This is a genomic window from Natronoarchaeum philippinense, from assembly GCF_900215575.1.
Taxonomy (GTDB): domain Archaea; phylum Halobacteriota; class Halobacteria; order Halobacteriales; family Natronoarchaeaceae; genus Natronoarchaeum; species Natronoarchaeum philippinense.
This window is the reverse complement of sequence record NZ_OBEJ01000003.1, coordinates 168,419-226,089: the sequence shown is the minus strand read 5'-3', so window position 1 is coordinate 226,089 and position 57,671 is coordinate 168,419. Positions and strand designations below refer to the sequence as shown.

The following is a 57,671-nucleotide window of genomic DNA, read 5'->3' as shown; positions in this document are numbered from 1 at the left end:
GCAAGTGTTCCAACATCCTTTTCTTGGACACAACAACACAGATCACTAATGCAAATTCTCGTCACGGGCGGCGCGGGCTTCATCGGCGGCCATCTCGCCGAGTCCTTCGCCGGCGCGGGCCACGATGTCACCGTTCTCGACAACCTCGATCCCTACTACGATACGGGCATCAAGCAACACAATATCGACGCCTCACAACAGGCAGCGAACAACTCAGGGGGCAGTTACGAGTTCGTAGAGGGCAGCGTCACCGACCAAGACACCGTCACTGACCTCGTCGACGATACCGACGCGATCTACCACCAGGCCGCACAGGCCGGCGTCCGGACGAGCGTCGACAACCCCCGCAAACCGCACGATATCAACGTCGACGGGACGCTCAACGTCCTCGACGCCGCACGCGACAGCGACATCGAACGTGTCGTACTCGCCAGTTCCTCTTCTGTGTACGGCAAACCCGAATACCTCCCCTACGACGAGGACCACCCGACGAATCCGGTCAGTCCCTACGGCGTCTCGAAGCTCGCGGCCGAGCAGTACGCGCGCGTCTACGCCGAACTGTACGACCTCCCGACCGTCTCGCTGCGCTACTTCACCGTCTATGGCCCACGAATGCGCCCGAATATGGCGATGACGAACTTCGTCTCGCGCTGCCTGAACGGGAAACCGCCCGTGATCTACGGCGATGGCGAGCAGACGCGCGATTTCACGTACATCGACGATATCGTCCGGGTCAATCAGCAACTCCTGACCGACGACAGCGCCGACGGCGAGATCATAAACGTCGGCAGCACGGACAACATCGACATCGAGACGCTCGCGGAAGTGGTTCAGGACGAGCTCGCACCCGAACTCGAACTGGAGTACGACGAAGCCCGAACGGGCGACGCCGAGCACACCCACGCCAACGTCTCGAAGGCTAACGCCCTGCTTGGCTACGAGCCGACCGTCGACATCCGCGAGGGGGTCGCGCAGTTCATCGAGTGGTATCAGGACAACCGCGAGTGGTACGAGCCGCTCGTGCTGAACTCATAAACACGAAAGCGCCTACCGAGTGGTCTTTTCTCCGCCGTCACTGCGAGAGAGACGGAGAACCTGTCACTACTTTCGAGAGGAAGCGCCGCCGTCAGTATCGAATCGTCGCATCCAGAATACCTGCAGTCTGTCCGATCCCGACGAGTACGAGGCCTGCGAGCAGCGCCCACTCCGTCGACGCGACGAGCCCGCCAAGGTACAGTACAGTACCGAGCATGCTCCCGATCGCGCCGCCCGTGTAGACCCACGTCCCCTCAGTAACGCGCCGACCGGTGTCGACGAACCCGATCGCAGGGAGCACCATCCAGCCGACCAGCGCGACGGTCAGGAGGACCCCGCTATCCGGGTCGAGCAAGAATCCGACGACGCCCGAGAGCGTGACGACCGTCCCGAGGGCGATGACACGCCACCAGACGAGGAGCGTTCCCGATCGCATGTCAGGACGCCCAGTCACCGCGAAGCCAGCGAGCAGGACGCTCATCACGACCAGCGCGATGAAGATCGTGCGGTCTGCGACGACGCCGACCTGCGCAGCGGCGACGAACATCCACGCGAGCGGTACCAACAGTGACGGTCCGAATTCGCGGGCGCGGCGGAACATGCCCGGTCGTTCGGTCGCCAGACCAAATGTAATGGTGGTTCAGGAGTAGACGAGTTTACTCTCGAATACTCACCTACTGATCACGTTCGCCTCGTACTCACTGGCACGAACCCGTAGCGGAAACCACCCCTCCTCGTCGATCCCCAGCAACGCCTCCGAATATCCGTCTTCATCATTCCCTGCCTTGGCAGTCCGAATCCAGTTCACCTCGCGCTCACTCAACCCGAACCACTCAGCCAACTTCCCGGCTTCCTCGTCGACGCGATGCAACAGCGTCATCGAACAGAGACTGGCAATCGTGCGCGCCTCCGGCGTCAAGGAGAACTCGCCGCCAGTCTGCGTAATGAAGTGCAAGGAGAGGTCGTAGTGGCGAGAGTGTCGAACTGCGGTCTCTAAGAACGACAACGATGTCGCATCGGCCATCAGATAGTGGGCCTCGTCGATGGCGAAGATGACGTTCTTCTCGGTGCCCTTCGCACGCTCGTAGACGGCGTTGAACAGCACCTGCATCATCAGACTCGTCTCAGAGCGCCCACGGGTTCCTTCGTCCTGGTGGAGGTCGAGGTAGATCACTGGCGAGTCGAGGTCGAACGATGTCGGTTGGGCGAGATTGGAGAGGTCGCCGTTCTCGGAAAAGGAGGGCCGGAGATCCTTCAACAGCGATTTGGCGTCGTCCTTGACGCTTTCTCGTTCGGCGTCAGTCGCATATCCGAACTCACTGGGGTTCTCGAGGAACGTTTCGAGGACGCCGATGACATCCCTGATCGTCGGTGAGTCGTTGCCGTGGGTCTCTGGATCGCGTGTGATCCCATACCGCTCGTAGGCGACTTGCACTGCCCGGCGCAGCGTCTGCTTTCGCTCGGCGAGTGGGTTCGTAGCGACGTGGGTGAAGAACGTCTCGAAGAACGTGAGTACCCACGAAATCTGTTCGGCCCACGGATCCAAGTCAGACACCGACTGCAGGACGTGCTCGGGCGTCGCCTGTATATCGAGCGGGTTGAATCCACGCGTCCCGCCGACGGTGATACGTTCGCCACCCAACGCATCGTTGACGCCGGCAAAGCCAGCAAGGGGATCGAGCATGACGATCACGGTGTCCGGATCGTACATCGCTCGACGGACGAGTTGAAGTTTCGTCGAGAACGATTTCCCGGCGCCGAGTTTCCCGATGACCATCGTACAGTAGCCGGTTTCGCGGTTGAACCGATCGAGAATCATCGGGCTCTCGTTGAGCGCATATGTCCCGTACTCGATGCCGGGTTCGGCGAACGTCCCCGCGACGAAGGGGAACATCGCGCCGACGGCGCCGCTGAGCATCGGCGTCTTCGCGTCGAGCGAGTGATTGAGTTGATCGACGCCGACGGGACTTGCCGACGTGAGCGTGTCGAGTTGGGACCACCGCGGCGTCACGGGCGTGAGATTCGCCGGCGAGCTTCGTGCGAGCTGTTCGACCGATCGCGTATCGACCTCCTCGGGGGCGTCCCCGCGAGCCGTGAGATACATCGAGGCGTCAAAGGCCCGCGTCGACGTATTCCGAAGCACGTCGTAGAGTTCGCGGTAGTCGTCGAGATCCTTCCTGACGCCACGGGCACCCGCCCTGCGCTTTTCGTTCAGATACTCATAATCCGCTTCGAGGTCCTCGATCTGGTTCTCCAGTGAGTCGAGCGTGGCGTGTGTCTCGCGCGGGTCGAGATGGATCGAGATGTCGGTCGTTCTCGTCTCGGGTGAGGAATAGAGCGTCTCGTAGAGGCCGTCGGTCGGGGCGTCCGGAAACTCGGTGATCCAGAGCGTCTTCGTCCAGTGGTCGCCCGTTCTGACGGCGTTTGCACGTTCCTCGATACTCGACGGTGCGACGACCGATTGATGCGTCGCGGACACGTCCGTGAGCGGGCGCTGGCTCGGGTCGTACTCGACCGTGGTGTCAGTGCGAGACGGAGAACGTTCGGTGGTCTCGCTCGTCTCCTCAGAGGCATCCTCGGTTGTCGCGGTGTCTTGGTCGGTAGTCTCGTCGGCATCGTCTGGATCGGCCGACACACCCGGCCGAATCGACGATAGCAGTGAGCGGATCATTCGGACTTCCCTCCAACGACTGGACGCGTCCGAAGCGCCGAACGCAGATTGCCGTACTCGATAGGTTCTCCGGACCAGAACTCGCCGAGGAGTTGCGTCGCATCGTCAGCGTCGATTTGGTGGGCACCACAGCCGTCCATCTCCCGAAGACCGGCTTCGACGCGCTGGAGCCGTCCGGACAGCGCGGTGAGCATCGCCTCGTGGCGTTCCGCAGAACGTGGGGCGAACCACGCTCTGAGTAGAAGCCCGATCACTGGAATACGTGCGACCTTCTGCGTGAGGCTTTCTCGCTCGAACTGGACTTCTTCGGGCGCGACAGAGACGATGACGTAGTGATCTCGGATCGTCATGCGACGCTCTTCGAGATCGGTCCGGTACCACTCGACGTACTCGTCGATCAGCGCCTCCAGTTGTGGATTCGCCTGTACGTCGGGATCCGTACGTCTGTCCTCGTAGTGAGCGAGGTACTCCTCGACCGGGAAGTCTCGTGTGGTCGAGTAGAGCTGGATGGGAAACTCGATGACGGTATCGAGAAAGTCCGCAAAGGCACGTGACTGTGTGCGCCACTGGTCGGTCGTCGCAAGCGCCATCGATGGGGGATCAACTTGCACGAGCCCGAACAGCGTTCCATCTGTTCGTTCGAGGACGCCGTCGTCGGGGTAGACGCGTTTGAGGTGCGTGTACTCCGTTGTCTCCACGTGGGCGTGTTGTGTCTCACGTCGCTGGAAGCCGAGGAACGTCCCGATCCAGTCCATGCTCGTCGTGTAGGTCGGCGTGAGGTAGACGAACAGCGCGCCGACGGCGATCCCGGCGCCTGCGAACGGGAGTGTCAGCGTCTGGACGGAGATGCCCGCGAGACTCGCCTCGGGTGGCACGACGACCTGTGCCAACAGGATCACCACGACGCCGGGGAAGAGCCCGACTGCGAGGTCGCTCAGCGTATATTTCCCGAATAGTTGTGTGTCTGTGCCGATCGAAGACGGAATTCGTTTGGTTGGATCGTTCGTACTCATCTCAGTTCTCTCTGCGCTCGCTCGCTCCGCGGTCGGTGTCGTCGCGGTGCGTGGACTGGTCGTCCGGGGACTGGTTCCTGTTCCGCAGGGTGTCGAATTGCTCCGAAGAGGGTTCGATGGTGATCGGGGACTGGCCATCGGTTCCAGTGGAAGCGGTGCCCGTCGATGGTGAACCAGAATGCTGCTGGCTGGCTCCCGACCCTCCCTGTTGAGTCGACGAACCAGCGACAGCCCCGCCACCACCGCGATTGCTGTACGCGTCGTGTAGTCGCGTTCCGGTGGCGTTCAATCGTGAGCCCGCAGCGTGGGCTCGTGATTGGCCAGAGCCAAGCGTGGTCTGACCGCCGTGCGTCTGTGCTGGCTCGCCACGGAGGCCTCGAGCGAAGTTCTGTCCGCCGTGGGCTGCCGTTTGGCCGTGGCCCTGTGCTGTCTGGACACGCGACGTTGCTCGCTGTCTCGACGTTCGATGGGCGATGCGATCGCCGACGAAAAACAGCGCACCTGCTTGCCAGAAGAGGATAATCGGCGAGACGAGCGCCGCGAAGGGGATCACGAGTGCGGTCAGCCACGCACCCAGCCCGCCCATCGAGAGGCCGAAGCTCTCCCCGAAGATCGCACCCAGTCGGAAGAGGAGTGCAACGGGGACGGTCATAAACAAGAACGGGACGTAAAACCCGGCGAGGCGCTTCATGAATCCCGACATGAGCGAGAACGGCCCGACGCCGGGAATCCAGAACACGATGAGCAGCGGCGTCAGCAGGACGAAGAGATACAACACGACGTGGCGCGTGAAGTAGATCAACGCCAGCAGGAGGAACAACACGAGATCGATCGTCAGCGTCAGCGAGAGGCCGAGGACGCCGAGCGCGCCAAAGGACAGCGTCTCGAAGAGCGAGATGGTGCTCAGGTCGGGCACCAGGAAGCCGGCGAGGCCGCTCATGAACTGCATCGAGAGCGCCGCGATCCACCACCACGAGAGGATACCCAGCAATCCGGTGACGGCCCGCTTTTTGAGTTTCGAGCGGTGGTAGTTGCTAAAGAGGTAGCTCATCGATTCGAGCAGGATGACGAGTCCGATCATCAGTCCCCACAGAAGTAAGGAGAGCGGGACGATCGCATCCCAGTAGTACGCGTAGAGATCCGGCCAGACGCCGTTTGTCGGTGCGCCGAACACGGCATTGGGGTGGGGCGTCTCGACGACGACGCGAACGAGGTCGTTCGCATAGCGTTCGATGAGACCAGTGATTGGGCCAAAGAGGACGCGAAGGAACTCTTCGAGAGCGTTGACGATCGCCTCCGAAAGGGCGCCCATCTGTCAGGGCCTCCGAGAGCGTAGGATTCGCCAGCCAGTCGTTCGTTCGAGCAGGTAGACCGCAAAGAGGATCGAGACGATCGGGATCGCCATCCGGTACAGCGTCTGGAGCAATGCGATCGCACCGCCGTCGACGTAGACGGTGTCCGTGTCGCCGACGTAGGCGTGGGACGTTCGCCACCACGGGCCCGGTTCGTAGCGAGCCGTGATTCCGCCCGCCGTTCGTGGCATGGTGAGCGTCGCGGTCCCCTCGTCGTCGGTGTTGACGGGCTGGCCGTTGATGACGACCGAATCGAGTTCGCCAGTCGTGTTGATCGGCACGCCTGTCTCGGCGTCTTCGAGGGTAACGGTGACTGTGACCTGTTCGTCGGTCGCGTTCTCGACGGCAAGCGAGAGCGTGCTTTCGTTGGTCGGGACTTCGTAGACCGAGTCGACTGGATTGTCGGTCTCGACGCCACTGACCAAGCCCGCACTCGTGAGCACGTCTGGCGTGCTATCGGAGGCGTCAATCCGCGTGACGATGCCGTAGCTCGCCGTATAGGGTCGTGCAACGACATCGAGCGCCACGTCAGGTGGAAGCTCGGGCGGGTTGCGCTCGATGCCGTAGGTATCCAGCAGCGTGCTCGTCGCCCGTGGTGTCGCGCTCGGGCCCGTTGCACTGGGGAACGCAGCGACGTGGAGTGGATGCACTGGCGAGTGCTGAATCTCGTCGCCATCGCCAGTGCTCCACACCAGCGACTCCCATGACTCGTCACGGGCCGAGTAGAACTGCCAGACGCCCGTAACGGTGCTCTCACCAATCGTGAACCCGCGCCACGGATCACTCGTAAACGTGGCGATGCCGAGGTCACCGTTCGGATAGCGCGTACGAACGCCCGAGATCGTGAGTTCTTGGACCGAGACATCGACGGTGTGACTGACCGTCAACTGTTCGACCGGAAACTCGACAGTGGACTGTTCGAGTTCACACGTGCTCGCAGTCTCGCCGTCAGTACACGTCTCGGTTTCGCGCCTGAGCGTCACGGAGATGTCCGCCTCGACGCGCAGCGTGTGGGTCGTCCCGTCGTACTCGTCGAGGGAATCGTAGCCGAGTGTCGGCGTGTGACTGCCTGCACGTGAGGTTTCGAGCGTGTCATCGACGAGCAAGCGCGTGTCGTCGATATGGTGATCGCTCACCGTCCACGTCGTTCTCGTCTCGTTATCGAGACGCGTCGACGGCGTCGCCACGCGGTAGTCGATCGTGGCGAGCACGCGCCCGTCAGGAGCGACGTACAGCGGCCGCTCGTCGGGAGCGAGTCTCGCACGAGTCGACGGAGAGATGGCGAAGACATCGACGTAGGCGTCTTTCAGGAATGCGCCGTGTGCCAACTCCGCTGTCGGGGGATGAATCGACGTATTGTGGGAGGTCTCCGGGAACGCAGCATGCTCGCCGCGATTCCATCGTGTGACGTCATCGGGAGGCTCGGCAAATGGCACGTCCGTGTACGCCGCCAGTTCCTCATACGCACTCGTCGCGTTCTCACCGGTCGTCACGGCAGCCTCACCATCGGCGTCACCCGACCAGAGCAACGGGAAGGTTGTCTCGTTGACGCCGTGGGCGGGATCCGATGGAGGATCGCCGCTGACGAGCGGCACGCTACCGACAGCCGCGAGAAGTCCAAGGGCGACACAGACTCGAACGGCGCGGGCCATCCGCTCAGAACCCACAGCTCGTCGCGCCGACGACGACGTTGTTGAGGATGAACTGCACGATCGCAGTCCCGAGCGGGGCGACGATGATGCCCCAGAGGACCGCCTGATTGCGTGCCTCTTTCATCTCCTTTTTGAGGTCGGCGCGACGCACGGTCGTCATCGTCACCGTGGTGCCGAGGGCAACGACGGCTCCGATCAGCGGGCCGCCGAACTGGATGATCGAGAAGATGTTCTTGATCGTCAGCGCCATGTCCGTCTCACAAAAGGCCTCGCCGCTGGTCTGGGCGAGAGCAGGATCGACAGCGACGAGACTCAAGAGGAGTCCAGCGCCGAAGAGCGAGCGGCTGTTCAGAGTACGTCGAGAACGGGATGTGTCCTGTTCATCGTCAGTACCCGATCGATGCGACTTGGTGTTGGGGGCGGTCGTAGCAGACATGCGAACGAGAGCGAGCCGCAAAAACCCGATACGGCATCACGACGACACCACAGATCGAATTATACGAGAGCGCTCGTAGCCATATCTTTGAGTAGTCGCAAATAAGCGTTAATATCCTACAAACCATCTGTGAATAGTAGAAATCAGCATGTTTTCTAAACTATTTGGGAAATTTCTGTTTACACTCGTGATCGAAGCATCATACCTGTGTTCGTCAGCTGTCGTCGCCGATCACCGATCGGCCGTTTCCTCACGCAACTCCGTGTATCGCTTGCGGAGCGTGACTGGGCTCGTGCCTGCAACGGACGCGATATCGGTCTGGCGAAGTGCACACTCGGCCTCTGTACTTGCGAGGTACAGACACGCCGCGGCGACGCCAGCGGGACGACAGCCGTTTGCGGTGCCAGCTTCGGTAGCAACGTCTGCGAGTTCGGTTGCTCGGTACTGTACTGTCTCCGGGATATCGAACGCCGCGAGGAGTCGTGGAAGGAGCGTCTTCGGCGTCGGCACGAGTGCTTTCAGGCCGAGTTCTTTGTTCAACAGTCCGTAGCAGTTTGTCAGCGCCTGTTGGTCACAGTGTGCAACGGCCGCGACCTCGTCGATCTGTCGTGTGTAGCCGCCACAGCGACACGCAGCGTACACGCAGGCGGCGACCATCGCTTCGATCGACCGACCCTGAATCAGGTCGTCGGAACTGGCTGATCTGTAGTACGTGCTCGCTCGTTCCCGAACGGAGTGTGGCAACTCGAGCGCACTCGTCAGTCGCGCGATTTCGAGACAGGCAGTAGCGAGGTTTCGTTCTTTCTTGCTCGACCAGCGCGCCCGGTTGTGTTCTCTGCGGAATCGACGTACCTGTCGGCGTTTCGCCGAAGAGAGCACGGTTCCGTTCGCATCTCTGTACCGCCCGATCTCACTCGAAATCCCGCGATCGTGTCTCGCCGGCGTGATGGGCGCGCCTGTCTGTTTCCGGTTGGATTCCTCATCCTCGAACGATAGCGGCGTCGCGCCGTAGTCGATGCGACAGTCCGACAGCACCAGTCCGCACTCGGTACACGCCGTTTCGCCACCCTCTGTCTGGAGGGAGCCACCGCATTCGATACAGCACGTCTGGTTGATGCTCTTTCCATCGTCTTCGTCGAAGCCAGTTTCGTAGATATCTCTCAGCGACATTGTATTCACTCCTCGCAGGACATTCTTCAGAACGCCCCGCACCCGTCAGGGGGCGATACAATTGGCATAGCTGAGGGTCAGAATCTGGTTCCAGATGATACTCTAGAGTATCATACTTTGAAGTACGATTACAGGACTCGTCGACCAGTTCGGACACACTCCCAACAAGGAAATCCATCTGGAAGCTCATCGCAGTCACAGGCGTCCGGCTCGGCATCCTCGACATCATCGGCTACTGTCGAGTCGTCTAATTCCTTCGTCGACGGCGTCTCCGGTGCGTTGATAGTGTCGTCAGAGTCGTCTGCTGTCGAAATGGGGGTTCCTCCGTCAGCAGCAACTTGTCGGTCGACGGCTGCGTCGAGAATCGGCCGTCTGATCGCAACGGCAACGCGGTGTTTGCACGCTCCGTCGTAGTTCGCATCGGCCGGGCAATTACACTCGGTTGGCAGCCCGTCCTCGACGGTGACGACGTACTCGTGTTCGTCCGGGTTTGCGTGGCTGGCGTTTCTCACGACGACGCCGTCGACGCCGATCGTGAACTCGAAGGCCTCGTACTGGGCGCGTTTGATGACTCTACTTGTCGTCTCTAGGTGTGCGAATGGTGAATTCATGCGTCTGTTATCTTCTCAGGATCGGTAGCCGCCAGCAGAAGATCGAGAATCGATCGAAGGGGGAGTGAATCAGTCAGGGAATCTCGTAGACGAGAACCTCTGTCTGACCACAGTACGGACACGTGGCGTCTTCGTCAGGAACGGTCATTCCGCACTGTCGACACTCATAGACGTGGGTGTCTGTACAGTAGATTCTCGACACGAGGGCTCGCAACGATGGCATCGACATCGTTCTCACTCTCGTCTCCGGAGTTGGCCGGGCTGGTTGGTCGGTCCCCACGACCGCGGCACGTAGCCGACGTACTCGATCGTATCCGCGTATGTTCGCAGGACTTCGATCAGGGCGAGTTCTGGAATACCCGCTTCGGCGTGGCTACAGAGCCACCATTCGAGCGCTTGCTGTGCATCGGTCAACTGCTCGTTAGTCGTCGTATTCACGGACTTCTCACACAGGCTCTCTACTGAGCGCCTGCACCCGTGCAGGCGCCTAAAAAAGAGCGTGTTGAGAAACACACAGTCGACGATGGGCGTGATTTTGGAAATCATGATTTCAGAAATTGGGATTTCTTTAGATCGGTCTCAGTATAGAGACGACTTAGCAGACATCGAGTTGGAGGTCATTCGGACGCCACGATATCGAGAAAACGACATCAGTACAGTCCTCGCTAGTTCGTCTTCTCACCAACTATACTCAGTACACGGCTGTGTCGACAATCTCCGTTGCAGTTCGCGAGATCCGACCGAGACGCTCCAGCAGTGTGTCCGTCTCGTCGTCGTTCCACGCCGCGAGGTAAAAGGCCGAGCCACTTGTGTCAAGCCCGAAATGGCGTCCGACAAGATACGCCACGTCTTCAGCCTCGACTTCTCGCTTCGATTGTTCAGCCTGATCGTCGACGCCGATGTGAAGCAGTGCGTGAGCATACTCGTGGATGAGCACACCTGCAAGTGCGGCTGGATCGTCCTGATCGAGTAGTTCGATCGTCGGCTGATCGTCGCCCGGCGCCTGTCGACAGATACCCGTCGCCTCGCCGTAGGCCCAGTTATCGGGACCGACGACGCTGACCGAAACATCGATCTCCGACGCCGCTTCACGGAGTGCGGGAAAGAGAGCATCTGCATCGCCTTCTGCAGCGGTGTCGAGTTCGGGTAGTTCCTCGCCCTCAGTCTGGGAGACATCGAAGACTGGAGCTGGGCGGAAGCCGACGAACCCTTTCGACCACTCTGCTGGTGGCGTCTCGTCATACTCACAGTCGCTTTGCTTGTGATACGAGGACGAGTTCCCACAGTTCGGGCATTGCTTGGCGATGATCGGCGCCCAGATCCAGATGGCCTGCTCGCCCTCCGTGACGTGGCGATCGAACTCACTCTGCCACGTTCGATATCCAGCGACGCGCGTCGCGTCCGGACACTGTTGCTTGATCAGGAGCGTATTCCGATGAGAATAGTCGTGGAACCGACTCTGGACGTCGAGCCATTCTTGGAACTCCCGGCTGGCTGTTGCCTCGTCGACCAAGGACTGGAGGTCGTCGAGCCAGGCTTCGATCGTGCTGTGCATCTCCTCGCGTCTGGTCGCGCTCTCGTCGAACGACACCAGTTGAGTCTCTGTCGTCATCGGTTGGACACAGAGCACTATGAATAGTGCCCCGCGCCCGAAAGGGGCACTCAAAAATGCCATGTTGACTGCCGCCGGCTAAACGTGGAGGTAGTCACTCAGTAGATTGGTTCCTCGTAGCCCACAGATTCTCAAGGCGCTGTTCGATCGCAGTGAGTACCGTCGAGTATACGTCTAGTGGGTGGACCGACGAAAGATCGAGGTCAGTAATTTCGGTTGCAGTCGGCGGTTCGTGAAAGTGCAACCGCGAGTTGTGAGTGTTTGGGTGACGATCCCAGCGACATTCCCACTGTTGCCCCTGCCCTCGGTCTTCGACGTAGTGAATCGAGAAGTCACCGGTCATGAACCACCGAATATCGATTCGCGCAGCCGTCACCGCTTCCGGATATCGCCCAGTATCGAGGCGTACGTGCAGGAGTCGCGGTTCGTACGAATCCGGATCGAACACAGTCTCGGCGACGAGGGGATCCGATTCGAGGTGTCGCTCAATGAGACGTAGCGTCTGTCGATCCGGCGGTCCTGCCGATTTGGAGCCTGAATTTTCTGGTGGCTGTCCCATCTATGCGGGAATCAGATGGCCGTCGTTCTGGGAGAGCTGTCGGGCCAGTTCATAGAGTCGAATGTCTCGAATCACGCCCTGCCACTCGCTGACTGCAGTCATCCGCTCGTGGATGGTGTCGTGATCGCCGGATTCAAACACGGAAGCTGCTGTTGGATCTGTCGTTCCAAACTGTGCTTCGTATTCGTTGCGGCGCTGTTCAAGTTTCTCGACACGCTCGAGTATCTCTTCGAGAGAGAGTTCGGTTGCGATCCGGCTGGCGTCTTGCCATTCGAGATAGCCCTCGTTTCGTTCGTAGGTCGACGGGCGACTCTCTGTATCAGCGTGGGCGATACCCATCTCTGCCAAGCGATTGAGATGCTTTTTTGCGGCGTTCGGGGAGCAATCTGCACGTTCAGCGATATCGGTATACGCAGTCGGAGACGTGATCCCGAGGACTACATCATAGACACGGCCAAACGTGTCTGTTCCCGCCTGCCACCGTTGCTGGGCGGCGTCGGATTCAGGGGTCGGATCGAAATCGGTCATACCTGCCTGTAGGTCGCTTGCTTCAATATATCTTTGGATCGCTCAGATATCTGCGATTGCGTGTCGGTTGCTATGGGATGATGGGGGAACACACACCCCTCATTCGGAATGAGATCCCACACAATGTCCGTCGGAATGGAAGTAGTATTCCATCTCTTGGGAACTTGGAGAGAACCCCCCGAGTCAGGCATTTCGAATTGTATGCTTCTGTCAAAAGGTCTGAGAAAGGGGGTTGAAATTCTCTGTGACAGACAATACGGACGATAGACCGAACCGACTGACAGGTGATTCCGCCTCGGTGGGTGGATGCACTACTTGTGGCGTTTACCGAGCTTGTCCACTGTCACCAGCGCGTCCCTGACCATCGCGGGTTCGACCGGGAACGGCTCGTTGTGGATTGTCTCCTCTTCGACGCAAGCCGCCTCGGCAACCGTCTCGAGTTGGTCTTCCGTGGGATCGTCGAGACCGATGTCCGCAAGCGAGACTGGCAGCCCAATGTCGAGTGAGAACTCGATGATCTCGTCGACGAACTCGTCGTCTTTGCCCTCAAGGACGAGTTGGGAGAGTGTACCAATGTTGACCTTCTCTCCATGAGCCGCATCGTGGGTTGCCTCGAGTTGCGTGAGCCCATTGTGGATCGAGTGGGCTGCTGCAAGCCCGCCGCTCTCGAATCCGAGCCCGCTGAGGAGCGTGTTCGCCTCGGTCACGGCTTCGACGCTTTCGGTTACGGCGTCGTTCTCGACGGCGTGGACGGCCGAGACGCCGTGCCTACGCAACGTTTCATAGCAGAGTTCGGCAAGGGCGTTCCCGGCCCGCGTTGAGGTCCCACCGAGGATGTTCTCGCCGTGCGAGCGGTAGGTCGCGTCGGCTTCGAACCACGTTGCAAGTGCGTCGGCGATCCCCGACCGAAACGTCCGAGTCGGCGCCGCCGCGATGATTGCCGTATCGACGAGAACGAGTTCCGGGTTCTTCGAGTGGAACCAGTACTCCTCGAACTCGCCGTGTTCGGTGTAGATCACCGAGAGCGAACTCGTGGGGGCGTCCGTCGATGCGATAGTCGGCATCGAGACCATTGCGATGTCGAGCTGTTCTGCGACTGCCTTGGCCGCATCGAGCGCCTTGCCCCCACCGGCGCCGACGATAACGTCACTCCCAGACTCACTCGTCCGGTCAGCGACGCGGTCGATCTCCTGTTCCGAGCACTCGCCATTGAACTCCACTGTCTCGGTGGCGAACCCGTGGTCGTCGAGGCTCTCCGTGACGGGATCCCCCACGATGTCCAGCACAATGTCATCCGCGAGGAGGACGGCGCTATTTCCGAGATCCTCGGCGTGTGTTCCGATCTCCGCAGCGATGTCACGGCCCTGTGTGTAGTTCGCGGGAGATGCGAATATCTTTGCCATGGTTGAACGAACCACGGTCCGGATAATGTAGTTTGGCCCGGCTCTTGCGAGCGTGCTGAATGGCTGGTGGTCATACCGTCACTGGATTGACGTGGGGGTGTGGTAGCTACTTGGGGAGGGGGTTACCACGCGGGGGGTTCGTGAATGAAAGCAGAGCACCCTCTAGAGAGCAACTCCAAAAGAAATCTCATTCTGAATCAGGGGTGTGTCCGGCCAACTCTTCGCCGCACAAACGCTTAGTGAGTCGGAAAATCGATTAAGAGCCGCCCATCCTGAATCAGCGAACTACAACAATACCAGATCTTGTCACATGGTCATCAAGAGTTTTTTGCGGTGTTAATCGAGAGCAGGCGCTCATTTTGGCTACTGGTGGCTATTGCACCTGCTCCCAGATCTCATTCCGAACGAGGGGTGTGATCATGACAGGACGATCCTCAAAGCCAGTTTCATTTAGAGCTAGGTTCTAAATCTACCTACTAGACAGCCGTAATACGGCTCAATAACTAGATTTAATTCATATACTCATTCAGAACAGGGTTTGAGAACACCTAAATAGCACCTTCACCTTGATGGGTTCATGACTGACAGCGGGGAAAGTGAAGGAGGCAATTGCAGGGGTCACCACTTAAATTCTCCAGAAGCAAATACGAAAAATGGTGACGTTCGCGGTAATTCAGCAACGGCAGAAGGGGTTCAACAAGACCCAAACGATCCAGCAAACGATCCCTTGTTCATTCGTGAAGGTGATGAAGACGGTTCTACAAGCCAGATCTGGGCAGATAGAGATCTGCTCTCAATTGGGACTGTTCCCAGCCCAGATCGCATCGTCGGTCGTGACGCAGAGATCAAATCGGTTGCTGGAGAAATCCGACACCTGGTTCACGGATCACAACCTAACCATGTCGTCATCTATGGCGAGACTGGAACTGGAAAATCGCTGGTTAGCCGTCACGTCTCTCAGCGTCTTGTTGATACTGCTACGGCACGTAACGTTCCCGCTACGAGTGTGTATGTCGAGTGCAAGAAGAATAATACTGAGACGCGAGTCGCCCGAACAATTGCTCGCACCCTCAGTAACAAATCGAATTCTGACATAGACATTCCTCGCATTGGGTTGGGCTCTGCAGAGTACTACGATTACGCCTATGACATCATCGAAGACCACTACGATGGGATCATTGTCATTCTCGATGAAATTGATATGGTCGATAACGCAGAGGGGCTCTTACATGAACTCTCGCGGGCTCGAGAAGCAGGTCACACAGATGCGTATATTGGAATCATTGCGATCAGCAATGACATCGATTTCGGGCAAAAGCTCAATGCTCGCGTGCAAAGTTCGATGCGGACGACAGACTTTGTGTTTGAGCCCTATCAAAGTGGTCAGATCGAGCAAATTCTAGAGTACAGACGGGATGCATTCCAAAACGGCGTCGTACAGAAAGACGTTATTCCTGAGACTGCTGATCGGTCAGCGGATGAACATGGTGACGCAAGAAAGGCTGTTGATGTCCTACGGATTGCTGGTGACATTGCTGATGATGCCGAAGCAGGGGCCGTTAGACCAGAACACGTTGATAAAGCAGTAAAGCGTGCAGAGGTTAACCGCGTCAAAGAGACTATCGAGAGCACCTCTCCGCAGTCGAAGCTTGTTCTCTACACATTCGGTCGCTTGACCAGCTCGAATGATCGGCGCTTTCGCACCTCTGAGATCTATTCACACTATGAGACGACTTGTGGTGATGTCGGTGCGGACGTTCTCTCATATGATAGGGTGGGCCAGATTCTCAGCACCCTTGCACTATTAGGAATCTCTGAATCACAACAGGTCGGTGGAGGGCACAAGCAGGGAGTCTACTTGGAACATCAGTTGATCAAGGACACAGATGTTATTATGAAAGCTGTTGTTGAAAGCGATGATCGCCTTTTGAAGCTTCACAATGGAAACTACGAAATCTGATGTAGGTCGACGGAACGATATCGAACTGCCCACACTATAGGGGGAGCTCACTCTGAATCAGGGGCGGGGGTAGATGAGAATCAAGGAGTAGTGCCCCGCGCCCGCAAGGGGCACTCAAAAATGGCATGAGAAATCGCCTGAATTGGGCCAACAGGAGTCTAGTCCACCCTACTCGTAATAGCTCACATTGTACACACGAAAACGGCTACGTACGCTGGCTCACAATGTACACATGATGAGCGCCGATAAGAAACGCGTCCAGTTCCGAGCCCCAGATCGGCTCATTGACCGGGCCGATGCACTCGCCGATGTCCTCGGAGAGGATCGAACGGACGTCCTCGTGACGGCACTTCGGGAGTATCTACAGGATGCCGCACACGACGACGCACTCACGCAAGAAATAGCGGCTGCCTATTACGACGACGAAATCACCTACGAGCAGCTCAAAGGGCTCGTCGGTGCCGAAGAGGCCGCCAACCTCCGGGTATTGAAACAGCAGCTTGATGAAGGCTTCGTCGACGAGCTCGCCGATCTATGAAAAACGGATACGATCTTCCTGCGAATGCCCCGGGGCAGTATATGCCGCTGCGGACCAGCGATCCACTGCCCAAAGGCACCCCTGCAGGCGCATATAGAATGCAGGAGCGCTAACTGGACGTCCTCACGATCAACTCCTGTTCTTCGCCACACCACGCGGTGAGCTTCTCAATCATGTACTCGGTCGCCACCTCGTGTGTGAGAACGTCGTCGTCGATCAGATCGCCCACGACATCTTTGAGCGCCTCGAAACGTCCACGGAGCGGGCCATCCCCGACGGGCTCGCCGTCGTACCAGCGTACCGTCTGGAGTGCCCCATTTCCGAACTTCGGGCCATCGCTGACACCCTTACAGACGTTCTGGAGCCCAAACCAGAGCGTCCGGTACGCTGTGATGTCAAACTCGGTCGTCACGACGTAGAACGCCTCGTGATACTCGAAATCGAGATGCTGGGCGATGATCTCTTCTTTGGTGAGGCCGGTCGCTTCTGGGTCTGGATCGACCGTCGTTCGAGGTCGCTCCTCTCCTTGTAGAAGGGTATCGAGGGCATCCTGCTCACAGCTTTGCTCGAAGATCTCGGCTGCCCACTCGGTGTGAGCCTCAGTTCCCCCAAAGGGCGTCTCGTCATCGACATCGTGTTTCAACTGGAGGTTGAGTGCGCCCCAGTGAGAGTAATGCAGATTGTACAATTCATCGCACCGTTCGTATGCAATGAGTGCTCTATGTCCCATTCTGTGTTTCCTGCAAGGCACTGCGCCCCGCACTCGTGAGGGGCGCAACAAAGAGGCTGCAGGCGCTGCTGAGGTGCTCAACTACTATTTCATCCTGTCCTTGATTGGTGAGTATAGAAGGGAAATGGACGACAACGGTGGATTCAGCTCGAATTATGGAGAAACATTATACGTGTAGGAAATTTGTAATGAAACATGGCCGGAGATGGAGGCGATGGAGGCGGCGATGGAGACGGCGGTGAAGTAGGGTTGGGGGCCTTCAGCGCGAACGCGGGTAGTCAACGTGTGGTGCAAGGTATGGACGAAGAGGCTGGTGATTCTAACGAGGCGGTCCTCGATTCTCTGGGATATACTAACGACGGAGCCGGAATGTACAGGGAGGGCGATTCGTCGGGATCGACCCTCAAGACCGCCCTCATCTTCGGCGTCTTTCTTGCTTTGCTGTACCTCCTGATGTACTTCATAATTTAGCAATACGACCTGGATGGCCAGTCGCCGGCAAGGGGTGTGCTACCTGTTCGTCGGAACTCACCGGTCATCCTTTGTCACGATGAAAATACTAGTGTTCAATGCGCACACCTACCTAACGGCTATTTCAGCGAGACAACTGTTGGAACGATAGGATTTCAACAGAGCCAAATATGATAAAATTTGGTATGCTGTTACTATGGGCTGGTCTCGATTTGAGTTTGTGCCATCCCTGACGCTGTGTCACCGTCCAGTGGAAGTTCGACGACGAACACTGCGCCGGTTGGGTCGTTGTCTTCGACCCACACCGCACCCCCGTACTGTTTCAGTAGCGTGTGAACGAGATACAAGCCGATCCCTGTGCCTGGACTATCAACTCCCTTCTCGCCTTTTCCGAAGATCTGGTCTTTCTGACTGTCTGGCACCCCCGGCCCATCATCTGCAACTCGTACCTGCACGGTATCACCGTGTTCTGCCCCACTGACCGTGACGTGGGGGGTTGTGCTATCGTTATGCCGGACAGCGTTCTCCAAAAGGTTCCGGAACACCGACGACAGCATCTCATTCGCCTGAACAGAGTCAGCTGGTAACTCACCAGCCATCTCGAAGTGCGCGCTCGAATGCCGTTCCCGGACTGTCCCCACCTCCGATTCAACTACTGCGCGGAGATCGATCGGTTTCAGATCCGCAACAGACTCGTCGGTAAGCGATTCGACGAATGTCCGCGCTGCCTCAGTCAACTCTACGACCTGCTCAGAACTCTGAATCACACGTTCGAGAGCCTCCTCTCCCTCCGTATCCACGTGGTCCTCCAGTAATTCTGCCCACCCGAGTACCACCGTCATATCGTTTTGGATGTCGTGTCTGACGACTCGATTCAGCGCTTCGAGTTGCTCAGTCTTCTCTTCGAGTTCCTGCCGATAGGACTCACGCTCAGTGACATCCGTGATTGTCACGAGTTGTCCAGTCCGTACTTCCCCTGAGAGAAACGGTGTCGTAGCAACCTCGTAATACTGCGTCTCACCATCCCCAGAAACCGGCACAACTCCCGGTTCGGAGATGTGTTCGGCAAGTGTATCGCTGAGGACGGCAATCGAGTCGCCGATGGCATTTGGGAGGTCTGGGAAGATCATTGCTGCAGCTTGGTTGTAGTCTCGAATCTGATTCGATTGGTCGAGGTAGATTGCTGGTTTCGACGTCCCGGTGGTCAGTCGAATCGCTTCGAACCGGTCGAAATAGACGAAGAGTGTCCCGACAGCAAAGATGGCGACACCCGGCGGTTCGTACATCAGGGGAAGTAGGGTTCCGGACAGTTCGCTGAGGATCGTAGCGATTGCTGGGACACCAGTGACACCGAAGAGAAGGACGAGAGGACGGCTATCGGTGCCGGTATGGTATAGGCGTTCGGCGAGCATGAAGAATCCGACCATGATAACCGCGTACGAGAGTCCGAGAACGATCCAGTACAGTATCTGGTGGTTGATTGCGAGATGAGGGAAGGGCTGTGTCGTCCACTGAGTTGTGAAGTAGAGGTTGTGAAGTGGGTTCGTGATTTTGAGCGCGATGAAGAACAGAAACACGGCCAGTGCTGGGTAGCGGAATGGCGTGTTCTGTAGTGATCGGCCGGTGTATTCGGCACAGAACCAGACCCACGCGCCGACGGCGACGAACGCGAAAATGAACCCGGTGATGTACAGCGCGGCTTTCCCCGTTTTCGTCGGCGCAAGCAAGTAGCCGAGGTATCCGCCACACCAAAGCGAAACCGACGCGAGAAACGCCACAAACGCCTTTCGTGTGCCTGGGTGCTGGATCGCGCGTGCCCGTGGAATACTCCCGAGACACGCCAGGCCCGAGGCCGCAAAGAGAACAACGTAGGCTAAAAAGATGAACTCCATCGTGACTATTGTCTATTATTACGCTGTCGGTTAGGTATTCTGGTTGATCACCACCGATCTACATTGAGAGATATGGCTCTGTTGAAACCCACAACCCGTGACAGATTTGGAGATGATTGGTGAGTATAGCGGGCGCATTTATCGGTGCAGGCTGTGTACGTTCTCCTGTATGCCTGAAGAAGTCCTGTTCAAATCAGAGAGCGACCAGAGTCGAGAGGAGATTGCATCGTACCTCCGGAAAGTCGCGGACAATCTCGAAAGCGGAGACCCTATCAACCTGAAAGCAGGCTCCGAGTCTGTAACACTGAATCCCCCTGCCCGGCCAACCTTCGAGGTCAAAGCTGAACGCGAAGGTCCGGCTGGCAACATGACTGAACGCAGTATCGAGTTCGAACTCGAATGGGACGAGAACGACGGTGAGGAGAGCAGCAAAAGTGGTCAGTTAGAAATTGAGTAGTTACTCCGCAATCCTAAATAGTGGCTGTTTCACTCTGAAGAGACCCAACCAATACGATCTCAACAGAGTCAGGCCGACCTATTCGAGAGACCGTCCTCGCCGATCCGGGAAGCCGACGCGACTCCACCCTGTGAGCGCGACCGAACATCGGCCCTCGTACCAACTCTTGGCCACACCTCTGAACGTGACTGTCTCACCTTCCCGAACGATTGGTTGTCCGCTCTTTTCCCAGACTGTGAATCTGATTCTCGCTGACTCATCTTCGAGCAACCCGACTTGCGCAATGGTGCGATGGCTTGGTTCCCACAGTTTCGTCACTGTGCCTGCGATACACACCTCACCTCTATCGACCTCCTCAACCGCCGCGATCGGAATCACCGTCCCGGCCGCTTGCTCTAGCTCCTCGAACACGCCCACGACCGCGCCCAGAACACTACAGCCATCCACGCCGCGCTCAGCCAACCGCCGACTGATCGCCGCTCTGGACCACCCATCGAGCTTCGCTTCTACCCGCCTCGCCTGCTGGTTCACCATTGCCAACTCCTCCCTGCTCAGTTGCGCTCTGGGATCGGGAGCATCCGGATCACACCGGGGGTCCACGCTTGCCGCACGCCGCTCAAATTCCCGCCGTCGTCGCTTGCTTCCTTCACTGACTACAATGTGCGCCTGTTCTTCCCGCCTCGAATCTTGCCCTCGATCCCACCGTCCGTGTGTCTGCTCAATCTCCCACTCTCTCGCTTCCAGGCGTTCTTGGGCTTCCAGCGTTTGGCCGAACAGTCGCCCCTCGATTTCCTGATCATCCGCATAATCGACTTTCGCTTGAATGTCCTGCTCGACGCTTGCTCGCAGCTCCGGCGTCCCTTCAATGGTCCACTGATCCTCTACTTCGCTCGCCCATTCGTCTACCGTCGTTTGGCACTCGTCCGTCTGTTCGTCAACCGAAGCTTCATCTACCGTAGTGTAGTTAGTACTCATTGGAGTCCTGAGCTCCGAAGGCGCCCACACAGCGTCTTTTTCCAACACTACAACTCACCAGTCGTAGCTCTCATCGTCGACGACACATCCGCGCGCTGCTCGCGCCTTCACGAGCGCCCTTGGGCGCGAGCAGCGCGCTTTCGAGGGGCGAACAACCAGCACCGCGCGCCAGGGTGACCCGACGCGAGCGCTCAGCTTTAAGCCGGTTTCCGGGCCGAGCCTGCGAGGCCCGAAAGCGCGCTTAATGCTGGCGTCGAAGCCATATGCCCGGTACGCCGAGCGTACTCGGCGCACCCGGAATGGTCAGTCGTGATCGAAGCGAGGCGCGACTGAAGGGAGCGTCTCGATGCGAACGGGGAGTATACGACCTGTGAGCAAGCGGAGGGCAGCACGCGGCGAGCGGGGCGTGCCGTGCTATAGCCCCGACACAACCGCTCCGGGTGGGAATAAAAGGGGCTGGCATCTGTGTGAGCAAAGTGAACACAGGCTCGAAAGAGCGCAAAGCGCTCTTTCGTCATCCCGAAAATCCCTGATTTTTGGAGGCAGCGAGCCCCGGAGTGGTCGACCGCGCCAGGGGCTTTTCGAATGACTGATCCCTAACTCAAACACCAATCGACTACGTGTCTCCCAGCTACAAATAAAGGACACCCACCCGTCGTTTCCGCTGTTCTCAGCGAGATCAGGGAGAGGTCGAAGAGACATCCACGGAATCCGTTGTTGCGAATGCCTCGATGACTCGTTCAGCGTTCACATCGAGTTCGTACTGTTTGTATTTCCCACCTGCTCGGCCAGCGTTCTTTCTATTGATAGTAGCCAACCCGATGAGATCGAGTTCTGACAGATGGTCGCGGAGGGCTCGGTCAGAGAGCGGATCAGTGGCGTGTTGGTCACACACGATGCCGTAAATCTCGTAGAGGTCTTTGGTTCGAATCGGTGTCTCTCCTTCACGGTCAGCGGTTGCGAGCGCGTGGAGTGCGTACTTGCCGTGCGGCGACAGACCGCCGATCATCTCGGAAACTCGCCCGCGCTCGACGATGCCCTTGGCTGCCTCGACGTGGGCTTCGGTGATGGTCTCTGCGTCCTCCCGGCGAGCGATGTCCCCAGCTTCGCGCATGATATCGATCGCCTGTCGAGCACTGCCCTTATCCTGAGCGGCGTACGCAGCAGACAGCGCGATGGAAGCGTTATCGTATGCGTCCTCTCGGAGCCCGTTCTCAGCACGCTGACGGAGGATCTCCCGGAGTTCGTCTGACTCGTAGGCCGGGAACAGGATCTCTTTTTCACAGAGAGAATCTCTGACTTTCGCGGACAGCTCGTCACGAAACGAAAAGTCGTTGCTGATCCCGATCACGCCAAGTGTTGCGTCCTCGATCTCCGGACGAGCGAGTTTGTACAACACGGTATCGTCCTCGCCGACGTTGTCGATCTCGTCGAGAACGACGAGTGTCACCCCACCGGTCGCGTCGAGTTCCTCGAAGAGCCAATTATAGATATCACTTGGGGCGTGGCCCCGCGTCGCAACTTGGTTGTGTTCGTCTCGGAGTTCGTTGAGGAGTTCGACCGCGATCTGGTACGATGACGTCAGCGCCTCGCAGTTGAGATAGATGATCGAGAGGTCGATATCGGTGCCGTGCTCTGCAGTATGTTCCGCGATGTCTTTCCGAAGCCACTCGAGCAGATACTGTGTCGTGGCCGTTTTTCCGGTCCCCGTCTTCCCGTAGATGAAGATATTGTTCGGGTTCCAGCCGTTGAGGACGGGTTCGAGCGCTGAGGCATACTCGTCGATCTGGTCTTCCCGTTCGATCAGTTCTGCAGGCTGGAACCCCTCGACGTCGAAGACGTCCCGATCGGTGAAGATATTCTGAGAAGTAGTAAAGGGAGATCCTCGTGTCACACACTCATCTTTGTGGTGCACCTATATTATACCACCGTTCCGCTGTTTCCGCTGTTCGCAAATGTTTATATATATCCACACCCGTCATTTCCGCTGTTCAGCGAGTACCGCAATGCTCCGGGACGGTTGGCTCTGTTGAAATCCTCTTATCCAGATACAATTGAGAGTGAAACGTCAGTTCAGTAGATGTGCTTATTGATCAATAGAGGATATCGGACGTAGAACCGTTAATTCGTCAACATCAAACTCGTTCTGGCTGGTCAGGTTGGTCAGTTTGGGGATGCCGGTAGTATAGAATCTATAGCGCCCTCCCTGTCTCCCCTCAACCACAAAGGAGTCATCGTCAACTGTTGCAACTGGCTGGGGGCTCGTTCTTCCATTCCACAACAAGTAGTCACCCTCCTGTACCTGCTGTAATTTTCCCTGAATTGTAGAACTTCCAGACATACACTGTGTAGAAGTAGAGTTGAGAGTGAAAACTCTATTCCCTATATTGACCGCCACGGGACAGAACCGATCACCGACTACTGCTCTCAACAGAGCCGAACGGTTGAGACCCCAGTCTGCTCACTCTGTTTCCATAGTCCTGAGGCCCTGTCATCCGGAGCAAAGAACAGCGGAAACGACGGGTGTGTCTCCATACCCACAGTGAACAGTTCGGAGACCATAGTCAGAGCCAAGAACAGCGGAAGTGACGGGTGTGTCCCCCCGCTCACTCCCCGGACTGAGCTCGTGCGGTCCAGAAGCTGTGGCGAAACGCGTACCAAGACGAGTCCTTCGAAGGCATCAACGGCGCCGTTGATCGGCCATAACAGGAGTTCTCACAGCGAAACCGTCGTATCCACGGGAGAGAATACTCGCCGGACAGTAGATACCTCGATACTTTCGTTGCGGTTTATGAACCAGTCGGTCAAGGCTGGGATACTCACCGGCCGATACATGACGATCCCCGGTCGGCTCGAACAGCTACGACCCTCACTGTCCCATGCCTCCCTCTGACGATACCAATTCTCCCATCAACGCCTCGCGTACCGAGTCACCGACCACTAGCTCGTCTCTGTCCGAAGATAGCTCGAACCTCCCCGTTCCAGTCGACGACAGCCGCGAGTACATTCAGATCACACCGACCGAGACGCCGCTTCGGCCGGCGTCGACGCCGAAGCACTTCAAGCGCCTCCACCGGATCGGGACAGACACGCCGCCAGACGGCCTCGTCTCCCAACTCCGCTCGCTCACGTCCGCCACAGCCGACCTACCCACGGTCGAGTGTCTGCTCTTTACAGACGGCTCACCCGACGCCTCGCTCTCGTATTGGTTCGGCGTCGACAATCCGGCTGCGACGTCAACACTCGAACGCGTCCTCCGGGGTATCTTCCCCGATAGCTACGAGTTCGAACACCGCACAGTCCATCCGGACCACTTCGAGGCGATGCTCACGGAACGGTCATCAGAAACCGACGGCCTCGAACGAGACGCACTTCGAGCGGTCGAGTACGTCGGCAACCCCGACCGCCGCAACGACTGGCAGACCCGCCTCACACCATTCGAGGCGGGTCAGACGGATGCCGATGATCGGGTTCCCCTCGCGTCGGTCGTCGAGACGATGGCCGTCCATCCCGGGCCGCTCGTCTATCAAGCGCTGTTCCAGCCGAAACCGGACTGGAGCACCCAAGCCGACGAACGCCGACTCGATATTGAGGCCCACAGCGACACGTTCGGAGACACGCTCACGAATACGATTGTTGGAGCGCCCGACGCAGACGACGATATCCCCTATACAGCGGCCGACGAAGCACGTCTCGAAGAACTAGAAGCGAAGGATGCCCGCCATTCCTTCGTGGTGAACGCTCGTGTCGTCGGCGTCACGCCCGAGGACCACCCTGACTCGGCCACGTTTCGAGAACTCGCGGGGGCGTTCACAGAACTCGATCGCACCACCTACGAGATCGACGGTCGAACGCGCACCGGTCAGGACGCCGAAACCGTGGCCAACGACCTCTTCACGAGAACTGTCCATCCCCCAGAAGCGAGGGGCCTCCGGAATCGACTCCCTTGGAACGACACCCCGAAAGGTATCGTCGCCGACCCAAGCGAGGCGCCCAGTTTCTGTCTCGTCGGCGGGCCAGCACTCACCACGGCAGGCGCACGAGCGATTTCGACAACCCCGGGCGAACGAACGGCACTCCCCAGACCACCGACCGACATACTCGCACGCTACCGAGACGACGGGCTCGTCCTCGGTCATCCGCGCACGCACGACGGCTCGACCGATCCCGAAGTCCTCAAACTCCCACCAGCCCTGCAACCGATGCACGTCGGCTGGTTCGGCAAGACGGGGTCGGGCAAGTCCACCTCGCTCATCAACGCGATCCTCGACAACCACGCCGCCACCGAGGGCGCCGACATACTCATCGACCCGAAGGGCGATGGCATGGCGATCGAGTACCTTCGCGCGCACTACGCGACATACGGGCACGTCGAGAACGTGCTGTATTTCGATTGTGCGGAGATGCTTCCCGCCTTCTCGTTTTTCGACATCCGAGACGAACTCGACGCCGGCGTCCCGCGCGACACGGCCGTCGAGGACACCGTCGATCACTACATCGAGATCCTGATGCAGATCATGGGACGCGAACGCTTCGAGCAGGCCGTTCGGTCGCCAGACATCATCCGCTACGTCCTCAAGGCGATGTTCGATCCGGTCCACGGCGACGATGCGTTCTCCCATCGAGACTTCCACTCGGAAATCCGGACGATGCACGACCGCCAGTCGGTCCATCCCGTCTCCGATCCTGACCTCGAACGCATGCTCTCGGGGATTCTCAACAACGGCAAGCGCACGTTCGACAAGCTCATGGGCGGCGTCTCGAACCGGGTCGAGAAGATCCCCGCCGATCGCCGTCTCGCGCGGATCTTCAATCACGTCGCTGACGAGGACGGCCCGCAGTTCGATCTCGCCTCGCATCTCGACGACGATGTGGTGATTCTCTTCGATACGGGTGGACTCCGGTCGGAAGCCCAGCGCGTGCTCACGCTCGTCGTGCTCTCGAATCTCTGGACGGCCCTTCGGCGTCGCAAGCGGCGTGAGAGCAATCCCGGAGATAACGACGACCAAACGGCCACTTCGTCCCAACAGTCCGACGACGCCCCGCTCGTGAATCTCTACGTCGAAGAGGCTGCGAGCGTCGCGGTCTCCGACCTTCTCAAAGAACTGCTCGCCCAGTCCCGAAGCTTCGGGTGTTCGATCACGCTTGCAATGCAGTTCCCCGCCCAGCTCAAAGCCCACGACGGCGTCTACGACGAGATCCTCAACAACATTTCGACGTTCGTCACGGGGAACATCCCCGTCGACCGCAGGCTTGCCGAACGCCTTGCGACCGAAGAGATGGACGCTCGTGAGGTCGGGAACAGATTGCGTGCGCTCCACCGTGGTCAGTGGCTCGTCAGCCTCCCCGCGCCGTTCGACGAGCCTGAGCCACGGCCGTTCCTCGTCGAGTCTGTCGCGCCGCCACCGGGCGACCCCAACGGCCCCGCCCCACTCGAACGCACACAGGAAGCAGTGTTCGAGTCACAGCTCACCGAGCTTCGCACACGGACGAGCGAGACGAGCGGGCTTACACTCGGATCGCCGAACACGACAGGCAGTGCTGACGCCGACGGCCAGACCGACGCGGCCGTCGATTCTGACGTTCCCTCGGCGACCACCGAGACGCCGTTCAAGACGACCAAGCGGATGCCTCCCACTGTTGAGTACGACGAACCGACGGACGCGCTGTGCTGTACAGAGTGTGAGAACCGATACAACCCCGATATTGCGGGGATGAAGCGCGCGATCGAGTGTTGTAGCTCGCTCGATGAGGTCGATCAGGACGATGTTCCGATCTGTTCGGTGAATCTCAAACTCACCCCAGAGGAGCGGGCGGCGATCGGCTGTACCGGCACGCAGCTCATGTTCCTCCAAGCAGTGTACAACGCCCAGCAGCTTCGCTACGATCCGCTCGAATACGATCTCACGACAGACTCGATGATCCGCCTGCAGGAGTACGTCGGAATCGACGCTGCCGATATCGAGCCGCTCCTCGATGCGGAGTTGCTTCGTCACGATACGGACCACCCCCATCGAGTGTACACGGTCACGCCGGATGGTCGATCTCTCATCGGCGAGAGCTACCGTCTCGGCGTCGATTACGGACACGGAAAGGGTGATCTCGAAGAGTCGAGCCAGCACGTGCTTGCCGTCGAGATCGCGCGGCGCTATCTCTGTCACGAGTACCTTGCTGACCCCGACTCGTCGGTCGTCGACGTGCTGCCGTACTACGACCTCGATGAGGTGACGCTTCCCGCCTCGGTGTTCATGGGCAGTGATGAGGAGGATGTCGAAGACGCGACCGACGCGTACGATCAGCGTCGGCTGGACGTTGCGGCGCTCGACGAAGAGGGGAAAGTCGTCGTCGCCGTCGAGGTCGAGCGGATCAACAACGACGTGCATCGTGCGGTTCCCGACGACTTCGACAAGATCGCTGACTGCGGCGTCGAGGAGGCGATCTGGGTCGTGATGAAACAACGTGACGGGCACAAGGTACTCTCGGCGCTGAACGATCCCGTGGAGGGCGAACCGCGCGTTGAGAAGACCTACGCGAAGACGACGCCGCCACAGCAATTCAATATCGACACGCCCGGACTGACGGCGGTGTATCCCGTTGAGTGGTTACGGGATTCGTTTGCGGAGGCCTCGGATCAGTAGCGGCGTGTAGGTGCCGAGTCGTTGTGAGAAGGGATGGAGCGATAGATACAGCGCGCGTCTGCAGCACGTCGCAGATGCATAATTAGGCGCTGACAACGCCGTGGAGGTCCTCCAGCGAGTCGATTTCCCACGTGGGCCACGAGTTGAGGTACCAGTCCGAGCGGTGTGGACGGCGGATGAACGCCGAGTCGATGCCGGCGTTGTCGGCGGCCCTGATGTCGGACTCGTTGTCGCCGACGAACAGCGCGGAGTCGGCGTCGATGTCGGCCAGCGCCTGCTCGAGGTAGTAGGGGTTGGGCTTCCGGAAATCGAGGCTCTCGATGGTCGGCTCACGGCCGTAGGCGGTGGCGAACTGGTGGGAGATGTCGAAGTGATCGAGCACGTAGTCGACGGTCTCTTGCTGGTTCGAGCTGACGATCCCCATCTCGACATCGAGGTCGGTCAGCGTCCCGATGTCGTCGTAGAGCGGCTTCCGTCCGGCGCGGATCTCCGCCTGCTGAGCGCGCGACAGCGTGCCATCGCGAGTCCGCCAGAACGTCTCCGGATCGAGGTCGTACGTGTCGCAGATCGCATCTACTTGCCGAGGAGTAGCTCCCACAGTCATGTCGTCGATGTGGTCGGGGTCCAAGTCGGTCACGCCGAACTGCGAAAACGTCTCGCGGGTCGCCTCCCGAAGAATATCGAAGTCCGTACGCTCGACGAGGACGCCGTCGTTGTCGAAGATGACGGCATCGTATGTCATGTTCTATTTTTGGCGGGGAAACTGATAAGAGTTTCAGTGCGGCGCCCGTCGTCGGCTGGGAAAAGCGAGGTCTGCAGCTCCTCACGAGAGATATAGACTCAATACCGACCGACCACTCTGGTCAGCAGTTGTGAAGCCTCCGAAGAGCGGTCATAGTATTGAGTAGCATAATCAGCGCTGAGGATGTAATTGATCCATGTACTCAGTGCTTTGGCGTATCGCTTGTGCAGCACGAGTTCTGGCACCACGTCGGGCAGTTGTCTTCATCGTGGGCGAGAATCAATGCGGTTCGGATCATATGTGCTTTGAGACACCGTACAGTTCCAAAACGACATCTGGACCGATTTGAACCAGTCATAGGACGTTCATAATCGGCCCGACGGGCCGCAAGAGCGGTGTTGAACGGGGTTTGTGAGGGTGAACTAGGAAGCGATCGCGCCGTGGGCGCGGCGTCGCTATCAAGGTGAAGATCGGTTGAGAGCGCGTGTAGTGTGTGTTATGGACTGTTTTGTAGACTGGGGATGATGGCCTTGCGTTGTCGACGCCGCTGAATGGGCATGCAATCGCAAGACGAGAGTCGATTATGATGCGATACGGCCCGCTATTCGATGCCATCGAGCGCGTCGCCGTCGATCACGACTGAGCGATAGACACCCGCTGTCGGCGTTCTGCTTGCATCTCCCCGAATGGGGACCGGGTATCAAGGGCCCGTCCTAGTTCACGTACGATAGCTCTCTACACAGTATTTAGCGGTCGATCTGGACAGATATGATCAAGATGAAACGCCCCATTATCAGATTAAATCCCCTATAGAACGTTCTAAGCCCCCAGAACCGATTATGGGATCGTAGAGAAAACCGTGTATTGCTTGGCGCGCTGACACGCAACGAGTTCCGGTGTCAGAAGTGTGAATCGAAGACACGTGGGAATGACAGCGTGGCAAAGAACATCGGGATACGGGACAGTCGTCGGGGCCAACAGGCGCGTCGGCGGACGGGATCAAGGCCGGGTCCACGGACAAGCTCCCCCTCGACGAGCAAACCCATCTGGGTGAGCAAAGTAGGTGGGTAGTTGACTGCTCCAGTCCTGCAGGACAGGATGGGCGTCAAGAAACATCGGGAGAGATACAGGCTGCTCTCTGTGCTAAACGAGTCGGTCGGAGGTGCCGAAGTCGAGAACACAGACGCAGGGGCGACGACCCCGATCGACACGGCCGAACAAACTCCTTCTATTCGGCCACCAGACAAAATGTAATGGCGGTCTCAGGCCGGAATCGGTCCCAAGATTTCGAGGTCGTACTCGGCGGCGGCCTCGGTCAGTGCTTCGGCGTCTAGTTCGGCGGGCGGCGGCGTCTCCAGCCGCTCGGCCGGAGTACCGACCTCTCTGAAGAGTTCCTCCACGCCGGCTGGCGTCACCTGCACGAGCATACGACAGGCGTCGTCGCCAGCGACGCGAAAGCCGTGGGGGATATCACGAGGAAGGAAGACGGTATCGCCCGGACCTGCTCGGGCCACGTTTTCGGCGTCCTCGCCGTGATAGCAGTCGATCTCGCCCTCAAGCACGTAGAACACTTCGTCCTCCCTGCGATGGACGTGATAGGGCGTTTCGTAGCCCGGCGGTGCGGTGTGGTCGACCAGCGTGAACGCGCCGTCGGTCTGCTCGGCGTCGGCTTTGAGGAGCATGAGCGCTCCGACCGACCACAGGGCTTCGCCCTCGTCGGCGCTCATCACGGCCGGGGTCATATGAGTGGTCTGTGTGGTCCCCATAGTTGAGGGTGCGTTACACAGTAGCATAAACGAGTAGCGGTGACGGGAAGACATGTCGACGACGCCGAAGTCGAGACAGCACAGTTCCGGCGTCCGAAGGCGGATCAGCCGTCGCCCAACTCCTCGTATCGCGCCTCGACGTCGAGCATCGGTCGAGGATAGTCGACGCCGAGTTCGACGCCGTAGGTCGCTTGTTCGTCCTCGCTCAGACGCCAGGGACGGTGGGCGTACTCCGGCGGAAGCGCTTCCAGTTCGGGGAGCCACGTCTGTACGTACGCCGCGTCCTCGTCGTAGTACTCCGCTTGCGAGAGAACGTCGAAGAATCCGTCCCGGGAGTCGTTGCCCACGCCGGCCTGATACGCCCAGTTGCCCCAGTTAGAGGCTACGTCGTAGTCGACGAGTTGCGCCTCGAAATGAGCGGCGCCCCAACGCCAGTCGATCTCCAGCGCGTCGGCGAGAAACGACGCTACGTTCTGGCGTCCCCGATTGGACATGTAGCCCGTCCGGTCGAGTTCGCGCATGTTCGCGTCGACGAACGGCACGCCCGTCTCGCCTGCTGCCCACCGCTCGAACGCCGCCCGGTCATGACGCCACGACTGCTCAACATTCCGGATGCCGGTCGGCTCGAAGAACGCGGCGCCGTGTTTGTGAAACTGAAACTGGAAGAAATCGCGCCACAGCAACTCGAAGACGAGCCAGTAGGTGTCCTCGTTGGCAACGCGCTCTCGCTCGTAGCGGTCCACCTCGGCGTGGATCCGCCGGGGCGAGAGACAGCCGGCGGCCAGCCACGGTGAGAACTTTGAGGAATAATCGGCCCCCAGCAGCCCGTTGCGCGTTTCCTTGTACTCGCGGAGGCAGTCCCGCTCCCAGAGGTACGCGTCCAGTCGGCGCGTGCCCGCCGACTCGCCACCTTCGAAGGGCAGGACGGCGCGGTCGTCTTCTGGCGGCGGGTCGATGCCGAGCTCCGACAGCGTCGGGACGGTGCCGGGATCGAGATCCGGTGTCGGGACGCGTTCGGGCGGATCGAGCGGATCGCGGACCGCCGCGTCGCTCCCCTCAACGTCCTTGCGCCACGGCGTGTAGGTGTCCTCGATCTGGCTGGGCGGCGTCGGAAGGTCGTCGGGATGGTACAGCGTGTGGGTGACGCGAGTGTGAAACGCAGTGTGTTCCGGCAGCGCCTCGCGGACCTTCGCTTCGGCGTCTCGCTCCTCTGTCCCGGGCGTGGTTTGGGCGTACATGGCGTCGGCACCGACATCGTGTACGATAGCGGGGACGACTTCGTCGGCGCGGCCCGACCTGACGACCAGGTCGCCGCCACGTGCTCGCAACGACGCCCGAAGATCGGTGACGCTCTCACGGCGGAATCTGGCGCGGTGGCCGCCGATTTTTTCGGTGCCGTACCGCGTCTCACCGCGATGGCGAGGATCGAAGACGTACAGCGGGACGACCACGTCGGCGTCGCCGAGGGCGTCTACGAGCGTCGGATTGTCGTCGACCCTGAGATCGTCGCGGAACCAGATGACGGCCGTGTCCATACCGTCGGTATGGGCTGGTCAGGCAAGTACGTCCGGACGGTCGAAAACTGACGCAACCACCTCGTTTTTTCTCCTGTCGTCACCAGTCGGGAGTATGCAAGCAGCGATCTATCGCGGGCCCGGAGACATCGCTATCGAGGACGTTCCGAAACCCGAAGTCGAGTCGCCGACCGACGCCGTGATCCGCGTGACCCACACCGCGGTCTGTGGCTCGGATCTCTGGTTTTATCGGGGCGACAACGAGCCCGAGCCGGGGTCGCGGGTCGGCCACGAGCCGATGGGGATCGTCGAGGCGGTCGGCGACGACGTGACATCGGTCGCTCCCGGCGACCGAGTGTTGGCGCCGTTTGCGATCAGCTGCGGGGAGTGCGAGTTCTGCCGAAAGGGGCTCTATACATCCTGCGTCGAGGACGAGTCGTGGAGCGGCGACAACGGCGGTGCACAAGGCGAGTACGTGAAATGCCCGTTCGCGGATGGGACACTCGTGCGCGTTCCCGACCGGTACGCAGACGACGAGGATACGCTCGAATCCCTGCTCCCGCTGACCGATGTGATGGGGACGGGCCACCACGCCGCCGTGAGCGCAGGTGTAAGCGAAGGCGACACTGCGGTCGTCATCGGCGACGGCGCGGTCGGGCTGTGTGGCGTGCTCGCCGCCCAGCGTCTCGGCGCCGAGCGCATCATTGCGGTGGGCCACCACGATGATCGCCTCGAACTCGCAAAAGAATTCGGCGCGACGGAGACGGTCACCGAGCGCGGTGAGGACGCCACCGAGCGCATCGAAGAGCTGACCTACGGCGGTGCGAACCACGTGATGGAGTGCGTGGGCGCGGCATCGGCGATGAACACCGCCATCGCGGCCGCTCGTCCCGGAGGCACGGTTGGCTACGTCGGCGTTCCCTACGGCGTCGACGAGGAGGGCCTCGACGTGTTCTCGATGTTCTCGGACAACATCGCGCTTCGCGGCGGCGTCGCACCCGTCCGCGACTACGCCGAGGAGTTGCTGTCCGACGTGGTCCAAGGAACGCTCGATCCGTCGCCGATCTTCACCAAGACCGTCGACCTCGACGGCGTCCCGGAGGGGTATCGCGCGATGGACGAACGCGAGGCGATCAAAGTGCTCGTGAAACCCTGACGGACAGGCGGGGCGTCAGCAGATCCAGCGACGTGCGCCCGAGTTCAGCTATCGTTCTCGTCGCTGGGCGGTCGTTCAGCGAGTCGATCGAACCGCTCTCGGGCGTCTTGTTCCCGCTGTGTCGTCTCCTCGTCGTCGTACGTGACATCGAGGACGGTATCTTCCGCGAGAGTGACCGAAAGCACCGCATTCGCGTGCGCTGCATCCTCGGGAAGTTCGTCTCGTTCGACCGTCGTCTCGTCGACGACATCGCCATCCGCTTCGAGCAGGACGACCGCGAGGTCGCCCTCGAACCGATCGATAACGCCGGTGAGTTGTCTCGAATCCATCTCAGTAGGCCTCCTCGATCACGAGTGTGTCAGTGTCGTCTCGGACGATAATCGTATCGCCGCCGTTGTTCCAGACCGCACGCGACTGGCCCCAGTACAGTTCCGAGTCGGAATCGGTTCCGCTGCCAGTGTACAGCGTGATCTGATCGCCCGGATCGACCGTCACCCCGTTCGGAACGGTGTAAGTGGTCCCGGCCTCGTCGGCGACCTCCCACCCGGAGAGATCGAGCGACGACTCGCCCGTATTCTCGAAGGCGACGTATTCGCCGTTCAAATTCTCGTTGTCGTTCCCGTCGGCGTCGGCGTTGATATCGGCCACGGCCAACGCTCCACTAGCAATGCTCCCGTTGGTGTCGGTGTCGTCATCCCCGCTTCCCGCACTGGTGTCTCCGTCCTCCGCCGGAGCCAACGGCGTCGCTGTTCCGCCGGCAGGAATGATGAACCGCTCCGTGATGCCGGTCGTCGTCCCCGGCTCGGCTGGATCGCCAGCTCTGAGCTCCGTCCCGCTCGTCGGTGCATCGTATTGTGTTCCGACTGTCACAGCCGACCCGTTGCTCGTCAGCACGATCGTTCCGTGTGTCGCAGTCCACACCGTCGGGATGGACCGATCAGCAAGCCGGGTGAGCACTTCCTCGTGGGGGTGTCCGTACTGGGAGTCGTACCCGCTCGAAATGACGACCGCTTTCGGCGACACGGTCTCCAAGAACGCTTCGCTCGTACTCGAGTAGCTTCCGTGGTGTCCAGCCGCAAGGATTGTCGAGTTGAGGTCGTCTCCATACGTCGCTTGGAGATACTGTTCGCTCGCGGCTTCTCCGTCCCCGGGGAGCAGGAAACTCGAAGCGCCGAACTGGACGTGTACCACGAGACTGTTTTCGTTCCGGTCTCCGCCGGCGAGATAGGGTTCCGGCGGTGCAAGCAGTTGGACGGTCACGCCGCTCATGTTGAGTGAATCCCCTGCACGTGACTCGTACAGCGGCACGTCGTGTTCCTCGATCGCGTCGAGGTACGAGTCGTACGTCGCCGATGTCGACGTGATGCCCGGATCGTACACCGCCCCGATCCCGTCGCGTTCGGTCTCGAAGTGCTCGATCACCGCAGCGTGTCCGCCGATGTGGTCCGCGTCGGGGTGTGAGGTCAGGAGGTGGTCGATCCGCGAGATCCCCTGCGCTTCGAGATACGCGATGACGTCCTCCCCGTCGTCGGTCCAATCGCCGGAGTCAATCAATGTGGTGTCTCCCTCCGGCCCCACGATGAGCGTACTCGACCCCTGCCCGACGTTCAACACGTGCACTTCGACTTCCCCGTCTGGATTCGTCGCGTTGCTCGGCCCCTGCGTGTCCGACCCGCCAAGCCCGCCGACACAGCCAGACAGCACGACAAGCCCAACAACCGCGAGAATCGCAGCAATCCGTCGATGAGACATACAACACACACGCTCTCGTTGCTGTTAGTAGTACGCTTTTGCTTGTCCTCCGCTAATCAGAGGAACTGTACTGGACGATCACGTGGTGTCCGCGGCCGGTGTAGACACAGTCTCAGCAAGAAAAGACACTGGAAGTCCAGATTCGGCTACACCGCCGTAATCGGTTGTCCCGAGCATCCGAATATTTGTGACTGGCTGTGGGAGTACGTCGCATGTCGGTCGTAGCGGCCGGGAGCGACCCGTAGAACCATAGCCCGTTCGATGCCACGGACCGTCGTACGCTCGGGCCCCGGGGCGAATAAACCAGTGTCCATTCACGTCAGCCTCGACGTCGTCGCCCTCATCGCGGCCATCGTCGGCCTCGGTGTAGGGGCGCAGTTGCTCGCCGCGAAGTACCGCGTGCCGAGCGTGCTGTTTCTCATCCTCACGGGCATCGCCATCGGTCCCGAGGGGCTCAGGTTGATACCGCCTGACGCCGCCGGCGATGCGCTCTCGACCATCGTCGGCGTGAGCGTCGCCATCATCATCTTCGAGGGAACGTTTCGCCTCGAGTACGAGGCCATCTGGAAGACGTCGACGGCGGTCGGCCGGATGATCACGATCGGAGCGATCGTCGCGTTCGTCGGGACGGCACTGACCGTGCGCCTGCTGCTGGGAGCGAGTTGGGACATCGCGTTTCTCACCGGTGCACTGCTGGTTGCCACCGGACCGACGGTCATCGCGCCGATTCTCGCAGTGGTTCCCGTTCGTGAGGAGGTTGCCACGACGCTCGAAGTCGAAGGGATCGTCAACGATGTCACGGCCGCGGTGCTGGCGGTCGTCCTGTTCAAGGCCATGACGGCCCAGCAGCTCGCACCGGGTGGGTACGTGTGGCTCTTCACACAGCGTCTCGCGACGGGGGTGATCGTCGGATTCGTCGTCGCCGGGGGTGTCTGGTACCTCCTTACGCAGGTTGAACACCCATCCGAGACCGCGCCGCAGACGGCCCGACTGCTCGCGTTGGCTGGAGCCGTCATCGCGTTCGCCGCTGCTGACTCGGTGTTCTCGGAGGCCGGGATCGTGGCTGCAGCCACGGCAGGCTCCGTCCTCGGAAGCTTCGAGCTACCCTACGAGGAGGGAATTCTGCAGTTCATGCAGGATGTGACGTTGCTGGTCCTCTCGTTCGTCTTCATCACGCTCGCGGCGTTGCTCGAGTTCGATGAACTACTCGCGCTTGGCGTCGCCGGACTGGCGGTCGTCGCGGTCCTGATGGCCGTGATCCGGCCGCTGGCCGTCTTCGTCTCGACAGTCGGGGTCGGCTTCACGACGAACGAACGACTGTTCGTGAGTTTCGTCGGTCCGCGTGGAATTATCCCAGCGTCGGTCGCAACGCTGTTCGCCGTCCGACTGCGGACCGCGGCGCCGCCGTCGGATCCTTCGGGGGCGAACGTGCTGCTGGGAACTGTCTTTCTCGTTATTCTCGTCACGGTCGTCATCGAAGCAGGCCTTGCAAGACAGATCGCCAGTGTGCTTGGGGTAACCGAGTCGGAGCACTGAGTGCCGAGGTCGATCTGTAACGTGTGGGTGGAAAGGACCGCAATGTGCGGCGATAGCTGCCTCTCGTGGGGCATCCGAGTTCGCTTGCGATCGCTGCTGACAGAGTAGTAAAGCCCGAATCCGCCGATGAATCGAACGCAAGCGAGAGCGTTGCTCATCCTGCAATGCTGGTCTCGTGGTCGCCCATGACAGCAGTCACGCTCACGGGAGTGGGAGGCAAACACCAGCATCGCAAACGTATTTCCAGCGATCCTGAACCGTCGTTTTTCAGCCCACCCGTGGCCAATTCATACGTGCCAGCATATACCACACGCCGCTCCGTACTTTCACTGATTGCAGGAGCTACCGTCACAGGAACGGCGAGCGCGGCCCAGCGCGCGAAAGAGAGGCGCGTCGACGCCACGACACAGTCCGCAAGCGTCGACCGAGTAGCCAGCGACGAGTACGACGCCGTCAGCCTCGTCACGGACGTGTCGGCGTCGGGCGACCGAGTGCTGTTTGGCTTCGAAAACGGCGATCTGGTTAGCTACGGCGCCAATCGACAAGCTACCCCTATCCCGTTCGACGTGGGGTCGACGCTCTCCCACATCGAGTTCGAACGGGCCGCCGACACGGCTGCAGTCGCGTGGATGGATGCGGAGGTGTACGGACAGCTCACCCTCGCCACCCGTGACGGACCAGTCATCGAACATCCGGGACTGTGGGATCTCGCCGTGGCCGCCGCGGACGGTGCGATCGCCTCGGTGTCGTCGCCGATCGAGGGGCCAGGAAGCGTCATGCTGTCGACCGAGGCTGGCCAATCGTGGGTCGTCGATGTCGAGAACGCAGCAGGAGGTAGCGTCGACATCAGCGCCGCCGGAAAGTTCATCGCCGTCGGGGCGACTCAGTATCTCGGGACGGGAGAGGCGTTGGCCGGACAGCCGGGCGTGGTGCTCTACGATGGATCGGGAGCGCAACAGTGGGCACATGAAACCGGCGTTGACGTCATCGCCGTTCAGATCGACGCCGAAGCGGAACGTGTCGTGGCCGGGACCTACGACGGGCGATTGCTCGCGCTCGATCTGGCCGGAAATCTCGTGTGGGAAGACGAACTGCTCGTTACGTGGCCGCGCATCTCTAGCGACGGAAGCACTGTCGTGAGCACCGGGAGCGATGGCGTCGTCCGGGCGTACGATCCGGTGACCGGCGACGAGCGGTGGACGACCGAGACTGGGGCATCACTCGGCAACGATACGAGTGTCACCGACGACGGCACGCGCGTGCTCGCTGCGGCCCGCACCGAGGGAGAGATTTTTGTCGTCGAAGAAAGCGGCGTGGTCTGGGAGCGCGCCTACGGCATCGGCCCGGCCATCGGTGAGATCGCCGCCGACGGGCGCACGTGGAGCGTCGGGATTCAGAACAGCGACGCCCAGACCGGGCGCGTCGAAATCTACAGGCAGAGCGAGTCGGTTGCGCCGGAGACGCTCTAACGGGGCGTAGGGCGCCCGTGAGACAGTCGAAGTTGGAGGGGAGCTGACGTGGTTCAGCTAGAAGCCGCGGGCGGACGGCGAGGACCGGTAGAGCCGGCGAGCCCCCCACCGACACTAGCGCCGACTTTGCCGACGAGCGCGGCGATGCCAGCCGAGAGCAAGACGACCAGCAGTGCGGCTCCGAGCGCGAGCACGAACCCGCTCGCAACGAACCACGACGGCCCGGCCAGTCCGGACGTGGCCGACAGGATGTCGGCGGCCACCCAGAGCCCCGGCAGTCCGCCGACGAGGCCGGTTCGGACGCCGACGCCGCGTGCCGTTCCTGTTTTCCGTTTCGCCACGAAGCCGGCCAGAATAGCGCCGAAAAAGACCGGTGCGAAAGACATCTCAGACCCCGTCTGCCAGTATCCATACGCCGTGAACGGGATCGAGGCGAGGCCGCCGAGGAGGGCGAACCGCCACGTATCGCTCAAGTCGTCGAAGGGGGAACCAATCGGTGACACGGGGAGAAACTACGATTATCTAACAGATAAACATTTCCTGCGAATCGTCGGACCTGCTGGATCGTCCTGACGCGGTCGACGCCGATACCGGGGATCGAACGACTATCCGTGGGGCTATCGTATCGGTAACCGCATGACCGCCTCGGCACCGAACGTGGTGTTGATCCACGCCCACGACCTCGGTCGGTATCTCGGGTGCTACGGTCGGGACATCGAGACGCCGGCGATCGAACGCCTCGCGGCCGGCGGAGCGCTCTTCGAGAACCACTTCGTCACCGCACCGCAGTGCTCGCCGAGTCGCGGCAGTTTCATGACCGGGCGCCACCCGCACGTCAACGGGCTGATGGGGCTGGCACACGGGAGTTGGGAGCTACACGACGACGAGCTAATTCTGCCGCACTATCTCAGCGACGCCGGGTACGAAACCCACCTGTTCGGGCTCCAGCACATCAGTCAGGACACCGACCGGCTCCGCTACGACCAGATCCACTCTGAGGGCAACCTCTATCCCGGCGTTGCGCCGTCAGTTCATCAAGCCAACCGGGCCGAGAGCGTCGCATCGGTCGTCGACTCGTTTCTGGAGCGTGGGGCGTTCGACGCGCCGTTTTTCGCGTCGGTGGGCTTCTTCGAGTGCCACCGCGTTGAGGAGAAAGCCGGCCGCTTTGGTTTTCACGGCGATCAGTACGACACCGACGACCCCGAGGACATCCAGCCGCTGCCGTACCTGCCCGACAGACCCGGTATCAGACACGACCTCGCCGAGATGCGGGGGATGGTTGACGCCATCGACGACGCCGTCGGGACGATTCTCGACGCCATCGACGACGCCGGCCTCGCCGACGAGACGGTCGTCGTCTTCACGACCGAGCACGGCATCGCGTTCCCCCGGGCGAAAGGGAACTGCTACGACGCCGGACTCGAAGCCGCGCTGGTGATGCGCGTGCCCGGCGTCGCCGACGACGGACGGCGCTACGACGAGCTCCTGAGCAACGTCGACGTGTTGCCGACGCTGCTTGATCTACTCGACATCGACGTTCCGGAGCGTGTCGAGGGACGGAGTTTTCTCGGGTTGCTGACTGGCGGGGAGTACGAGCCCCGCGAGCGCGTGTTCGCCGAGATGACGTGGCACGACATGTACAACCCGGTCCGGGCGATCCGCACGGAGCGATACAAGTACGTCCGGAGTTTCTGGCGCCTGCCGAAGGTGTATCTCCCGCGCGATATCTTCGCCAGCGAGTCCGGCCGGGAGGTCCGGGAGACCTACGGCGTCCCGACGAGGCGGTACGAAGAACTGTACGACCTGCGGGAGACGCCCCAAGAAGACGAGAACGTGGTTTCGGAGCCGCGGTATCAGGACGCCCGGGCGGCGCTGTCGCGGCAGTTACACGAGTGGATGGTCGAAACCGACGACCCGCTGCTCGACGGTCCCGTCGTTCCGGGCAACTACGAGCAACTGCTTCAGTGGCCCCACGAGTCGATGTGAGCGGACGGCCGCTTCTCATCCTTCGCCGTCCCGGATGACCATCACCGTGACCCGGCGAACGCCGTCGAAGTCCCGGAGTTGATACGTGAGTTCTCGGACGTGCTCGGCTGGTCCCCGACAGAACAGCGATTCGAGACACCACTCGCCTTGGTGTGTGTGACTGGTGTTGAGGATCACGTCCTGAAACTCGTGCTGGATGGCGTGGAGGTCTCGAATCACGTCGTGGTGGCGATAATCGAACGCGAGGAGCGCGACGACGGTGCCGCTCGTCGCTTCGAGACGGGAGTGGGCTTCGATATACTCCAACATCGCCTCTCTGACGGCCCGCGACCGGTTGTCGATGTCCTGCTCTTGCCAGACCCGGTCGAACTCTTCGACTACGTCGTCGGGGATGTTGAAACTCGTTCGCATAGTCGCTGGGTCGTCGTGACGCCACAAGAAATCTCGTATGACGATTCCCCCAATTCGGTAGTAACAACCGTTATTCACGGCGGTGTCTGATTCCCGGACAGGATGTTACACGGCGACGCACTCGGTCTTTTCCTCGGGGCGGTCGCTCTCGGTGCCGTTCACGGCATCGAACCGGGCCACGGCTGGCCCGTTGCGGCCTCCTACGCGCTCGACCAGACGAACAAGTGGGTGTACGGATTCGCGGCGAGTTTCATTCTCGGCCTCGGCCATCTCATCAGTAGTATCGCGATGGTTGGGGTGTTCTTCTACGCGAAGGACTACTTCGATCTCACGCAGGTCAACGAGCCGCTGACGGTCCTCGGCGGCGTCCAGATCGGCGGGCCGGTCAGCCTCGTTGCCGGTGTCCTGCTTATCGCGCTCGGAGTCCGTGAATACACTCACGGCCATTCCCACGGCAGTCACGGCGACGGCCATTCCCACGACGACCACGACGAGAGCAACCACTCCGAACAGCACAGCCACGAACACCCGGACGGCCACCAACACGACGTGGACAAGTATCACGGCCATGCCCACGAACGAGAGCAGTCACACGGCGACGGCCACAGCCATTCGCACGACTACGACGACAGCCATTCGCACGACCACGACGACAGCCACGGCCACAGCCATTCGCACGACCACGATGATGAGGGGCTGTTTTCTCGTCTGAAACGGTTCGTCCCCTTCGTCGGTGGACACTCGCACTCACACGAGGGGCCCGAAGCGACCGCCGACCGCGGCCTCCTCGGAATCGCGTGGTTCGCGTTCGTCCTCGGGTTCGCCCACGAGGAGGAGTTCGAGATCATCGCGCTCTGTGCCGGATCGAACTACTGCCTCGAACTGATGAGCGCGTACGCCCTCACCGTCATCGCGGGGATCGTCGGGCTGACGATGTTGTTGATTGCGGGTTATCAGCACTCCGAGGAGACGGTCGAGCGGTACACGCCGTATCTCCCGGCGTTTTCCGCCGCCGTTCTCATCATCATGGGCGTTGGCTTCATCGCCGGCGTGTTCTGAGTGAGGGGCTCGCGGTGAGCGGCAGTCTCACCAGAAGACCACCCACAGCAGAATATCGCCACCCCCAATGGCTACCTCGGCGGCCGTGCTATCGAGCGTACGGCCATGCACGCCCCAGCGCTCCCGGACCGATCGGTAGCCGCGTACGCCGGCGTGGTCGAGAGCGACCGCATCGAGCGACTTCGATCGCGCGCCGACGCGCTCGGGGATGCTCGAATTCTGCACGTCAACTCGACGGCGACCGGCGGCGGCGTCGCCGAGTTGCTCCGGTCGATCGTCCCGCTCTGTACCGACCTCGGCGTCGAGACGGAGTGGCTCGTGCTCGACGCCGACGACGAGTTTTTCGAGGTCACCAAAGCGATGCACAACGGGCTGCAGGGCGACGACGCCGCGCTGACCGATGCGATGCAAGCGACCTATCGCGCTGTGACCGAGCGAAACGCGGCCGAACTCGACGGCGAGTACGACCTCGTCGTGCTCCACGACCCCCAGCCGCTGGGGATGCTCGATCGACTCAGAGAGCGACTGCCGGATGCGCCGATCGTCTGGCGCTGTCACATCGACCTCACCGAGCCCTCGCCCGACCACCTCGGGTTCGTCGCCGAGTACGCGAGCAGGGTCGATCACGCGATCGTCAGCCGATCGGACTACGCGGGCGTGGTCGACGTGCCAACGAGCGTCGTCTACCCCTCGATCGACCCGCTGAGCGAGAAGAACCGGGCGCTCGACGAGGCGACGATCGCCGCCGAGCACGACCGGCTGTACCCCCTCTCCTTCGACGCGCCGGTCGTCGCGCAGGTCTCCCGGTTCGACCCGTGGAAGGATCAGTTCGGCACGCTGGCGGCGTTTCGACGGGCCCGCGAGGAGGTGCCGGACCTCCAGTTGGCGCTGGCCGGCGGGATGGCCGGCGACGACCCCGAAGGGCTGGCGGTCTACGAACAGGTGGCCAGAGACGCCCTCGGCGACCCGGACATCCACGTGCTGACCGATCTGCCCGACACGACGATCAACGCGCTGCAACGCGGTGCTGATGTCGTCGTCCAGAAGTCCCTCCGGGAGGGGTTCGGACTGGTCGTCTCGGAAGCGCTCTGGAAGCGCACGCCGGTCGTGGGCTCGACGGTCGGCGGCATCCCGCTGCAGATCGAGGACGGGAAAACTGGGTATCTCGTCGCCCCCGACGACGCGCAGGCCGCCGGCGCGCGCATCGTCGACCTCCTCGGCGACGACGAGCGCCGGGCGAGGTTCGGGACGAACGCCCGGGAGCGCGTCCGCGAGCGGTTTCTCCTGCCACGACAGCTCACGGAACTGTTCGACATTTTCCTCGACGTGCTGGAGAGCGATCGGTGAGCGCCAGAACATCCTGCCAGAGGGGAGAACGGCCCCAGCCATCCCCACACGACTATCTGCCGCGACGGTGAAACTGCAGTCGTCCCATGAGCCGGGTCATCGACTCGATGCTGCTACCGACAGACGGCAGCGAGGACGCTCTCACGGGTGCGAAACACGGGATCGCGCTCGCGTCGCTGACCGGCGCGGACGTGCACGTTCTCTCCGTCGAGGAAGGGGCGGCCGCAACGAACGCGGTCGAGACGGACGCCGACCTCCCAGCGCTCGAAGCTCACGCTGAAGCCGCGGTCGAGACGGTCGCGGAGATGGCACGCGAGTTCGACGAGACGATCGAGGTGACCACGGCCGTCAGGAGCGGGACGCCGTTTCAGACGATTCGTGAGTACGCCCATCGGCGCGGGGTCGACGCCATCGCCATGGGGACGAAAGGGCGTAGAGGGCTCGAAGAGGTGTTGCTCGGGAGCGTCACCGAAAACGTCCTCCGGACCGCACGGACGCCCGTGCTGGCCGTTCCGCCGGAGGCAGACGCCGCGATCGGCGACGTGACGTTCGAGCGCTTTCTGTTGCCGACCGACGGGAGCGAGGGCGCGGCGATCGCCATCGAGTGGGGGATCGCGCTGGCGGCCCGGCTCGAAGCGTCGGTCCACGCGCTGTATTCCGTCGACACCGTTCCGTTCCTCGGAGAGCAAGCGCCCGGCGAGCTCCCCGACGTGCTCGAAGAGCGCGGACAGGCGGCGATCGAGGGGGTCAGAGAGCGCGCCGGCGACGCCGGCATCGATAGCTCCGGATCGACTGCGGCCGGGTCGCCCGTCGAAGTGATTCCCGATGCGGCGAGCGACCGCGACGTGGATCTGATCGTCATGGGAACCCACGGCCGGACGGGCGTCGGCCAGTGGTTTCTCGGTAGCGTCACCGAGAACGTCGTCCGACAGACCGACGTGCCGGTGCTCTGTGTCCCCGTGAGCGCCGCGCCGCCCTGAGCGGAGCCGAGGAACGTCGCGCCGATAGCCAGCCACACACAGCGTTAGGACGGCGGCCGACGAACTACGACACACAGTGGCATACAATCGCTCACGGCTGGACGCCGACGTGAAAGCGCTTGCCGGACTTCCCGTATTCGTGGCGTACAACGCGAACGTCGACGGGATCGTGCGTGTCGACGCCGAACTGGGGGCAGCGCTCGACCGTCCGACAGAACCCGGAGAGCGCGCACCGCCGAGTCGGTTGGCGTCGAAGCGGGATCTCGCCACCGCGATCACGCACACGATGGCGACCGGGCAGGGCGACGAAGTCGCCATGACCGACGCGTTCGCCGCGGCGCTCGAAGCCGACCTCGAACCCGACAGCCAACAGCTAGGCGGGCAGACGGGGATCATGACGAACCTCGTCGCCGCGCTGGGCGCCGCGCCGATCGCGTACACGTACCTGCTATCCGAGCGCCAGCGCGCGCTGTTCGAGCACCCCGAGGCGATCCGGTATCCGGCCGTCGAGGACGGAGCAGTGCAGTTCGTTCCCCTGCGCGAGGCCCCGGTCGCCGATCGCACGAAGCTGAACTGGGTGTTCGAGTTCGGGGCCGGCGACCAACTTTTCGGAGTGCGCGCCAGCGAGGACACTCGCTTCATCGCGGCGTCGAGACCGCCGGAGTTCGACCTGACGGCCGGCGACCTCGACGCCCACGTCGATCAGGTCGGCGAGGTGGTCGAGGGAGCTTTGCTGGCGGGGTATCACAACCTCACGCCGGATCACGTCGAGGGGAGCTACGACGAGCGGCTTCGCCACGCCCGCGACGTACTCCGGCGATTCCGTTCGGGTGACGACCCGAAAGTCCACATCGAGTACGCGACCACGCACGACGACGACCTTCGGGCGAGCATCTACGAGTGGATTCTCCCCGAAGCCAACGTCGTCGGAACGGACACGCGCGAACTCGCGCTCCTGTGTGACGACGCCGACCTCGACCTCGCCGACGACGAGCCGACCGAGGAGACGCCGTTCGAGACCGGCGAGATACTCGCCCACTACCGGATGCTCGCCGCGCTCCGCGAGGAACTGGGCGTCGAGTGCATTCGGGTCCACGCGATGGAGTACCACCTCGCCGTGCTGGACTCATATCTCACGCCGGCGGCGGTCAGGCGCGGACTGGAGTTCGCCGCCGTCAACGCCGCGGCCAAGGCCCATCACGGCGACATCACAGCGCCCGACGACCTCGACGCCGGGCTGCAGTACGACCGATCGGACGCCGGCGCAGCGGCGATCGAACGTCTCGCGGACCACCTCGACGAGACGGTCGACGACGGGACGCTCTGTACCCCCTCGGTGGTGGCCTGTCCGAATCGCGTCGTCGACGAGCCCGCGGGGACGGTCGGAATCGGCGATGTCGTGTCGGCGTCGAGCTTCGTGCTCGAACTCGCCGCCGCGGCGGAGCGAGGCGACGCCGACGCGTGAGTCCGACGACACCGAGAGGTGAACCTGAGGCCGCCGATTCGTGAGCCAGAGGACGCCGATCAGTCGCGGCGCTCGGCCCGACAGCGGCGTCGACGAGCCGACCTCGAAAGCGATCCTCCGACAGGTTTTACCCGCAAAGCGACAGTACCAGTAGTATGAGTCAGTTCGATCGGGCCGCCAGCGCCGAGCCGGACGTGGAGTCGGACGACGAGGCAGCGCCCGCCGCCCGGACCGAGTCCGAACTGCTGCCCGCCGAGGTCTTTTCGATTCTCGGGAACGACACGCGCGTCGACATCCTCCGCGGGCTGCTCGAACTCGATGCCGACGAGCGCCCGGTCAGCTTCACCGACCTCTTCGAGCAGGTCGATGTCGAGGACAGCGCGAACTTCAGCTACCACCTCCGACAGCTCACCGGCCACTTCATCAAGCAAAGCGACGCCGGCTACGAGTTCCGATACCCCGGCCGGAAGGTCGTCAGCTCGATCTTCACGGGCACGCTGACCGAGCGCACGCAACTGGGATTCTTCCCCGTCGACGGCGCGTGCTACGACTGCGAGGGCGACCTCCACGGCTGGTACGTCGACGACACGCTCACGATCGGCTGTACCGACTGCGGCGCCGTACAGGTGAGCTACCCGTTCCCCTCGGGCGGGCTCGACGACCGAACGACCGACGACCTGCTCGAAGCGTTCCACCACTACGTTCGCCATCACTACTGTCTGGCCGCCGACGGCGTCTGCCCGGAGTGTACGGGCGCAATCGAGACAAGCCTCGTGCGCGACCCCGACGAGGAAGACTTGGATGTCGCCGTCGAACACGTCTGCCAGCGCTGCCAGTACCGACTGCAATCGACCGTCGGCGTCACGCTGTTAGACCACGCCGAAACGCTCGTCTTTCACGCCAACCGCGGCGTCGACCTGAACACCGAGCCGTTCTGGAACTTCGACTGGTGCGTGAGCGATCACCGGACGACCGTCGTTTCGGAGGACCCGCTTCGAGTCGAGGTGGCGATCCCCTGCAGCGGCGACGAACTGGAAGTGCGTATCGACGACTCCGTGTCCGTGGTCGAGACAGCCGTGCACGAGTGAGCACAGGTGTGCATTCAGTCGAGAGAATGCAACGAATACCCCTCTTTGAGGCCACTGTTTGCATTCAGTACCACTGGATGCAACGACTGGAAGAGAGCATACTGAGCCACACGTCCCAAATCCGGTCGTTGTCGTGCAGTTGGCCAACGCACGCGGTGTCGACGTATGGTGCGGCTATTTGCAAATGAGGGTCCTGAATGGGAATTCTCCAGATCGATCGACGCAGTATTCGATGCTCCGGAGTTGTTCGGCAACAGCCTGAGGCTGAAAAATGAGCTGCGGTAGAATACCTCCGGTCGGAGCGCTCTACTCGAACTGCTCGACGGCCTGCTCGTAGCGAGCCGAGGGCTCGTCCCAGTCGACGACCTCGAAGAAGTTGTCGACGAACTCGCCGCGGGCCGGGCCGTAGTCGTGGTAGTAGGAGTGCTCCCAGACGTCGAGCGCCAGAATCGGGTGGCTGCCCCAGAGAGCGCCTTGGTCGTGCTTGTCGACGACGACGTTGCGAAGCTGGTTGCTGTGGGAGTCGTAGACCAGCAGCGCCCAGCCGCCGGCTGCAGAGGCTGCGGCCTCGAACTCGCCCTTCCACGCCTCGTAGGAGCCGAAGTCCTCCTCGATGCGGTCGGCGAGGTCGCCCTCGGGCGCGTCGCCGCCCTCGGGGCTCATCGACTGCCAGAAGAGGTCGTGAAGGACGTGCCCGCTGCCGTTGTGGGTCACGTCGCGGATGGCGCCGGCAGACGACGAGAAGTCGCCCTCCTCGCGGTTCTCGGCGAGGGTCTCCTCGGCGGAGTTCCAGCCGTTGACGTAGCCCTGATGGTGGGTGTCGTGATGCCAGGTCAGTACCTGCTCGGAGATGTGCGGTTCGAGCGCGTCGTAGTCGTACGGAAGCGGCGGAAGTTCGTAATCGCTCATGTCTACATCACCGTATATAGTCGGCAACAATATGAAGGTTCTCTGTAGGGCGTTTTAGTAACTCAAGAGTAAGAACAGATTCCCTATAGAGAGGCAGCAAAGCCAGATCATACTCCAGAATTCTGAATAAGAGTAACATCTACGACAGCTATTTGCTTCCGGGGGCACGAAGCTTATCAATCCCAATCGCTTCGGCTCGCACATGACAGCTGACGACGCCGATCGAAACGGCAACGAGCCGGTTCCCGGCGGGACGGTGAGACACGGCCCCGGCGTGACGGCGAATCGGGCGTTTCCGACCAACAGCTACCCGTCGCATCTCGACCCGTTCGTGCTGTTCGAGCGCTTCTACATCGACCCCGAGAAAGGCTTCCCGATGCACCCCCACAAGGGGTTCGAGATCGTGACCTACATGCTCGATGGCGGGATGGACCACGAGGACTCGCTGGGCGTCGAGCACACCGCCTACGGCGGCGACGCGATGCAGATCACGACGGGAAGCGGGATCGAGCACGCCGAACTCGCCGCCGATGGCGCGGCGTGTACCGGCCTCCAGCTATGGATCAACCTCCCCCGAGAAGACAAAGACGCCGAGCCGTCCTACGCCGACGCGTCGCCCGACGAGTTGCCGACCGAAGACCGTGACGGCGCGACCGTCACGACCGTCGTCGGAGAGGGCTCGCCGATCGAGCTTCACACGCCGATGGAGTACCACGATATCGACGTGACCGACGCGTGGACGTGGTCGCCCCCAGAAGGCTGGGCGGGCTTTCTCTACGGCGTCGGCGGCGAGGGAACGGTCGACGGCGAGGCGTTCGAACAGGGTGACGTGCTCCATCTGACCGAGGCCCGTGAAGTCGAACTCGACGCCGAAGGATCGCTTCGCGTTGTCGCCGTCGCGGGCCGACCGCACGACGAGCCGATCCAGCACCAAGGCCCGTTCGTGTTTTGAACGGAGCTCGACGACGCCATCGAACGCTGGACAGAGCGCCCAAAGTGACTAATCGAATGCGTGTATAGGACTCGTCATGACACTGTCGGCGGCCGCGTATCGGGACATCTTCGAAGAGCATCCGGACGGGATGGCGGTTCTCGGTCCGGAGACCGGCCGCATCCACGAGTGCAACGCGCGGTTTGCCGAGCTCGTTGATACGACCAGCGAGCAACTGGAGGGGCGAGCGATCTCGACGGTGCTGGCGTCACCGACAGCCGCGGACGGCGACCTCGTCGGTGAACTCCAAGAGACAGAGGGAGAAACGGCCTATAGAATACGGACTGACGAGGAAACGGATCGGTCAGTCGCAGTACGAACATCGACACTCGATGGCGGTGGGAACGAGAGAGTGGTGATGCGAGCCGTCGCGGCGCCGGAGCAAGCCCAGCTACAGGAGCTAGAGCGGAAGACGCGGGCGATGGACGAGGCGCCGATCGGCATCACGATCAGCGACCTCGATGACGAAGACAACGCCCTGATCTACGCCAACGAGGGGTTCCAGCGGCTGACCGGCTACTCGAAAAGCAGCGTCGTCGGACAGAACTGTCGATTCTTGCAGGGCGACGAAACGAGCGGAGAGCCGGTGGCGACGATGCGTGATGCGGTCGAGGCGAACGAGGCCACGTCGGTCGAACTCAGAAACTACCGGAAAGACGGGGCGATGTTCTGGAATCGCGTGACGATCGCCCCCGTCGAAGACGCCGACGGCGAGATTAGCAACTACGTCGGCTTTCAGGAGGACATCACCGAACGAAAGGAGTACGAACAGGAACTGGAGCTCGCGTACAATCTCCTCGAAACGGTTCCCAGCGGCGTCTTGCGGACGACACCGTCGGCCGACGGAACCTTCGAGTACGCGAATCCCGCACTCGTCTCGCTGCTGGATGCGGAGTCCAGCGACCAGCTCCGAGAGCACCGCGTCGCCGAGTTCTACGAGACGCCGTCCGAGCGCGCCGACCTCATCGATGACCTCGCCGAGACCGACACGCCGGTGCAACACGAAACGACCGTGGAGACGATGACCGGCGACACCAAGGAGGTGCTGATCACCGCACTGCTCACCGAAGACGACGGCGGGAACGAACACATCCACAAAGTCGTCCAGGACATCACGACCCGGAAGGAGTACGAGCGCCGCATCAAAGAGCAGCGCGACAACCTCGACATCCTCAATCAGATTCTCCGGCACGACATCCGCAACGATCTCCAGTTGGTGAGCGCCTACGCCGAAATGCTCGACGAGCACGTCGACGAGGCTGGCGAGGAGCAGTTGGCGACGATTCGGACGAGCGCGGCAAACGCCATCGAACTCACTCGAACGGCACGAGACATGGCCGACGTGATGCTCTCGGCGGAGGACACCCGACGCGAAGTCGACCTCCGGAGGGCACTTGTCACCAAGCTCGAGGAGACGCGCGACGAGCACCCGGAGGCCGAGATCGAACGCCGGGAGTCGCTCCCGTCGGCGACGGTGCTGGCAAACGATATGCTCGGGTCGGTGTTCCGGAATCTCCTGACGAACGCGATCAAGCACAACAATTCTGACCAACCGGAAGTCACCGTGACAGCGACCACTGACGAGGAGACGGCGACGGTTCGAGTCGCGGACAACGGACCGGGAATCCCGGACGCACAAAAAGACGAAATCTTCGGCAAAGGTGAGAAGGGACTCGAAAGCGAAGGAACGGGGATTGGGCTGTATCTCGTCCAGACGCTCGTCGAACACTACGGCGGCGAGGTATGGGTCGAGGACAACGATCCCGAGGGAGCGGTGTTCGGCGTCGAGTTGCCGCTGGCGGGCTGACCGAGTGGACGAACTCTCACTCGAGGTCGGGGGCTCGACGGCCCGACATCTCCTCGATCTGGAGTGTGTACCAGCTCGGCTCGAGATCGTCGAACGATCCCTCGAAAACCGAGAGGCCGACGGCCGTCGCCGACTCCGCGAAGATGTCTGCGGCGTCGACCGCTTCGGGCGAATCGTCCGGGATTTCTACCATTTCTCCGTCAATTATGACACTGTGCCAGTTATCGATGCTGCCCCAGTCGTAGCTCACGAGCGTCACCGCCGGGGACGCGTCGATGTAGTCCTGTTTCTTGCTGGTGTCGCCGGAGACGAGCTGGAAGATACACCGGTTGTCGATGACGTCGTACCCGAACGAGATCGGGAGTCCGTACGGCGTCTCGCCGCCGAACGAGAGGACGCCGTGGCCCTGTCGTTCGAGGAACGCAGCGATTTCCTCGTCAGTCATTGCGACGCCGTACGGGGGTGCGGTCATATCCGTGGTGGGAGACCGACGGCAATCAGCGACACGGTTACCGGCTATTGGTGTTTCCGAGCCGACACTCACACGACCGTCGCCAGCGCGCCGCCGAGGATCGCCAGCCCGCCGAGGCCGTAACAGACCGCCCAGAAGGGCACGCGTTCGACGATCCGGAGCAAGGCGTCGATCGCGGCGTAGCCGACGACGACGCTCGCCAGCAGCGCTACCACGGCGGAGTCGGGCGAGACGCCGGGCAGCCCGCCGGCGTCGGCCATCGTCAGCGCGGCGGCGCCGAGCCCGGCCGGGATCGACATGAGAAAGGAGAGCCGAAATGCCGAAGCGCCGTCGTGGCCGCGGACGAGCAGGCCGCTGGCGGTCGTCCCCGACCGGGAGACGCCGGGAAGCACCGCGAGCCCCTGCAGCGCCCCGACGATCACGGCGTCGAGCCAGTTCGGCAGGTCGCGCTCGCCGAGGCCGACGGACTCGCTGGTCTGCTGGAACAGCCCGGTGAGTACGAGCAGCGCGCCGATCAGCGCGACGAAGGCGCCGCCGGCGAGTTCACTCGCGGCGTCAAGTACGGTGGCGTACAGCGGGACGCCGACGAGCCCCGTCATAGCCGTCGCCAGCACGACGAACGAGAGCTCGGCGGTCGGGCGCTCGAACGCCGATCGGGGACGCCACTTCGGTGCGTCGGCCAGCGCCGCCGCGATGTCCGATCGATAGTAGAGTGCGGCCGAGACTGTGGTCCCGACCTGCAAAAAGAGTGAAAGCTGGACGGCGATCTCGGGTGCAGTGCCGACAGCGGTCAGAAACAGCGACAGGTTGCCTTGGCTGGAAACGGGCAACCACTCCAAGATTCCCTGCAGGACGCCGGCGAGGAAGGCAACGAGAAGCTCGGGGAGATCCATGCCCGGCTGTTTGCAAAGCCACCCCAAAACAGGTGCGATCCGAAGCGCAGCAAAAAGTTGGGAAACGAAAAGGTTAACGGAGGCTTACTGGGAATAACTGAGCATCATGACAGCACCGACGGCGGTCGTTTTAGCCGCGGGGGAGGGCGTCCGTCTTCGGCCGCTCACCCGCAATCGGCCAAAGCCGCTGCTCCCGGCAGGCTCGTCGCCGATTCTCGAACACGCGCTGGACACGCTCACGAGCGTCGGCGTCGACGACATCGTTCTCGTGGTCGGTCACAAGCGCTCGCGCGTGCAGGACTACGTCGGGTCGACGCACGACGGCGCCACGGTCCGCTATGTCACACAGGACTCGCAGTTAGGGAGCGGTCACGCGCTCTTGCAGGCCGAGTCGGCGGTCGACGGCCCGCTGCTCGTGTTGAACGGCGATCAAGTCATCGACTCGGCCATCGTCCGGGACGTGCTCGACGCCCATCGGGACGCCGGCGACGCCGCGGCGACGGTCGGCGCGCTCGATCGGGGCGGACTCTCGCGGTACGGCGGCGTCGTCGTGGACGACGGCCGCGCGACCGAGTTCGCAGAGAACCCGGACGACGAAGCCAAGTACCGGCTCAACGCCGGCGTCTACGGGCTGGAGCAATCGATCTTTGACGCCCTGCGTTCGACCGGTCCCGAGAACGGCGACTTGCCGCTGACCAGCGGCCTGCAGACGCTCGTCGACCGGGACGAAAACGTCGCTGCGGTCCGGACGGAAGGACTCTGGGCGGACGCCAACTACCCGTGGGACGTGCTTGGACTCGCCCGCGAGCTGTTCGACCACGGCGTCCTGCCGGGCGCCGACGACCCCGCGATGGGGATCGCACCGTCCGCGCGCGTCCACGACGACGCCGTTCTCAAATCCCCGGTCGTCGTCGCCGAGGACGCCGTCGTCGAGGCTGGCGCGGTGCTCGGGCCACACGTCTGCGTCGGGCAGAACGCAACGGTTGGGGCGAACACGGTGCTCGAAAACACGGTGCTGGACGCCGACGCTCGGGTCGGCGCGAACGCAACGCTTGCGGACTGTATGCTCGGGCAGGGCGCCCGCCTCGGTCCGGGAACGATCGCCGCGGGCGGACCGGCCGACGTTCGGATCGACGAGCGTGTGCTCACCGACCAGCGGCTCGGCGCCGTCGTCGCCGATCGAGCCGAACTCGGCGGCGGCGTCACGATCGCACCGGGGACGCTGATCGGCCCCGAAGCACAAGTCGGGGCCGGCGTGACGCTCGACGCGAACGTGCCAGCCGACGCGGAGGTGCGCCGCTGATGTGTGGCATCGTCGGCTACGTCGGCCGCGAACGCCAGCAGGACGCCCGCGACGTGCTGGTCGGCGGGCTCTCGAATCTCGAATACCGGGGGTACGACTCGGCCGGCGTCGCCCTCGCAAACGGCGATGTCACCGTCGTCAAACGCGAAGGCGAGGTCGACGAACTCGTCGGCGCACTCGACGAGCGCGCGCCGAGTTCGGCGCCGGTCGGGATCGGCCACACGCGCTGGTCGACCCACGGCGAGCCGTCGGACGAGAACGCACACCCCCACACCGACTGCACGGGCGAGGTCGCGGTCGTTCACAACGGCATCATCGAGAACTACGATCAGTTGCGCGCCGAGCTCCGCGAAGGCGGCCACGAGTTCGAGAGCGGGACCGACACTGAGGTCGTTCCCCACCTGATCGAGGAAGCGCTCGAAGCGGGCGCCGACCGCGACGCCGCGTTTCGAGATGCGATCGACCGTCTGGAGGGAAGCTACGCGATCGCCGCCGTGTTCGAGGACGACGAGACGGTGTTCGCCGCCAGACAGGACTCCCCGCTCGTGATCGGCGTCGGCGACGACGGCTACTATCTCGCCAGCGACGTGCCCGCGTTCATCGACTACACTGACCGCGTCTGCTATCTGGAGGACGGTCAGTTCGCCCGGATCGACGCCGAGACGATGTCGGTCACCGACGCCGACGGCAAGCCGGTCGAGACATCCCTTTCAACTGTCGAGTGGGACGCCGAAGACGCCGGCAAGAGCGGCTACGACCACTACATGCTCAAGGAGATCCACGAGCAACCGCGGGCGTTGCGGAAGTGCCTCCGCGAGCGCGTCGACGGGATCGACGGGAGTGTCGACCTCGATCTCGACCGGCTCGACGACGCCGACCGGATCCACCTCGTGGCCTGCGGAACGAGCTATCACGCCGCGCTGTACGGCGCGCAGGTGCTCAGAGAGCGCGGCGTCCCGGCCCAAGCGTTCGTCGCAAGCGAGTACGACCGGACGACCCTCGCGGGCGAGACGCCGCTGGTGATCGGCGTGACCCAGAGCGGCGAGACCGCCGACACGCTGGGGGCGCTCCGGACGGCCCGCGCGGCTGGCGCCGAGACGCTCGCGGTGACAAACACCGTCGGTTCGACGGCGGCCCGCGAGTGCGATCAGGCGCTGTACGTCCGGGCAGGGCCGGAGATCGGCGTCGCCGCGACCAAGACGTTCGCCAGCCAACAGCTCGCACTGCACGCCTTCGCGCTGTGGCACTCGGCCGACTCGATCGATCCCGAACGAATCGACGCGTTACGGTCCTTGCCCGATCAGGTCCAGTCGGTGCTGGACGACGCCGACGTGGAGTCGATCGCCGCGGAGTACGCCGATTCCTCGGCGTTTTTCTTCATCGGCCGCGGCCACAACCACCCCGTCGCGCTCGAAGGCGCGCTGAAGCTCAAGGAGATCACCTACGAGCACGCCGAGGGCTTCCCGGCGGGCGAGCTAAAGCACGGCCCGCTGGCGCTGATGGAAGACGACGCGCCCGTGATCGCGCTGGTGACCGGCGACGGCGAGCGCGCCCGGAAGACGCTCAACAACGTCAAGGAGGTCCAATCGCGCGGGGCGCCGGTGATCGCGGTCACGGACGGGCGACTCGACGTCGAGCAGTACGCGAACCACGTCCTGACGGTGCCCGAGACCGACCCGACGCTCGCGCCGCTGCTCGCAAACGTCCAGTTGCAGCTGCTGGCCTACTGGATCGCCGCGAGACTCGGCCGGCCGATCGACAAACCGCGGCATCTCGCAAAGAGCGTCACCGTCGAATAGCGCGCCCGAGAGGATAGAAGCGACTTACCGGAGTCCTGCCATCGGGTTCCACCGACCCGACGGATCCTTGAGTCGGCCCTTGAGCCACTTGGCGACGAGCGGCACGTCGCTGAGATGGAGCAGTTTCGCCATGTCCAGTTTTCCGCCCTTGTTCGCGCCCGCCAGCACGTCGCCGTCTGCCCGTCGCAGATCATTCATCAGCGTGTCGTAGCGCTCGTTCCGGGCGAGATAGAGGAGCTCGGTCAGCATGAGCCGCGAGTGCATGTTCGGCGCGACCTCGTTGTGCCAGAGCTGATCGTAGACGCCGATGTTTTCGGCAGAGGTGTCGGGCGTCGACCCAGCGAGACAGTAGTCCGCGGCGACCGCTGCGACCCGACCGGACTTCATGCCCTTGTGGATGCCTTCGCCCCACAGCGGGTCGATCGACGGGACGGTGTCGCCGATCGCCATGAAGTTGTCAGTGTGCAGTTCGCCGGGCATCTGGATGTGGGCGGAGCCACGGAGGACGTTCCCGTCATCGGGGCGATAGGCGTCCTCGAAGCGCGGATCGTCGTCGAGCCACCGATCCATGTAGTCGTCGATGCGCATGCCGTCGACGGCCTGCTCGCGGTGCCGGTCGTTCTGGATGTAACAGACTCCGACCTTCGCGGTGTCGCCGCCCGTGTGGAAGATCCACGAGTAGCCGCCGGGAGCGATGTCGTGATCCAGTCGGAGCATCATCGAGTCCGTCAGATCGGCGTACCCGCGATGGTCGAGGTCGATGCCTTCGACCTCGTAGTCGATGCCGATCGCTTGGGTCTCCCGGTGAAGGTTGCTGACGTCGAGTTCCTTGGCCAGCGGTGCGCTCGGGCCGGTCGCGTCGACGACGATGTCGCCGTAGATCTCCTCGTCACCGTTGTACCGAACGCCGACGATCTCGCCGTTTTCGAGGATCGGCTTCGAGACGCGCGCGCCGAAGCGAACTTCGGCGCCTTCCTCGCGTGCGGCGTCGACGAGCCAGCGCTTGAACGCCGCGAAATCGAGCACCGCACCGGCGTGATCGCGGTTGTAAAAGGAGTTCGGAGATTCGAGAACGACGTTGTCGGTGTAGTTCTGAACGACCGTGTCGGGGACCTGAAACGCCGACATCATCGAGTGGAACGTCCCGGCCGTCGATTTGTTACTCGGGCCGGGGAACCCGTCTTCTTGCTCCGCTTCGAGAACGACGACGTCGTAGCCTCGTGCGGCGATGTCGCGGGCGCACTGCCCACCGGCAGGACCCGCCCCGGCGATGACGACGTCGTGCCGGTCGTCGTCCGGCGTCGTCATCGCTCTGTTCGGTGATTCGTCGGCCATGAACGAACGTTCATTTATTTGCTTGTAAGGGTTCCCCTTGAAGCCGGGGCGAAAGTTTTAGCGGAGGCTGATCGCATCAGCTGAGCCTCGACGAATAGCAAATAAATGTAAAGTGCATTGTTTCCTCGGTAGGGCACAACAATAATAATACCGAGAGGAAACCCATAAAGAAAAATTTTTGATATTTTGCTGTTGACCGGCGTCGTTGGATCTTCACCTCTATCTTGTAATAGCGATACGTCTCGAGATCGACGATTTTGGAGGTGTAATAGCACGGAACCGTGCTGAAACCTCACCAGACGGCCGATATGAGGCGGTGAAAAACACTAACAGCACCGGCAGCCAATATCGAGGATACGTGCCGGTAATCGCCGTATCTGGCCTGTATCTCGTCGGGAAGTCGAGCGCTGGCAATAAATCCTATAGCAAGTTGCGACCACAAATAGGAGATATACATGGAAATAAAATATATTATGTTACTTTGTCATACTTCCAAAACAAGTCAAAGAAACAGTAGTGCGGTTGCTGCTTGCGCTACTGGAACTCCGGCATCACCTCGTCGGCGAACAGTTCCATCCCGCCGTGGTCGGGGAAGTCGACGAACCAGCCCATGAACTTCGTCACGCCGGCGTCGATCCGGCGTTCGATCGCCGCGGCGCACTCCTCGGGCGTTCCGACGATGAAGTAGTCGTCGGCGTTCTCCCGGGTGATGTCGGGCTGGTCGGTGTACTCGTCTTCGAACTGGATCGGCGTCATCAGGTCGAGCATCCGGTCGAGCTTCTCCTCGTCGCGCGTGCAGACGATGTGGCCGTCCCACGAGTACTCGATCTCGTCGGGGTCGCGCCCGACGGTCTCGCAGTGGTCCTCGATGACGCCGATCTTGTGCTCTAAGGTTTCCACGTCGCCGTTGAACACGTCGGTGTTCCAGACGTCGGCGTGCTTGGCGACGAGCTTGAGCGTCACGTTTTCGCCCTGCCCGCCGACGAGGATGTCGGGATGGGGGTCCTGTACGGGCGCCGGGGCGCAAGGGGCGTCCTCGATCTGGTAGTGGTCGCCGTCGAAGCTGGCGCCGTCGCCGCCAGCATCCCACATCCGCTTCATCAGGCGGATCGACTCGTCGAGGCGCATCAGCCGGTCGAACCCGTCGCGGTACTCCCAGTCGTAGGCGTCGTACTCCGGTTCGTGCCAGCCCGCGCCCAGCCCGAGTTCGAGGCGGCCCTCCGAGATCACGTCCAGCGTCGCCGCCATCTTCGCGACGAGCGCGGGGTTCCGGTAGTCGTTGCACAGCACCAGTGACCCGATGTTGATATCGTCGGTGAAGCCGGCCATCGCCGAGAGGAGCGTCCAGCACTCGTACTCGGCTCGGTCGCGACCGAGCATCAAGTGGTCGGGCGCCCACGCGGCGTCGAAGCCGAGTTCCTCAGCCTTGAGGATGCCGTTCTTGGTCGTCTCCCAGTCCAGCGCGTCGTAGGTGGGTGTGTCCCGGTGGACGGGCTCGTCGCCGCCCTGATCGGGCGCACCGGCGAACACGGGAACGTTGTACTCGAACGAGATGTTCTCGGACATGGGTTACTCCACGGCGAAATGTTCGAGCGCCTCGCGATTGAGTTGGGTGCTGACGCCGGGCTCGTCGGGCAGCGGGATCGAGCCGTCCTCGGGCGAGGGCGGGTTCTCGAAGATGGCGTCGGCGTAGGTCGACTCCTGCTCGTCTTGACGCTCCTCGAACCACTCGGGCGTGGGGAAGTACTCCGCCATCGGCATGTTGGTGTGGGCGGCGATGGCGTGCAGCGTCGGGTTCGTGCCGGCGTGGGGAATCACGGGCACGTCGTGGACTTCGGCCATGTCGGCGACCTTCTTCATCTCCGTGATGCCGCCGACGCGGCCCACGTCGGGCTGGAGGATATCGACAGCGCCCGCTTCGAGGAGATCCTCGTGGCCCCAGCGGGTGAACTCGTGCTCGCCGCCGGAGATCGGCATCGGCGCGGCCTCACGGACCTCGGCGTAGCCGTCGATGTCGTCGGCGATGACCGGCTCCTCGACCCACGCCATGTCGTACGGTTCGAGGCGATCGACCATCTTTTTCGCATACTTGACGGACCAGCCCATGTAGGCGTCGCCCGCGATTTCGAGTTCATCGCCGACCGCGTCGCGGACCGTCTTGACGATCTCCTCGTTTTTCTTCATGCCA

The 57,671-nt window shown here is 61.6% G+C and carries 50 protein-coding genes (1 of these 50 cut by a window edge); 19 read left to right on the top strand and 31 right to left on the bottom strand.

The window, feature by feature from the left end; genetic code table 11:
• Positions 1 to 48: 48 nt before the first annotated feature.
• Positions 49 to 1,035: an SDR family oxidoreductase gene (locus tag CRO01_RS11910; RefSeq protein ID WP_097009375.1), complete on the top strand. Its 987-nt coding sequence runs from the start codon at positions 49 to 51 to the stop codon at positions 1,033 to 1,035.
• A gap of 91 nt (positions 1,036 to 1,126) precedes the next feature.
• Here CRO01_RS11910 and CRO01_RS11905 read toward each other — a convergent pair whose 3' ends face one another.
• From CRO01_RS11905 to CRO01_RS11845, 13 genes are all read right to left on the bottom strand, one after another.
• Entirely contained in the window at positions 1,127 to 1,636 is a 510-nt protein-coding gene (locus tag CRO01_RS11905; RefSeq protein WP_097009374.1) for a hypothetical protein, read from the bottom strand.
• Positions 1,637 to 1,705: 69 nt separating this feature from the next.
• On the bottom strand, positions 1,706 to 3,706 hold the full coding sequence (locus tag CRO01_RS11900; protein ID WP_097009373.1) for a VirB4 family type IV secretion system protein: 2,001 nt from the start codon (positions 3,704 to 3,706) through the stop codon (positions 1,706 to 1,708).
• Positions 3,703 to 4,719, bottom strand: a complete 1,017-nt coding sequence (locus CRO01_RS11895; RefSeq protein ID WP_097009372.1) for a hypothetical protein — start codon at positions 4,717 to 4,719, stop codon at positions 3,703 to 3,705. Before CRO01_RS11895 ends, CRO01_RS11900 begins: the two co-directional genes overlap by 4 nt.
• Before the next feature lies 1 nt (position 4,720).
• On the bottom strand, positions 4,721 to 6,031 hold the full coding sequence (locus CRO01_RS11890; RefSeq protein ID WP_097009371.1) for a hypothetical protein: 1,311 nt from the start codon (positions 6,029 to 6,031) through the stop codon (positions 4,721 to 4,723).
• Between the two features lie 3 nt (positions 6,032 to 6,034).
• The gene (locus CRO01_RS11885) at positions 6,035 to 7,738 is read right to left on the bottom strand and encodes a hypothetical protein (RefSeq protein ID WP_143824956.1); all 1,704 of its coding nucleotides are present in this window, start codon (positions 7,736 to 7,738) and stop codon (positions 6,035 to 6,037) included.
• Complete coding sequence (locus tag CRO01_RS11880) at positions 7,728 to 8,039, bottom strand: hypothetical protein (protein ID WP_143824955.1); 312 nt, start codon at positions 8,037 to 8,039, stop codon at positions 7,728 to 7,730. The genes CRO01_RS11885 and CRO01_RS11880 overlap by 11 nt, the downstream gene beginning before the upstream one ends.
• A gap of 351 nt (positions 8,040 to 8,390) precedes the next feature.
• Entirely contained in the window at positions 8,391 to 9,329 is a 939-nt protein-coding gene (locus CRO01_RS11875) for a transcription initiation factor IIB (protein WP_097009368.1), read from the bottom strand.
• Positions 9,330 to 9,457: 128 nt separating this feature from the next.
• Positions 9,458 to 9,940, bottom strand: coding sequence for an SWIM zinc finger family protein (locus CRO01_RS11870; RefSeq protein ID WP_097009367.1), 483 nt, complete (start codon positions 9,938 to 9,940; stop codon positions 9,458 to 9,460).
• A 234-nt stretch (positions 9,941 to 10,174) separates the two neighbouring features.
• Positions 10,175 to 10,378 (bottom strand): hypothetical protein, encoded by a 204-nt coding sequence (locus CRO01_RS11865; protein WP_097009661.1) that lies wholly within the window; start codon positions 10,376 to 10,378, stop codon positions 10,175 to 10,177.
• 253 nt (positions 10,379 to 10,631) lie between these two features.
• Positions 10,632 to 11,552, bottom strand: coding sequence for an ArdC-like ssDNA-binding domain-containing protein (locus CRO01_RS11860; RefSeq protein ID WP_097009660.1), 921 nt, complete (start codon positions 11,550 to 11,552; stop codon positions 10,632 to 10,634).
• Between the two features lie 94 nt (positions 11,553 to 11,646).
• On the bottom strand, positions 11,647 to 12,111 hold the full coding sequence (locus CRO01_RS17125; RefSeq protein ID WP_097009366.1) for a hypothetical protein: 465 nt from the start codon (positions 12,109 to 12,111) through the stop codon (positions 11,647 to 11,649).
• A complete protein-coding gene (locus tag CRO01_RS11850) occupies positions 12,112 to 12,639 on the bottom strand; it encodes a DUF7342 family protein (protein WP_097009365.1) in 528 nt (175 codons plus the stop codon). It abuts the gene before it with no gap.
• Between the two features lie 311 nt (positions 12,640 to 12,950).
• Positions 12,951 to 14,042: a glycerol dehydrogenase gene (locus CRO01_RS11845; RefSeq protein ID WP_097009364.1), complete on the bottom strand. Its 1,092-nt coding sequence runs from the start codon at positions 14,040 to 14,042 to the stop codon at positions 12,951 to 12,953.
• Between the two features lie 577 nt (positions 14,043 to 14,619).
• On the opposite strand from CRO01_RS11845, the gene CRO01_RS11840 reads away from it, so the two are divergent.
• Entirely contained in the window at positions 14,620 to 16,002 is a 1,383-nt protein-coding gene (locus CRO01_RS11840) for a Cdc6/Cdc18 family protein (protein ID WP_097009363.1), read from the top strand.
• A gap of 235 nt (positions 16,003 to 16,237) precedes the next feature.
• Entirely contained in the window at positions 16,238 to 16,540 is a 303-nt protein-coding gene (locus CRO01_RS11835; RefSeq protein WP_097009362.1) for a hypothetical protein, read from the top strand.
• 109 nt (positions 16,541 to 16,649) lie between these two features.
• Here CRO01_RS11835 and CRO01_RS11830 read toward each other — a convergent pair whose 3' ends face one another.
• On the bottom strand, positions 16,650 to 17,270 hold the full coding sequence (locus CRO01_RS11830) for a DUF6735 family protein (RefSeq protein ID WP_097009659.1): 621 nt from the start codon (positions 17,268 to 17,270) through the stop codon (positions 16,650 to 16,652).
• A 195-nt stretch (positions 17,271 to 17,465) separates the two neighbouring features.
• Here CRO01_RS11830 and CRO01_RS11825 point away from each other — a divergent pair, with 195 nt between their 5' ends.
• On the top strand, positions 17,466 to 17,741 hold the full coding sequence (locus tag CRO01_RS11825) for a hypothetical protein (protein WP_097009361.1): 276 nt from the start codon (positions 17,466 to 17,468) through the stop codon (positions 17,739 to 17,741).
• Between the two features lie 194 nt (positions 17,742 to 17,935).
• On the opposite strand, the gene CRO01_RS11820 is transcribed toward CRO01_RS11825, so the two are convergent.
• Entirely contained in the window at positions 17,936 to 19,633 is a 1,698-nt protein-coding gene (locus CRO01_RS11820) for an ATP-binding protein (protein ID WP_097009360.1), read from the bottom strand.
• Between the two features lie 169 nt (positions 19,634 to 19,802).
• Here CRO01_RS11820 and CRO01_RS11815 point away from each other — a divergent pair, with 169 nt between their 5' ends.
• The gene (locus tag CRO01_RS11815) at positions 19,803 to 20,090 is read left to right on the top strand and encodes an amphi-Trp domain-containing protein (protein WP_097009359.1); all 288 of its coding nucleotides are present in this window, start codon (positions 19,803 to 19,805) and stop codon (positions 20,088 to 20,090) included.
• 78 nt (positions 20,091 to 20,168) lie between these two features.
• On the opposite strand, the gene CRO01_RS11810 is transcribed toward CRO01_RS11815, so the two are convergent.
• The 3 genes from CRO01_RS11810 to CRO01_RS16370 all read right to left on the bottom strand — a co-directional run bounded on the left by CRO01_RS11810 (position 20,169) and on the right by CRO01_RS16370 (position 23,406).
• On the bottom strand, positions 20,169 to 21,065 hold the full coding sequence (locus CRO01_RS11810) for a DNA-binding protein (RefSeq protein WP_097009658.1): 897 nt from the start codon (positions 21,063 to 21,065) through the stop codon (positions 20,169 to 20,171).
• Between the two features lie 679 nt (positions 21,066 to 21,744).
• Positions 21,745 to 22,959 (bottom strand): Cdc6/Cdc18 family protein, encoded by a 1,215-nt coding sequence (locus tag CRO01_RS11805; RefSeq protein ID WP_179747473.1) that lies wholly within the window; start codon positions 22,957 to 22,959, stop codon positions 21,745 to 21,747.
• Between the two features lie 192 nt (positions 22,960 to 23,151).
• A complete protein-coding gene (locus CRO01_RS16370) occupies positions 23,152 to 23,406 on the bottom strand; it encodes a hypothetical protein (protein ID WP_143824953.1) in 255 nt (84 codons plus the stop codon).
• Between the two features lie 538 nt (positions 23,407 to 23,944).
• Between CRO01_RS16370 and CRO01_RS11800 the strand changes: the two genes are divergently transcribed.
• The gene (locus tag CRO01_RS11800) at positions 23,945 to 27,703 is read left to right on the top strand and encodes an ATP-binding protein (protein WP_245838542.1); all 3,759 of its coding nucleotides are present in this window, start codon (positions 23,945 to 23,947) and stop codon (positions 27,701 to 27,703) included.
• An 82-nt stretch (positions 27,704 to 27,785) separates the two neighbouring features.
• On the opposite strand, the gene CRO01_RS11795 is transcribed toward CRO01_RS11800, so the two are convergent.
• The 3 genes from CRO01_RS11795 to CRO01_RS11785 all read right to left on the bottom strand — a co-directional run bounded on the left by CRO01_RS11795 (position 27,786) and on the right by CRO01_RS11785 (position 31,746).
• On the bottom strand, positions 27,786 to 28,445 hold the full coding sequence (locus CRO01_RS11795; RefSeq protein ID WP_097009357.1) for an HAD family hydrolase: 660 nt from the start codon (positions 28,443 to 28,445) through the stop codon (positions 27,786 to 27,788).
• A gap of 1,262 nt (positions 28,446 to 29,707) precedes the next feature.
• On the bottom strand, positions 29,708 to 30,211 hold the full coding sequence (locus CRO01_RS11790; protein WP_179747472.1) for a quercetin 2,3-dioxygenase: 504 nt from the start codon (positions 30,209 to 30,211) through the stop codon (positions 29,708 to 29,710).
• A 104-nt stretch (positions 30,212 to 30,315) separates the two neighbouring features.
• Complete coding sequence (locus tag CRO01_RS11785; RefSeq protein WP_097009355.1) at positions 30,316 to 31,746, bottom strand: DASH family cryptochrome; 1,431 nt, start codon at positions 31,744 to 31,746, stop codon at positions 30,316 to 30,318.
• A gap of 94 nt (positions 31,747 to 31,840) precedes the next feature.
• Here CRO01_RS11785 and CRO01_RS11780 point away from each other — a divergent pair, with 94 nt between their 5' ends.
• Entirely contained in the window at positions 31,841 to 32,881 is a 1,041-nt protein-coding gene (locus CRO01_RS11780; protein ID WP_097009354.1) for a zinc-dependent alcohol dehydrogenase family protein, read from the top strand.
• 44 nt (positions 32,882 to 32,925) lie between these two features.
• Here CRO01_RS11780 and CRO01_RS11775 read toward each other — a convergent pair whose 3' ends face one another.
• Together CRO01_RS11775 and CRO01_RS11770 are read right to left on the bottom strand one after the other, a co-directional pair.
• Positions 32,926 to 33,210 (bottom strand): DUF3006 domain-containing protein, encoded by a 285-nt coding sequence (locus CRO01_RS11775; RefSeq protein WP_097009353.1) that lies wholly within the window; start codon positions 33,208 to 33,210, stop codon positions 32,926 to 32,928.
• 1 nt (position 33,211) lies between these two features.
• Positions 33,212 to 34,633, bottom strand: a complete 1,422-nt coding sequence (locus CRO01_RS11770) for a lamin tail domain-containing protein (protein WP_097009352.1) — start codon at positions 34,631 to 34,633, stop codon at positions 33,212 to 33,214.
• 306 nt (positions 34,634 to 34,939) lie between these two features.
• Here CRO01_RS11770 and CRO01_RS11765 point away from each other — a divergent pair, with 306 nt between their 5' ends.
• Both CRO01_RS11765 and CRO01_RS11760 read left to right on the top strand, forming a co-directional pair.
• Positions 34,940 to 36,169: a cation:proton antiporter gene (locus CRO01_RS11765; protein WP_097009351.1), complete on the top strand. Its 1,230-nt coding sequence runs from the start codon at positions 34,940 to 34,942 to the stop codon at positions 36,167 to 36,169.
• Positions 36,170 to 36,462: 293 nt separating this feature from the next.
• Complete coding sequence (locus CRO01_RS11760; protein ID WP_179747471.1) at positions 36,463 to 37,638, top strand: PQQ-binding-like beta-propeller repeat protein; 1,176 nt, start codon at positions 36,463 to 36,465, stop codon at positions 37,636 to 37,638.
• Between the two features lie 53 nt (positions 37,639 to 37,691).
• On the opposite strand, the gene CRO01_RS11755 is transcribed toward CRO01_RS11760, so the two are convergent.
• Positions 37,692 to 38,141, bottom strand: a complete 450-nt coding sequence (locus CRO01_RS11755) for a DUF5518 domain-containing protein (RefSeq protein ID WP_218839187.1) — start codon at positions 38,139 to 38,141, stop codon at positions 37,692 to 37,694.
• Positions 38,142 to 38,274: 133 nt separating this feature from the next.
• Here CRO01_RS11755 and CRO01_RS11750 point away from each other — a divergent pair, with 133 nt between their 5' ends.
• Positions 38,275 to 39,624: a sulfatase family protein gene (locus tag CRO01_RS11750; RefSeq protein WP_097009349.1), complete on the top strand. Its 1,350-nt coding sequence runs from the start codon at positions 38,275 to 38,277 to the stop codon at positions 39,622 to 39,624.
• Between the two features lie 15 nt (positions 39,625 to 39,639).
• Here CRO01_RS11750 and CRO01_RS11745 read toward each other — a convergent pair whose 3' ends face one another.
• A complete protein-coding gene (locus CRO01_RS11745; protein ID WP_097009348.1) occupies positions 39,640 to 40,035 on the bottom strand; it encodes a CopG family ribbon-helix-helix protein in 396 nt (131 codons plus the stop codon).
• A gap of 102 nt (positions 40,036 to 40,137) precedes the next feature.
• Between CRO01_RS11745 and CRO01_RS11740 the strand changes: the two genes are divergently transcribed.
• The 5 genes from CRO01_RS11740 (at position 40,138) to CRO01_RS11720 (ending at position 45,974) form a co-directional block, all read left to right on the top strand.
• A complete protein-coding gene (locus CRO01_RS11740) occupies positions 40,138 to 41,094 on the top strand; it encodes a hypothetical protein (RefSeq protein ID WP_097009347.1) in 957 nt (318 codons plus the stop codon).
• A gap of 105 nt (positions 41,095 to 41,199) precedes the next feature.
• Positions 41,200 to 42,441 carry a glycosyltransferase gene (locus CRO01_RS11735; protein WP_097009346.1) on the top strand — a complete coding sequence of 414 codons (1,242 nt, stop codon included), beginning with the start codon at positions 41,200 to 41,202 and terminating at the stop codon, positions 42,439 to 42,441.
• 86 nt (positions 42,442 to 42,527) lie between these two features.
• Positions 42,528 to 43,421, top strand: coding sequence for a universal stress protein (locus CRO01_RS11730; RefSeq protein WP_097009345.1), 894 nt, complete (start codon positions 42,528 to 42,530; stop codon positions 43,419 to 43,421).
• A 76-nt stretch (positions 43,422 to 43,497) separates the two neighbouring features.
• Positions 43,498 to 44,886 carry an ADP-dependent glucokinase/phosphofructokinase gene (locus CRO01_RS11725; protein WP_097009344.1) on the top strand — a complete coding sequence of 463 codons (1,389 nt, stop codon included), beginning with the start codon at positions 43,498 to 43,500 and terminating at the stop codon, positions 44,884 to 44,886.
• A gap of 155 nt (positions 44,887 to 45,041) precedes the next feature.
• Positions 45,042 to 45,974, top strand: a complete 933-nt coding sequence (locus CRO01_RS11720) for a winged helix-turn-helix domain-containing protein (protein ID WP_097009343.1) — start codon at positions 45,042 to 45,044, stop codon at positions 45,972 to 45,974.
• Between the two features lie 306 nt (positions 45,975 to 46,280).
• Here the strand turns inward: CRO01_RS11720 and sod are convergent, their stop codons facing one another.
• Complete coding sequence (gene sod / locus CRO01_RS11715; protein WP_097009342.1) at positions 46,281 to 46,883, bottom strand: superoxide dismutase; 603 nt, start codon at positions 46,881 to 46,883, stop codon at positions 46,281 to 46,283.
• A gap of 202 nt (positions 46,884 to 47,085) precedes the next feature.
• On the opposite strand from sod, the gene CRO01_RS11710 reads away from it, so the two are divergent.
• Positions 47,086 to 47,835: a pirin family protein gene (locus CRO01_RS11710; protein ID WP_097009341.1), complete on the top strand. Its 750-nt coding sequence runs from the start codon at positions 47,086 to 47,088 to the stop codon at positions 47,833 to 47,835.
• A 76-nt stretch (positions 47,836 to 47,911) separates the two neighbouring features.
• Entirely contained in the window at positions 47,912 to 49,681 is a 1,770-nt protein-coding gene (locus CRO01_RS16365) for a PAS domain-containing protein (protein ID WP_143824951.1), read from the top strand.
• 16 nt (positions 49,682 to 49,697) lie between these two features.
• On the opposite strand, the gene CRO01_RS11700 is transcribed toward CRO01_RS16365, so the two are convergent.
• On the bottom strand, positions 49,698 to 50,126 hold the full coding sequence (locus CRO01_RS11700) for a pyridoxamine 5'-phosphate oxidase family protein (RefSeq protein ID WP_179747470.1): 429 nt from the start codon (positions 50,124 to 50,126) through the stop codon (positions 49,698 to 49,700).
• Positions 50,127 to 50,221: 95 nt separating this feature from the next.
• The gene (locus tag CRO01_RS11695) at positions 50,222 to 51,046 is read right to left on the bottom strand and encodes an undecaprenyl-diphosphate phosphatase (protein WP_097009339.1); all 825 of its coding nucleotides are present in this window, start codon (positions 51,044 to 51,046) and stop codon (positions 50,222 to 50,224) included.
• 106 nt (positions 51,047 to 51,152) lie between these two features.
• On the opposite strand from CRO01_RS11695, the gene CRO01_RS11690 reads away from it, so the two are divergent.
• Together CRO01_RS11690 and glmS are read left to right on the top strand one after the other, a co-directional pair.
• Positions 51,153 to 52,349: a sugar phosphate nucleotidyltransferase gene (locus CRO01_RS11690; RefSeq protein ID WP_097009338.1), complete on the top strand. Its 1,197-nt coding sequence runs from the start codon at positions 51,153 to 51,155 to the stop codon at positions 52,347 to 52,349.
• On the top strand, positions 52,349 to 54,148 hold the full coding sequence (gene glmS / locus CRO01_RS11685) for a glutamine--fructose-6-phosphate transaminase (isomerizing) (protein WP_097009337.1): 1,800 nt from the start codon (positions 52,349 to 52,351) through the stop codon (positions 54,146 to 54,148). The genes CRO01_RS11690 and glmS overlap by 1 nt, the downstream gene beginning before the upstream one ends.
• A gap of 24 nt (positions 54,149 to 54,172) precedes the next feature.
• Here glmS and CRO01_RS11680 read toward each other — a convergent pair whose 3' ends face one another.
• The 3 genes from CRO01_RS11680 to rhcD form a co-directional block, all read right to left on the bottom strand.
• Complete coding sequence (locus tag CRO01_RS11680; RefSeq protein ID WP_310731936.1) at positions 54,173 to 55,483, bottom strand: digeranylgeranylglycerophospholipid reductase; 1,311 nt, start codon at positions 55,481 to 55,483, stop codon at positions 54,173 to 54,175.
• Positions 55,484 to 56,017: 534 nt separating this feature from the next.
• Positions 56,018 to 57,049, bottom strand: a complete 1,032-nt coding sequence (locus CRO01_RS11675; RefSeq protein ID WP_097009336.1) for an LLM class flavin-dependent oxidoreductase — start codon at positions 57,047 to 57,049, stop codon at positions 56,018 to 56,020.
• Positions 57,050 to 57,052: 3 nt separating this feature from the next.
• Positions 57,053 to 57,671 carry the 3' portion of an L-rhamnonate dehydratase gene (gene rhcD / locus CRO01_RS11670; RefSeq protein WP_097009335.1) on the bottom strand. 587 nt of this gene lie beyond the right edge of the window, so only the last 619 of its 1,206 coding nucleotides appear in the window; its start codon lies beyond the right edge, outside the window — the gene reads right to left on this strand; it ends in the stop codon at positions 57,053 to 57,055.

Excerpts from the sequence above, each read along its gene's own strand:
- CRO01_RS11910 (WP_097009375.1), top strand. The coding sequence starts at position 49 with ATGCAAATTCTCGTCACGGGCGGCGCGGGCTTCATCGGCGGCCATCTC.
- CRO01_RS11905 (WP_097009374.1), bottom strand. The coding sequence starts at position 1,636 with ATGTTCCGCCGCGCCCGCGAATTCGGACCGTCACTGTTGGTACCGCTC.
- CRO01_RS11900 (WP_097009373.1), bottom strand. The coding sequence starts at position 3,706 with ATGATCCGCTCACTGCTATCGTCGATTCGGCCGGGTGTGTCGGCCGAT.
- CRO01_RS11895 (WP_097009372.1), bottom strand. The coding sequence starts at position 4,719 with ATGAGTACGAACGATCCAACCAAACGAATTCCGTCTTCGATCGGCACA.
- CRO01_RS11890 (WP_097009371.1), bottom strand. The coding sequence starts at position 6,031 with ATGGGCGCCCTTTCGGAGGCGATCGTCAACGCTCTCGAAGAGTTCCTT.
- CRO01_RS11875 (WP_097009368.1), bottom strand. The coding sequence starts at position 9,329 with ATGTCGCTGAGAGATATCTACGAAACTGGCTTCGACGAAGACGATGGA.
- CRO01_RS11870 (WP_097009367.1), bottom strand. The coding sequence starts at position 9,940 with ATGAATTCACCATTCGCACACCTAGAGACGACAAGTAGAGTCATCAAA.
- CRO01_RS11860 (WP_097009660.1), bottom strand. The coding sequence starts at position 11,552 with ATGACGACAGAGACTCAACTGGTGTCGTTCGACGAGAGCGCGACCAGA.
- CRO01_RS17125 (WP_097009366.1), bottom strand. The coding sequence starts at position 12,111 with ATGGGACAGCCACCAGAAAATTCAGGCTCCAAATCGGCAGGACCGCCG.
- CRO01_RS11850 (WP_097009365.1), bottom strand. The coding sequence starts at position 12,639 with ATGACCGATTTCGATCCGACCCCTGAATCCGACGCCGCCCAGCAACGG.
- CRO01_RS11845 (WP_097009364.1), bottom strand. The coding sequence starts at position 14,042 with ATGGCAAAGATATTCGCATCTCCCGCGAACTACACACAGGGCCGTGAC.
- CRO01_RS11840 (WP_097009363.1), top strand. The coding sequence starts at position 14,620 with ATGACTGACAGCGGGGAAAGTGAAGGAGGCAATTGCAGGGGTCACCAC.
- CRO01_RS11835 (WP_097009362.1), top strand. The coding sequence starts at position 16,238 with ATGAGCGCCGATAAGAAACGCGTCCAGTTCCGAGCCCCAGATCGGCTC.
- CRO01_RS11830 (WP_097009659.1), bottom strand. The coding sequence starts at position 17,270 with ATGGGACATAGAGCACTCATTGCATACGAACGGTGCGATGAATTGTAC.
- CRO01_RS11825 (WP_097009361.1), top strand. The coding sequence starts at position 17,466 with ATGGCCGGAGATGGAGGCGATGGAGGCGGCGATGGAGACGGCGGTGAA.
- CRO01_RS11820 (WP_097009360.1), bottom strand. The coding sequence starts at position 19,633 with ATGGAGTTCATCTTTTTAGCCTACGTTGTTCTCTTTGCGGCCTCGGGC.
- CRO01_RS11815 (WP_097009359.1), top strand. The coding sequence starts at position 19,803 with ATGCCTGAAGAAGTCCTGTTCAAATCAGAGAGCGACCAGAGTCGAGAG.
- CRO01_RS11810 (WP_097009658.1), bottom strand. The coding sequence starts at position 21,065 with ATGAGTACTAACTACACTACGGTAGATGAAGCTTCGGTTGACGAACAG.
- CRO01_RS16370 (WP_143824953.1), bottom strand. The coding sequence starts at position 23,406 with ATGTCTGGAAGTTCTACAATTCAGGGAAAATTACAGCAGGTACAGGAG.
- CRO01_RS11800 (WP_245838542.1), top strand. The coding sequence starts at position 23,945 with ATGCCTCCCTCTGACGATACCAATTCTCCCATCAACGCCTCGCGTACC.
- CRO01_RS11795 (WP_097009357.1), bottom strand. The coding sequence starts at position 28,445 with ATGACATACGATGCCGTCATCTTCGACAACGACGGCGTCCTCGTCGAG.
- CRO01_RS11790 (WP_179747472.1), bottom strand. The coding sequence starts at position 30,211 with ATGGGGACCACACAGACCACTCATATGACCCCGGCCGTGATGAGCGCC.
- CRO01_RS11785 (WP_097009355.1), bottom strand. The coding sequence starts at position 31,746 with ATGGACACGGCCGTCATCTGGTTCCGCGACGATCTCAGGGTCGACGAC.
- CRO01_RS11780 (WP_097009354.1), top strand. The coding sequence starts at position 31,841 with ATGCAAGCAGCGATCTATCGCGGGCCCGGAGACATCGCTATCGAGGAC.
- CRO01_RS11775 (WP_097009353.1), bottom strand. The coding sequence starts at position 33,210 with ATGGATTCGAGACAACTCACCGGCGTTATCGATCGGTTCGAGGGCGAC.
- CRO01_RS11770 (WP_097009352.1), bottom strand. The coding sequence starts at position 34,633 with ATGTCTCATCGACGGATTGCTGCGATTCTCGCGGTTGTTGGGCTTGTC.
- CRO01_RS11750 (WP_097009349.1), top strand. The coding sequence starts at position 38,275 with ATGACCGCCTCGGCACCGAACGTGGTGTTGATCCACGCCCACGACCTC.
- CRO01_RS11745 (WP_097009348.1), bottom strand. The coding sequence starts at position 40,035 with ATGCGAACGAGTTTCAACATCCCCGACGACGTAGTCGAAGAGTTCGAC.
- CRO01_RS11740 (WP_097009347.1), top strand. The coding sequence starts at position 40,138 with ATGTTACACGGCGACGCACTCGGTCTTTTCCTCGGGGCGGTCGCTCTC.
- CRO01_RS11735 (WP_097009346.1), top strand. The coding sequence starts at position 41,200 with ATGCACGCCCCAGCGCTCCCGGACCGATCGGTAGCCGCGTACGCCGGC.
- CRO01_RS11730 (WP_097009345.1), top strand. The coding sequence starts at position 42,528 with ATGAGCCGGGTCATCGACTCGATGCTGCTACCGACAGACGGCAGCGAG.
- CRO01_RS11720 (WP_097009343.1), top strand. The coding sequence starts at position 45,042 with ATGAGTCAGTTCGATCGGGCCGCCAGCGCCGAGCCGGACGTGGAGTCG.
- sod (WP_097009342.1), bottom strand. The coding sequence starts at position 46,883 with ATGAGCGATTACGAACTTCCGCCGCTTCCGTACGACTACGACGCGCTC.
- CRO01_RS11710 (WP_097009341.1), top strand. The coding sequence starts at position 47,086 with ATGACAGCTGACGACGCCGATCGAAACGGCAACGAGCCGGTTCCCGGC.
- CRO01_RS16365 (WP_143824951.1), top strand. The coding sequence starts at position 47,912 with ATGACACTGTCGGCGGCCGCGTATCGGGACATCTTCGAAGAGCATCCG.
- CRO01_RS11700 (WP_179747470.1), bottom strand. The coding sequence starts at position 50,126 with ATGACTGACGAGGAAATCGCTGCGTTCCTCGAACGACAGGGCCACGGC.
- CRO01_RS11695 (WP_097009339.1), bottom strand. The coding sequence starts at position 51,046 with ATGGATCTCCCCGAGCTTCTCGTTGCCTTCCTCGCCGGCGTCCTGCAG.
- CRO01_RS11690 (WP_097009338.1), top strand. The coding sequence starts at position 51,153 with ATGACAGCACCGACGGCGGTCGTTTTAGCCGCGGGGGAGGGCGTCCGT.
- glmS (WP_097009337.1), top strand. The coding sequence starts at position 52,349 with ATGTGTGGCATCGTCGGCTACGTCGGCCGCGAACGCCAGCAGGACGCC.
- CRO01_RS11680 (WP_310731936.1), bottom strand. The coding sequence starts at position 55,483 with ATGGCCGACGAATCACCGAACAGAGCGATGACGACGCCGGACGACGAC.
- CRO01_RS11675 (WP_097009336.1), bottom strand. The coding sequence starts at position 57,049 with ATGTCCGAGAACATCTCGTTCGAGTACAACGTTCCCGTGTTCGCCGGT.